Source organism: Yersinia massiliensis, from assembly GCF_003048255.1.
GTDB lineage: Bacteria > Pseudomonadota > Gammaproteobacteria > Enterobacterales > Enterobacteriaceae > Yersinia > Yersinia massiliensis_A.
This window is the reverse complement of the sequence record NZ_CP028487.1, coordinates 692,059-749,729: the sequence shown is the minus strand read 5'-3', so window position 1 is coordinate 749,729 and position 57,671 is coordinate 692,059. Positions and strand designations below refer to the sequence as shown.

Genomic DNA, 57,671 nt, shown 5'->3' with positions numbered 1-57,671 from the left:
AACTCAAAATTTTGGCTCCCTTTACCCACCAACCCTTTACCAGCCTCGTCAACACTACTATGCGCAGCCATCTGCTTTGGCATACCCGGTATATCAACTTCAGCAACAGCAACGTTACCTGAACGCTTCGGTGAGGAAGATAATCCAGCCCGAGCATCGGTCACCAACTGCCTGTAGGGAATCAGTTGACTCTCAGCCAACCTTTCTAGGCTAGCTCCCGCCGCCTAGGCACCATAAACGATCCCTGCCGTATCTTGGATAGTCATCACTATCTTGGCCCAGCCTGGAACATCGTCCAGCGCCTGCTGATAATTGGCTGAGTATGTTACATCCTGCACCATCTTGGCCTGCGCCTGCTCAGGCGTATAACCTTGGTCTACTAGCTTAAGCAGATCACGCGAGTAGTTCCCGATTAAATCACCGAACTTCGCCATTTCTTCCGGGAACTGGTCGCGTAAATCATAATACGTCTGGTATTCAGCATAACCCTGATAGCTTTCTTTGGCAGCAAGCGCCAGTTTTATCTCATTAATACAACCCGCGTTGGCTCCGCTAGCACAAGCATTCCTCAGATTTTCATCGCTAACGACATTCTTTTTCGTCAGCTCTGCCAGCTCTTGCACTTCGCCATCACTGAAGGTGCCATTTGCCAGCTTGGTTTCCAGCTGTTTTTGACGGATCTTATCACTGGCATTGAGATAGTTATTCTCTACCGCATTTTTCCCGGCCTGCGCGCCGGCTACGGTATCTGCGGTACTGCCGCCCGCCAAGCCACCGGCTAATCCGGCCGCCAGTGTACCTAATGCACTGAGGGTCTGTCGTTGTTCTTCGGTCAGATCTTCACGCGCGATCCCTGGGTACATTTGCTGGGCGATATATGCACGCCACCAAGCGCGGCTTTCACGCCTTTCAGCGCGGCCAGCCATTACTTTAGCAACTGATTGAGTAGCTCTGACATCACCAATGGCGAACAACTGGATACCACCGCCGTAACGGGTGTAATCCGGTTGCGGCAGTGGAAGTAAGTATTCTTAAGCTTAGAGGAAAAGATACCAACCATTCAGTCGGGATTATTATTTAAGACTATTATAAAAATCAATCACACTTTTAAGGTCAGTACTCCATTCAGATATTTTCCGCCCATCTTCATCATGAGTTTCACGTTTCTGAACGTAATCATTAATTTTATCCGGCATGAATCCAGGACATTCGTCCAAAAAAAGTATTTTATTTTGGACAAAAATATCTTTACCTTCAAAATATAAAACCCATGTAAATACAAAATTTGTATAATCTGGTTCATACATAGAAACTGCTAATGCAGCATAATTACAATTTTGCAACCCAAACTCAATAGACTCCCTCCAACTAGCCTTATAATTTTCAACACTCCAGTAAGCTAAAGGGAGATTGAAACTCTCTTTAAACTCATCGATCATAATTGATGAAGGTAAAACTATTTCATCATATTCTTTAATGGGGATATCTCCCGGAAAAATTCCAAACACTCTTAGTCCTTAATTTTTTTCAGATCACTATCATAAGTTCCGACTCGATCACCTTTACGGTTAAACAGCTTCCAGCCATTGGTAACGTTATGGCTATCAACGTCTGGAGTAATATAATCTTTCCCATTATAAAATACAGGCTGACCATGAGAGTTAAATGGTGCTTTTTGTGGTGGTACTCTTCGGTCATATCCTAAATTTTTAGCAGCTTCTTGAGCCTCTTTTCCTTTCAGTGCCAGATAAGCCAAATCATCTTTATTCGGCCCTTCAGGAATTAGCGTTACTGTACTATTCCCTCCCGTATCTGGCTTGCCATCCCGATTACCCGTGTCGGTATCACCCTGACCTGTAGTGTTATCGCCACCGGTATGATTTAGCGAGTTACCCGCAGTCTGGTCTCCCCCCGTATTAGTTAGACCCGATCCTGCTATCTGATCACCACCCGTATCAGAAGGGCCATTCTCGCCTTCTCCCATCATGGCTTGGATAGCCAATAGCGCAACTTGCACAGGCAATGGACAATCGCCACCAGAGAGGCATTGTTTCACCGCCTCCCTGCCGAACTCTTTCACTGCATCATCCAGCTTCTGCGCGATAACTGTATTAGCGCCACTCAGTGGTACTTGTCCCGCTACCGGTGGTGGTGGGGCCATGAGTAAGAGTAGCGCATTATTCTCAACCGCATTTTTCCCGGCCTGCGCGCCGGCTACGGTATCTGCGGTGCTGCCACCCGCCAAGCCACCGGCTAATCCGGCCGCCAGTGTACCTAATGCACTGAGGGTCTGTCGTTGTTCTTCGGTCAGATCTTCACGCGCGACCCCTGGGTACATTTGCTGGGCGATATATTCCCCCATCACCGCGCCGGAAGCCCCTGCTAGTGCGCTGTTGCCATTGACCTGAGCAACCACCGCACCGAGAACTGCATGAGCCATCAGGTTGGCTTCCGTGTTGACGCCCCCTTTTCGGGTCGGGTCAAGGGTCATATTGTGGATCACTTCAGCCAGATACGGGGCAGAAGCACCTGCCAGCGCTTTCGCCATATCGCCACCGGCCAAGCCCTGTATCGCCGCCGTTGCGGCCTGAAGACCTTGTTGCAACGCACTGCCGGTGCCGTATTTCTTCATCTCGGCTTTGTATTCTTTTGTCTCACGCAGAGCTTCTGCATCGCCTTTCAACGCCGGATTGGCCTTCAGCGCGGTCTCCAAACCAATGATATCTCCCTGCGTCCTCGCAATGTCCATGGCCTGACCGCCAATCTCACCGATGAGTTGCGCTTCTTTCAGGCGGTTTTGCTCTTTCTCTTTATCAAAGATAGGGCCGATACTGCCGTTGGCGTTGTCGGTATCGCGGCTCAGGTCAGTCAACAGCAGCAGGATTTGGATTCGGATTCGGTGCGGGAGAATGGCGAGGTGATTATCGATGATCCCTGGCTCATTGAGTTAAGGATCACCGATGCAGAGCAACTGGAAGTCACTACTCCGCTCGGTGTTATTAAAAGAATCTAAGCTCGGTGGGTGGGATTTAAGTTACTCATCATATTGAAGATTTATGCTTATTCTTTCTTCTAGTACATCGACGATGATTTCACAGGCTGTCCATGCTGGTTTGCCATTAGTCATATTATTTTGAATATAAAAATCTCTCAATTTAACTAGTAGCAGCCTGAGATCATGGCTCGCTAGCTTATCGGGAACGAACCAGTCTTCATCATCTTCTTGATCAAGATAATCATATTCATATTCACATGATTCACCATCAAGTGGTAACTTTGCACGAGCAACGATCTTCTTAGCATTAACAGGCCCCGCATCAACCAATAACTGACCAATTTTATTATGCAGGCCATCTAATTCGTTCATTTTACGCCTCCTGGGCTATTACTAATATCTCTAATAACTGGACGACCACCATCAATAGAGTATGTTACGTTAAAACTATCTGGGCGCTTACTATTTCCTTTATAAACAGGCTCTATTTTCACATTGACTTGGCGACCATCTTTTAAAGCATCAGCCCATTTATTTTCCATTTGCTTCCATACGCTTTTATTCAAGTTCCCATCCATAGGAACAAGATTAAGTTTTTCACCTGGGCCATTGAAAATGCTGGCAATCAAATGTCCACCTTCATCGCCGTCAACACCACATTTTCCAGTTTTACATTGCTGATAAGTATTACGATCATTTTTAGACCAGGATAATGAACTCTCGACGCTTTCCGTCCTTCCCAAAGAGTCAGTCTTAAATGTTTTATTACCATCCAGTTGATAGGTCTTATTCGGCTGAGGATTGTTTAGTTCTTTGCTCCAATTTCCTTTACTTCCTGAGACAGCAGCAATTTCATCACTGGCCTTATTAATCAGCTTAGACGCAGTTTCAAGATCTCCCGCCTTGAGAGCTTTTTCTGCGCCTTTAATAGCTTTACCGACTACATCACCTAGCCCCGGTAATATTCCAACCACCGCAGCCAGATAGCCCAGCGTACTGTCAGCCTCAGCAAAACTCTTGATATCACCGTAGACAGGAATGAAGTCGCTGCCAAACTCTGCGGCTCCTGCCAACAGTTCATCGCGACGCGCATCCATTTTTGCACCGCAGGCTTCAGCGCTGAGCCCGGCACAGTTATTCTCTTTAAACTCCTCCGTGGCTTTCACCAGTGCATTCTGCGCTTTCTGATACCGCTCCGCTTGTGACATTCCTGACGCCTGATTCTCAGCAATATCACTCAGAGAGTTATTCTCAACCGCATTTTTCCCGGCCTGTGCACCGGCTACGGTATCTGCGGTGCTACCACCCGCCAAGCCACCGGCTAATCCGGCCGCCAGTGTACCTAATGCACTGAGGGTCTGTCGTTGCTCTTCGTTCAGATCTTCACGCGCGACCCCTGGGTACATTTGCTGGGCGATATATTCCCCCATCACCGCGCCGGAAGCCCCTGCTAGTGCGCTGTTGCCATTGACCTGAGCAACCACCGCACCGAGAACCGCATGAGCCATCAGGTTGGCTTCCGTGTTGACGCCCCCTTTTCGGGTCGGGTCAAGGGTCATATTGTGGATCACTTCAGCCAGATACGGGGCAGAAGCACCTGCCAGCGCTTTCGCCATATCGCCACCAGCCAAGCCCTGTATCGCCGCCGTTGCAGCCTGAAGACCTTGTTGCAACGCACTGCCAGTGCCGTATTTCTTCATTTCGGCTTTGTATTCTTTTGTCTCACGCAGGGCTTCCGCATCGCCTTTCAACGCCGGATTGGCCTTCAGCGCGGTCTCCAAACCAATGATATCTCCCTGCGTTCGCGCAATGTCCATGGCCTGACCGCCAATCTCGCCGATGAGTTGCGCTTCTTTCAGGCGGTTTTGTTCTTTCTCTTTATCAAAGATAGGGCCGATACTGCCGTTGGCGTTGTCGGTATCGCGGCTCAGGTCATCGACATTCTGCTGCTGTTTATCAGTGTCACGGATGGTAATCGTGCCATCGCTAACCGCTGCCTGCGTAGTGCCTTCGGCATGACCGCTATTGCCCAGACCCGACAACACCACGCTACCCAGATTACTCAGCAGGTCAGACCCCACCGGACCACCGGTGCTCAGGCTGCCGCCCTGATGCTCGGCCTTGAAATCGGCTTTGTTCTCGATGTTACTGAAGCCCAGTGTGCCGGTATCCAGACTGTTTTTACTCTTGTCTGCAGTACTGGCAATCACAGCACCATCAAGCTGGGTGTGTTCGCCGACGGTGATATCAAAACCGCCTTTGCCTGCGAAGATACCGCTCTGTTCCTGCACTGAGTCATAATTGCTGTGCAGCTTGTCGCGACTCATGCTCAGATTGGCAGAGCCACCGGTACCAATGACCGCGACACTGATACCGCCGCTGACGCTGGTCTGCTTCGAATCGTAGTTATCGCTGTCCTGCTGGCTTTGCAGCAACAGGTCACGGCCGACATCCATTTTGACGGTTTCGCCGTTAGCTTGCGCGCCTATCAGTGCAGTATCTCGCCCGCTGCTGAGCGACAGTGTGCCGCCTGTGTCAATCTGTGCTTCCGTCCAGAAGGTGCCGTCACCGTGCTCTTTGCCTTGCCCTTTGTTCGCGTTGGCAAAAATACTCAGGCCACTACCAGAGCCACCGATACCCACACTGACACCCACACTGCCGCCGCTGCTGCGGTTACTGCCGTCGGTTTTTTGCGTACTGGCCGCGCCGAGTAACAGCACATCACGGGCCGCATCCAACGTCGTATCGCCGCCGGCTTTGAGCTGGCTACCCTGCACCACGATATCGCCACTGTTCGCGGGGTTACCATCACCGGTGGCGTTGATGGTCAGATTATTGCCCGCCGTCAGGGTCGAACCCGTCACGCTGGTCTGTTCCTGCTGCTGTTGCGAGGACGATTTTTGTGCGCCTAATGAGATGCTGACGCCGAACATGCTGGCGCTATCGCCCCCCTGAGCCTGCACCAGTTGGCCGGCCTGCACCGCTTGCACGCCACCGAGCGCGGCTTTGACGCCTTTCAGCGCGGCCAGTCGGCCATTGCTTTCTTCACTGGCATCTTTGGCGGCGGTCACTGCGGTATTTAGTGCGCTGCCGACTGCGCCAGACAGGGCCAGCGTCAGGCCGCTACTTTTTTGCTCCACGATATGGGTTTGAGTGCTTTGATTCTCTGCCGCCACAATCGCCACGTTTTGACCGGTCAGGCTGATGTCTTTACCGGCTAACACGTCAGAACCTTTTACCGTTAGGTCTTTATCGGCAGTCATGTTGACGTTGCCCTGTACGCTGCCGACAGTGCTGCCCACGTTGGAAATCGACTGGCCGGTATCGGTCATTTTGGTGCTGTTACTGCCCAATGTGACACCAATGCCGCCCGTGCTCATCAGGCCGGATTTTTTCTGCTCAAACAGGTGAGATTCGCTCTGGCTCTGCTGCGCAGTGCTCACGTTGATATTGTCTTGCGCCCGCAGATGGATATCGTTATCGGCCACCACTTGGCTACCGGTGACCGCGATGTTTTTAGCGCTGGCATCGATAGATCCCGCTGACAGCAGGGAGCCTACCGCCCAGGTTTGGTGAATACTGTCTTCGGTGCGGGTCGTGGTAGTGGAGGCCAGCCCGCGTTTTTTACCCTCATGAATGCGCTGCTCATCATGCTGCTCTGCCTGCGTGGTGAGAGTGACATCGCCGCCTGCGGCCAGTTTTAGCGCGCCATCGGTTTGTATGCCACTGGCGCTGAGGTTGATGTCTTGCGCCGTTTTAAGATTGATATCCCCTTTGGCATTTAACTGGCTGCCGATCAGCGTTTCATCATAAAGATCAATGGCACCTTTATGGCGCTTGCTCGAGGATTCACCGGTCACTTGCAAGCTGTCCGTGGCGGCACTCAGGTTGATATTTTGCGCCTGTACATCCATCGTGCCAGCCTGAATATTGGCCCCCACGGCGGTGAGATTGTCGACGCTAGCCGTTAGCGCACCACCGACATTGACCTCACTCCCCAGATGGCGAATATGCTCGCTGGTCGCAGTGCCGTGACCGAAATTCGAACTGATCTGATCACGGGTTTGGACCGTATTGAGCAGCCAGTCGCCGCCAGTATTGATCTGAAGATCCTTGCCCACGGTCAGGCCCGCACCTTGCATGATAAAGTCACGTTCGGTGTTGATCACTGCATTATTGCTGATGTTGAGGCTAGCCAGTGGCCCGAGAAGGGTTTGATCCCGCCACACAGATCCATTATTGCTACTCAGTTGCTCTGTACCAGTTCGCAGGATCAGATCACGTCCGCTATCGAGTTGCAGGTTGGTCGCATTAAGCCGCGTGCCGGTCAGGTCGATATCGCTGTTCAACGTACTGAGCAGCATATTATTGCCCGCCTGAAGCAGGCCGCCATTGCTCGTCAGTGTAATGTCTTGCGCCATGCTGAGGTTCAGATTATGGGTGGCGATCATCGCCCCTGAGTTATTGAACCCCTGCACATCGGTTAAGGTGATATTCTCTGCGGCAATCAATGCCCCGTTGGCCTGCAACTCGCCTGCTTTGATGCCGGCCAGATAAACCACCGGCACCAATACCGTTTCCCCCGCGACTTCACGGGTTTCCATCAGCACCATATTGGTGGTTAATGCCGCCATTTGTTCAGCACTGAGGTGAGTACCAAGGGCAATATTGAACGCTTTACTGTACTCAAGGCCCGCCGCAAATAACTGCTCGAATTGCGCCTGTGCGCTGCTGTAATCATGGGTGACCGCTTGGCCGGTTAATGCCAGCACTTGGTCGCGCACCAGCCGCTGTTCATAAGCGTTATCCCCTAAACGTTTGTGGATTAACGCAGGATCGCTATTCACTTGCTGGAGAAAATAGTCCGACCCTTTCCAGTTATTCAAATTGGCAAACGCAGGGTTCGTTTCGATCAAATAGCCGGTACTGACGGTTCGATCCGGTGGGGTTAGGCTCGCGCGATCCACATTAGGATCGAGGGACGGTGAGTGATTGATACTGTCGAGCGATAGCTTGTCCCCTGCGGTTGGCGTGTTGTTGCCCGCACTGAGCTGATACAGCCCGCCACTAGGTAGCGCTAGAGAGATGCCGTTAAACTCGAGCGTGATATTTTTGCCACTACTGTCGCGCTCAGTCGGTGGGGCGACAGTGCCGGGGTTTGCGCCATTGCTGATCGTTGTGCCGCTGCCACTGATCGTTTTTGCCGTGAGACTCGAGGCGTATTGGTTGGTGGCGTGTTCCTTGACTTCTGGCCCCCAACCGGTGCCCCACAAATTGCCTTTGTAGGTACGATAACGCCATTCACCGGTAGAGGTGGTCCGTTCGATCAGCCGCTGCTGCCCTGCCCAACCATCTTGTTGCAGGGTGACCCCCGAAAGGTCAATGTCGCCCTGTGCACTGACTTTACTCCAGAAGTTCTCCAGCGTGTTAACGTGCGGAGTGAGGTTTCCCCCCGCTAACAGCTGTGCCTCGGGGCTGATTTTATCGATGCTGTTATAAGCAGAGGTCGACGTATAATTAGTGCCAATGTAGTCACTGTTCATTGACCCGCCATGAGGGGGTTCAGCGTAGCGCCCGCCTGGAATATTCGGGTTTTCTGCCGTCCAGTAGGCGGTCCCACTCACTGTTTCGCCGGTCACAAATTCAGTGTTGGCGGTTAAAATATGGCGGCGATTGGTCAGGGTATTGGCATAAACCAGTAGATCTTTACCTGATTCGATTAAGCCGGAGATATTGAGCACCTGAGCTGCCGTTTGGAAATTACCGCTATTATCTTGCCCACCAGCCAGAATAATTTTGCCCATGCCTAAAAGGGTGGTGGTCGGTGCGGTATCAGTGCTGGTGACGGTATCGCTATTTTCAATCACTGGTGCCAATAGCGCTAAAGTGCCGTTGACATCGGTAGCACCGATAAGGGCATTGGGGCCGGTGTTAGTGATGCGATCGCGTGCTTTGAGCGTGGCGGCTGCGCTAATGAGGGTGCCGCTGTTGAGTAGCGTGCTGGAATCTGTATCAAGCTGACCACTGCTGAATATTTCCCCTCGGTTAATCAGAGCGCCTGCCGTGGTGAGTTCTGCCTGCGCCGCATTTATCTTGCCGGTGTTCAGTAAGCTATTTGAGTCGGTACTCAGTTTTCGACCCGCCAATATTTGCCCATCATTGGTGAAGGCACCAGTGGTTTTAAAGGTTAAATCACGCCCTGCCTGAAGCGTCGATCCGGCCAGATTGCTAAAATCCCCCTGTAAGCCGATCGTCAGATCCTGATTGGCCGTCATTTTGCCTGCGCTGCTATCAAACCATCCCAGATTTAAAGCAATGTTATTCGCCGCCAGTGCGCCGCCTTGGTTATTAAGGGTTTGCGTGGCATTGGCACCGGCATTGAGGGTGAGAGAACCTAAAGAGACAATATTGGCGCGCTGAGTGCTGATATCGCCACTGTTAGCGGTGATATTGATCCCTTGGGCTTGCGTATGGCTATCCGTCAGATCAACCCGACTTCCCGTTAATGTCATCGCCCCTGCTGCCAGAGATTGCCCTTGCGCGGTTAAATCCTGACGAGTCATCACCACCAGATCGCCGGTATCCGTCAGGCGACCATCGCTCTGCACGCCAGCACCCAATAGGCTACCGCTGTCGCTCTTGAGCTGCTGTGCTTGAACGTCAACATTGCCTTTGGCGAAGATAGCGCCACTGCGGTTATCAAGATAACTCGCCAGATTCAGGTTGAAATCCGTTATCCCCGTTTGGGCGATAACCCCACCAAAATTAGAGAGTGCTTGCGCGGTGAGGGTGATTTGCTCGGCGATCACGTTGCCTTTATCGGTACTCAGAAGGGACGTGGTACTGGCAGTTAACTGCGTTGCTGCTTTAACCACCGCGCCCGTTAAGTTCAGATCCCCCGCCCCCGCAGCTAGGGTGATACTATTGGCCTGAGTCTTGCTGCCCGAGACATCAATCCCGCGACCAGAGAGTACCAAGTCACCCACCGCAATATTTTGCCCTTGAGCGATCAAGGCTTGATCAGTATTGAGCGTTAAATTACCGCTGTTGGCACGACTGCCGTCCGCTTTTAATCCGGCCCCGATCAAAGAGGTACTGCTACTGAGCAAGTCATTTGCGTGCAGTTGGAGATCCCCTTGCGCGGCAATTAACCCGCTGTTATTGGCACTCCCCTTCACGGTTAATTGCCCGACGCCAGCGGCATAGATAGCGCCATTGTTCAGCAAGCTATCCGTGTTCAATGACAAGTTCTGCCCCGCCAGTAGAGCACTGCTGTTATCGGCATTGGTATTATTGACACTGAGCGCCGCCAACTGCATATCCCGCCCAGCTTCCAGTTTATGCTGATTAATCAATGCGCCACTGGTGCTAAAGCGCAAGTCACGCCCTGCCGTGATACGCGCGCCGGTCTGGTGAGTGAAATCACTTTGCAGATTGACCTGTAAATCCGTTGCCGCGGCAACCTCTCCGTTGCTGTTAACCCATTTTCCAAGGTTGAGTTGGATATTCTCCGCCTGCAATTTGCCGCCACGGCTATTCAGCGTTTGTTCCGGATCGGCTGTCGCAGTGACCGCGAGTGTACCGGGGGTTATCAGGGTCGCGTCTTGAGTTGAGATATCCCCTTCGCGGGCATTAATCGTGATATTACTGGCTTGAGTCTGGCTACCGGTCAGGTCAACACTCGAGCCGGATAGCGTCATATCCCCTGCAGCGACATTCTGCCCTTGGGCCATCAATGCTTGGCGAGTTGCCACCTGTAAATCGCCGTGCTGAGCCAATTTGCCATCGCTTTGTACGCCCGCCCCTAGCAGGCTGTTATCGTTGCTGGTCAAGGTTTCGGCTTGAAGCGAGAGTTGGCGACTCGAGAGAATCTTGCCACCACGGTTATCCAGCGCACCGGCCAGATTCAGGTTAAAATCTGTTGCTCCCGTTTGCGCTATCACGCCGCCCACATTGGAGAGTGAATGAGCGTCGAGCGTCATTTGCTCGGCAATCAAACGGGCGCTGTCAGTACGTAACATCGAGGCGGTCGAGGCGGACAGTTGGTTGGCCGACAAGTCTGCTCCCGTGAGATCGATATCCCCACCTTGGGCGGTCAGCGCCAAATCACTGCTTTGCGTTTGGCTGCCGCTGAGATCGAGACTTTGCCCTGTGAAGTGCTGCGCCGTCCCGCTGATATTCTTCCCTTGCGCGAGTAACTTTCCGCTGGCCTCAACACGCAGTGTGCCGCTGGTAATGCGGCTGCTGTCGGACTTAACGCCCGCCCCTAAGACCGAGTTGCGGCTGCTGTTGACTTCAGAGGCGCGCAGCGAAGTGTCACCGGCGGCGGCAAGGGTGCCGGTGTTACTGAGTTTGCCTGCCGTAGTGAGTTGGGTATTGCCCTGCGCATACAGCACGCCCGCGTTTTCTATCTCGCCAGTGGTCTTCACCGTCAGTTGTTGGGCGCTGCTTATCTGGCCGCTGTTGACCAGCATGCCATCTGCCGTGATGGTGATATCACCCGCAGAGGCACCTATCTCACCGGCATTGCGTACCCCAACACCGCTTTCCGTGCCGATCAGGCGAATTTTACCGGCATACATGCCACCTAAATTGGCGACATCCACGGCCACGGTGGGGCGCGGGCTGCCATCGGCGGCTTTGGCGTTAATGCTCTGGTGCGCAGCATCCACCTGATTGCGGCCGGTGGTGACATTCAGGTCATTGGCCCACAGGCTGGCATTCACTTTGACGGAGCGGGCGATCAGGTCGGTATGGTCCTGACGGCTGCTGTCCATGCCGGCGCCTTGGACGATAATCTCGCCGCGCTCAACATCGTAACCGGTCAGTTGGCCGTTATTCAGTTGCACCTGACCGGTGGTCAGCGTGGCGCGGTTCGCGTTGATAAAGCCGCAGCCTTCACAGGTGATGCCAGCGGGGTTGGCGATCACCACCTGCGCCTTGCGGCCCGCCACTTCGATATAGCCATTAAGCTTGCTGGGGTCGCGGCTGTTCACCTCATTGAGGATAATATTGGCCTCACCCCGTGCTAGCCACGGGTTAGCGTCAACAAAACCGCCGAGCTGAGTCTGATTGACCCCGTGGCCGTTATTGAGGATCACGCCGCGATTATCGACATCAAACTGGCTGTAGACGTTGCGAGAAACCCCGCCACTGCTGGGCGTTTGAATATTGACCTGCGGCGTGCCGTTGGCACTGCTGATAATAGTCGGCTGCTGACCGGCGGGCGCACCGGCATCGGCCACAATATCCGCCTGAGCCGAGAGTGAGACGCAGCCTAACGCCAGTAGCAGACTAAAATTCAACGACGATAAGGCACTGATGCAGCGGCGTTGCGCATGACCCACACCGGAGGATGGCGATGAGGTGGCCCGACCGGAAGCCGCGATATCCGCGACCACCATCAACAGGCCTCGCGCCTTGTTGAAGACGATTCGGTACAGGTTTTTATTCATCAGTCATTCCAGAAATTATGTTATTTATGAGTCGCATCAGTATTGCCAGTTCAGGCTAAAGCCCATCGTTACCGAGTCAGTTTTAAACCCCTCGGGCTTGGAGAGCGGTTTGCCGGCAAACAGGTCATAGTGGGTATTCAGGACCTTGCCACGAACCCCCACGACACTGCCCGCCAGATGGCGGCCCACCAGATAAGGATCGCTGCGCCCACTCACCTCGCCGTAATCCACCCCGACATATAGCTCATGTCCGGGCAGGGGCGTGTACCAACCCAGATCGTTGCGCACTGTCCAGCCGCGATCGGCGTTGAGTGTGCGTTCGCCATCAAAGCCGCGCACGGTCCAACGGCCACCAATAGCGAACTGATCCTGCGGGGTCAGTGGCGTGTTGGTGCTCTGGCGCTGGTATTGCAGGTTGTAATGGAATTGTTGTGTCGCGAGGACAAAAGGCACGTCCAACTGCGCATTCAGTCGCAGAATTTTGCTCAAGGCGGTGGCTTCGCCGAAATACTCTTCTTGTGCCGGTACGGCCCCAAACCAGCGGGTACCGCGCTGATAGCTGATCCCCGCGTCCAGCGTGGACTGCGCGATAAAGTGGCGATGTTGTAGCCCGACGCGCCAAGCAGAGGTGCGGCGGCGCTGGACTTCCACTTCGGTATCATTGATGTAGTTTTTCGATGAGCGGGTCAGCACATCGTAGGTGAAGGTGGTTTTCTGGCTGGCGTTGCGGTGCAGTAAGCGGCTAAGTTGCAGCGTCACATTGTCGCTTTCACCACGGTAGTGGTAGTCGCCATTGAGACCTGCCACCGTTTGGTGATAGTCATAGCTGCTGGCGGTGATACCTGCGGTCCAGTAACCGAACGGCAGCGAGTAATGGCCGGTCAGGTTGTTGGTGCCTTTTTCGCCCCGATTTTTAATGGAGCCGCCCGCAGAGACATAAAACTGGTCACTCAGGGACAACGGGTTATCGAGAAACAGCGTTGCACCGCCTTGATAACGACCGGTGCTGCGCGTGCCCGAGTCATCCAGTGAGGCAGCCAGCCGCCACATTTTGCTCTGCTTCCAGCTCAGAGCGATATCCGTCTCACCGGGGGCATCGCCGGGGATCAACTCCATGCTGGCTTGCACTGTGGGGATACGTTGGAGATTCTCCAGCCCCTGCTCGATATCGCGCAGATCCAGCAGGTGACCGGCGCGGGCAGGGAAGGCGGTGAACAGCGTGACATGGCGATCACTCTCGGGTGTCAGGGCCACATGGCGTATTTTGCCGGGCACCACGTGTAGCGTCAGCGTGCCACGGTTCAAATCTTGCTGCGGAGCCAGTACGCGGGTGGTGACATAACCGTGGTCGATCAGGCGGTTCTGCATCTCGCTCATCAGCAGGTTAATGCCTTTCGCGCCCAAACAGTGGCCTTGCGCCTGATTGGCCAGCCGTTGCAACGGTAACCAGCGCGGTAATGGCTGGGTACCCGTGAGTTTTACATGGTCAATCGCAAAGCAAGGTTTCTCAACGGGAAAAACCAGTCGGCCCAAAGACGCAGTGGGTTCGGATAAACGCACATCTGGCGCTGAAGGCGAAAGGCGTTCTTCCAAAGCACGTTGCCGTTCTTGTTGGTGAATGCTTTGCTGAACAGAGGGTAATTGCTGAACAGAAGGTAATTCTGCGCAATAGCCGGCGGAAGGAATAGCCACCAAAGGCAATAATATGCCAGCTATTAATATAGAATAATTGAAACGAGACACACAGAAAATCCTTCACCAATATTTAAAGGGATATAAATATAAAAATAATTTTTCGCAATTATGACTGCAGCGATGTCATTTACAATCTGTTTTGATAACCAATAAATAAGAATAATAAAATGTAAATCACAAAAATAGAAAATACCGTGCAATAAACATCGTAATAATAAAAATATTGATTTGCAACAAAGAAACATTAACTAAGTTTAAGAATAACAGTAAAAATCAAATTTTCACGATAAGACAAATCCAATATCCACTTGTTTTTATTGATTTAAATACAAATCAGACACAGTAAAAACTAAAGGAAAAACAGAGTTATAACGCATGAAAATAGCCTCTGTTGGAATGATAATACGACAGCAGAATTGCGTTAAAATAATAATACCGACATCTATTAAATATAAAGTCATTTTGGTTATTAATGTTCACATAATAGAAAGTCATTAAATAAAAATGACGAATAGATAATATGGCAATATTTAATCCTGCCAATTCCAGCGACGACAATATTAAATACAATTAACCCTTTAATCTCAACCGCAGAATAGAGCGGTGATAACATTGATTTCGTCTAACCAATAAGAAAAGGACTAAAACGTCATCACGCTGGCAAGTAATTTACGCGCATAATCATGGCGTACAGCATGTAACTCATCGACCAACGCCTGTTCCACCACCTGCCCCTGATAGAAAAATAGCACTCTGTCGCATAAATAGGCGGCAGCCTGAATGTCGTGGGTGATAAAAAAGTAAGTGATCTTAAGTTCTTTTTTCAGTTCGAGGAGTAGTTCCAGAATTTGAACTTGAGAAGGGATATCAAGTGAGCTGATCGCTTCATCCAGTACAATAAAACGTGGCTGAGTCGCTATCGCGCGTGCGATACACAAACGCTGGATTTGGCCGCCTGATAACTCATGGGGATAGCGTACCCGCAGCTTTTCCGCTAATCCAACCCGCTGCATCACCTCACTGACTCTCTGGTTGATTTGCGGGGGAGCCAGCAACCTTTGTGCCTGTAACGGCTCAGTGATAGCTTGCCACACGGTCATATTCGGGTTTATCGAAGAGGTGTAATCCTGAAATACAGCGCTGAGGGTATTGCGGCGAGTTTGTGCTGCGCGGACGGGCTTACCGGCTAGCCTCACTGTGCCACTGTCTGGGGATTCAATGCCCAGCAGTAAACGCCCTAATGTACTTTTACCGCTGCCACTTTCCCCCACTAAACCGAGGCATTCGCCCTCCATGATGGAAAATGACACCTGATCAATCACCCGTCTATGCTTTTTAAACCAAAAATGGCTGTCCGACAGTGGGTAACTTTTTGATAGCGACTTAACCTCAACGAGCATGATTGCTTCTATCCATAATCTGATTAAACCGCCGACTCAATGCGGTCCGTGTTTCCACCAAATACTGGGTATAAGGGTGTTGGGGGTGACAAAATATCTGTTCAGTTAAGCCGGATTCAACCACTTGCCCTTCTTTCATCACCAATATGCGTTGCGCAATACGCCGCACAACCGCGAGATCATGTGAAACAAAAATCATCGAGGAAGCCGTTTGTTGGCGTAAGCGGATAAACAGTTCGATCACTTCATATTGCGTAATACAGTCCAATGCTGTCGTGGGTTCGTCGGCAATGATCACATCCGGTTTCAGTGCCAACGTAAGGGCGATCATTACTCGTTGCAGCATCCCACCTGAAAGTTGATGCGGGTATTTTTTGCAGATTTCAGCAGGATGGCGCAATTGCACCTGCTCCATCATGGCGTGAGTTTTGACTTGCAATTGCGCTGGAGAATAGCGGCCGTGCGCGAGCAATGTCTCTGCAATCTGGCTCCCAATGGTATACAAGGGATCAAATGCGCTCATCGCATCTTGCATGACCATCCCCAGTTGGCAGCCACGTAATTGGCTCCATTGAGCGGCTTTCATATCCTGACGCGATTGCCCGCGAAAGCAGATATCCCCTTGTACATTGAGGCTCGGGGTCACCAATCCAAGAATGGCATGACATATCATACTCTTGCCGCAGCCACTCTCGCCGACGATAGCCAAGTACTCATTCTCAGCCAGATTGAATGACACATCAGAAATTAGGCGATTGCCCGTGTGTGGTTCGGTGACGCAGAGGTGATTGACCGTTAATAATGTCATTCAATTATCCGCCGATGAAGAGTCCGATTGTGACGAGGGCACTAGCGCGTCACGCAAAAAATCACCAATAAAGTTGAAGGCCGCAACCACCATGACGACGGCAATCCCTGCGGGTAGCATCAGTGTCGGGTGGCTAAACATGACGTTTTTGGCTTCGTTAAGCATCACCCCCCATTCTGGGGTTGGAGGCTGCACCCCTAGCCCCAAGAAGGATAATGCAGAGATGGTGAGAATGACGCTCCCCATATCCGTCGTGGCCAGCACGATTATCTCAGCCGCAGTGACCGGTAAAAGGTGTTTCAGCATAATATGCCGGTCAGAACAGGCGATCACTTTGGCATAACGAATATAATTTTTATCACTGTACTGCACCACAACGCCACGGATCATACGTGCATACCAAGCCCACTTAATCACCACTATCGCCAGAATAATGTTGTTAATCCCTGGCCCCAACATGCCCACGATAGCAAAAATCATCACTTCACTGGGGAACGACAGCATCATGTCACAAAGGCGCATTAGCCACTCGTCAATCCTGCCGCGAAAGTAGCCCGCAATAAAGCCAACCACGGTGCCAAAAAGAATGGTCACTAACATGGCAAACAGTGACAAAAATACCGTGGTGCGAATGCCATAAAGCAGACGCGAGAGCACGTCTCGCCCTAGATTATCCGTCCCTAAGAGATGGTTCAGGCTCATCGGCTGATATTTGTGACGTATCGCCGTCAACGTGGGATCCTGTGGGGCGAGCCACGGGGCAAAGATCCCCGCGAATAGGATCAGAACAAGGAGGGTTAAGCAGCAAAAGGCCATAGGATCGGCCCGCAAGCGTTGCCACAGCATACGCATCATCGGTGAGCCCCAAAACCGATACGAGGATCGATCCACACCTGAATGATATCAACCACAAAATTGAATGTGACAAATAGCAGAGCCATTAACAGGATATAAGCTTGGATGAGAGGATAGTCACGGTTAAATATCGCCGAGACACATAAGCGCCCTATCCCTGGCCAAGCGAATATATTCTCAACCACAATGGTGCCAGCAATTAACTTAGGAATGCTCATGCCCAACGCGATGAGTGTTGAATGTAATGAGTTAACCAGCACATGCTTGCCGATAATACGCCGTTCACTCAGTCCCCTCATGCGAGCATAGCGAACATAATTTTGTTGTAGGTTAGTCAGCACACTGCTGCGAATTAACCGCATGTAAGTGCCAACATATGCCAGCGAGAGTGTTAACGCGGGCAAAATAACGGATGTTGTTTCCATCATTCCGCCCACGGGCAGCAGATCCCAATACAGGCTAAATAGCCAGATTAATAATAATCCCATCCAATAGCTGGGCACTGCTGTCAACACGAATAAAATAGCACGCACGCCCTTATCAAGCCGCGTTCCAGCCAGTAACGCACTCATCATCCCCAATGAGAGTGATAGCAGCATGATAATGCCCAGTGAATAGGATGCGAGCTTCAACGTTGCTGGTAAAGCCAATAGAAACTCATGCAGTACAGGCTTGCGAGTAATAAACGAAGTGCCCAAATCAAGTTGTAGACTGCGTCCTAGCCAAGAGAAATATTGGCTCAGAAAAGGCTTATCCAACCCCAACTCGTGCTGCATGGCGGCGATAGCTTCATCCGTGGGGACAATCTCATTCACTCGCAGTGCAACTTCAGCGGGATTTGACGGCGACAAGCTCATTAAGGCAAATGCCACGAAAGAGATCATTAACACCAGTGGAATCATCAACAACAATCGTCGGATCAAATAGTAGCGCATTTTCTCTCCCGTTATTGATAATCCCAGGGTAATAGGGTGAAACTCTCATCACTCTATTACCCTATCAACTCTCTCTACAGCAATTATGCTTTTGGCTCGAAATACATTTTTTCAAACGGGATTTCATATTGGGAGGGGTTAAAACTCACCCCACGAAGCTGATTACTATAAATCGCTTTGGTGCGTGAATAGGTCAGCGGAATATAAACGCCTTCCTCAGCCAATAAGGTGAACAATTGTTGATATAAAGCCTGACGCTGTTTTTCATCTGGAGAGACCAAAAGTTCGCCAATCATTTGATCTATTTTGGGTTTGCTGGCAAGCCCTTTTTGCCCCTGATAATCAGCATGGGCGGGAATACGGAAGGACGAAACATAGGATTGAGGGTCATATGGGGTGCCCCAAGATAATGAATATTGAATATCAAAATCACCTGATTTTTGGCGATCCAAAAATGACTGCTTCTCCTCACCGACAATCTTTAAATCAACGCCGACCTTTTTAAAATCTTCTTGAATAACTTCAGCAATTTCACGCTCCGCTGCGTTATTACTGTTGTAAGACAGCATCAGTTGTAAAGGTTTGCCTGCTTTACTGCGGAAAGATTGCCCTTGGGGGAATACCCAGCCCGCCTGTTCTAACAGCGTCGAGGCTTTTGCGGGATCAAAATGGTAAACCGGCAGGTCAATATCAGCATAAGGGACATGCCGTGACATCAACGTATCGGCGACCGTTTCCGTTCCATCCATCACACCTTCTGCAATGGCTTTTTTATCGACGGCATATTGCAGTGCCTGACGGACGGTTCGCTCACCGGTGATTGCTTTGCTGCTATTGAGCACTAGCGCGCGCGAAGCAATCGGCTGGCTCATTACTGCGGTAAATTTGCCGGTATTCTGCAATGCCTCAAACGTATCCATGTCCAGCATATCGCCATCAGCACCAAAGATAAGCTGCACATCCCCTTTTTGTAACGCCATCAACATACTCTGACGATCAGGGATGACCTGCCACTGTACTCGGTCAATTTTCGGGCTCTGGCCCCAGTAGTGATCATTGGCCGCAAATATCGCGTATTGATTCTTGTTATGTTGCTCTAATACCCACGGCCCTGTCCCCGAATAAGCACTCACGCCTTCACGGGTTTGCCCATTAATAAAATCTTTTGGGGAGATAAAGCGGAAAGGACGTGTTAGCCCCAGCTCGACTAACGTTGGGTAATAGGGTTCTTTCAAGATTAGCTGAAGTTCATATTCACCCGTGACATTCACTTTATCGATCTGACGGACCAATTCTAGCCATGCGTGCCGTTGGTAGTTAGCCAGTACAGCATCGATATTCTTTTTGGCAGCATCGGCATTGAATCTTTCGCCATCACTAAAACTGACATCCTTGCGTAACTGAAAAGTATAGGTTTTCCCATCATCAGAGATCGTCCAGCTTTGTGCGAGGAAAGGCTTTACGCCTTCATCGGTATTAATGACCAGTGATTCAAACACCATATTCTGTGCAGCCATTTCCCCCGAGTAGAGGTGAGGGTTAATGTCACGGATATCTTTAGTGCTGGCATAATTTAGTTGGGAACTGTTTTGTGCCAATGCTCCAAGGGGAAAAAGCCCACAAACAGACACAAACAGAAATAGCAGAGGAGCGAAAGTTAAGCGCATTAAATGACTCCAATACAGTGGGGTAAATGAATAATGTCGTTATTTTTCTGCTGCGATAAGAAACATCGGGGTGGAAGCATTATTCAGTTTTTCGGTGTCATCCCACAACGCCTCTGCCGCAGAAAGATCAATGTGTATCCGTCGGAAACCACAATCCACCAGCACCGCAAAGTCCCAGTGAGGGCGTAACTCTCGGCTCAAAGGTAGCTGCCGAGCAATATTTTCCATCGTCACAGTATCTGTGTGTAAATATTGGTCTTCGACACCCGCTTTCTGAACATTAAGCCGATCCTGCTCATAACCCGCCACGCGTTGCGGTTCGTACAAACGCAAATACCAGTTAGCATCAAAATTCAGTAACCGCCCTTCATTGGCTAATACCCGATACCATTCTTGATACGCTTTTGCGGGGTTGGCCAGATTCCAAGTGACATTACGGGTGACAATAAGATCAAATTGATTGTCGGCAAAAGGCAGTTGATGCACATCAGATTCCACAAATTCGATATCCACGTGGTGCTGTTGGGCGTTATTTCTGGCTTGCTCCAACATCGCCGGTGTGGCATCCACTGCGGTGACTTGGTGTTTCGCCATGGCTAAGGTGACGGCAAAAAATCCAGGCCCACAACCAATATCCAGCACTTTTAAGGTTTCTTTTTGCGGCGCTAGCCCGAGAATAAAATTAAGCCAAATTTGTTGCTTATTACTCTGTAACTCGTCATTGCTGACCTGATTGTAACCTTCAGCACGTTTAGCCCAGTATGATGTTAATTCATTCGTTACGGCATGGGGATAAGACGTTGGTTGAAACACATGTCACCTCATATTGGTCAGAATTAAGCGATTCTGTTCACGATTAACGCATTATTATGCTCGGCGCTATAATAGTGTTGCTCGCTAATGAGTGATTAAGTGTAGGCTATAAATGCACAGCAATAACATATTAATTTATCAAAAATAAAAAGCACTATTGAGTATTCTCATCATTGAATTATGTTAAGGAAAAGTGTCAAGAAAATGACATCAGGTTAAATAAATCAGTATCTTGCATTGTTTATTTATATTAATGATTATTTTTGTTCGTTTCAGAGATTATTCCCCTGCAGACTTTGCCAATATACTTTTATGCTACATAATGGCTGTCATTATCATATTCACATTAATATTTATGATAAATAATTAATGCCTAAAAGTGATTATATGGGGTGTATCGAAATCAATATGTCACCATCATGATTGAATATCTGCCTTTCCACGTGCTACGACTTAGTCACGTTATCTCACCTAGCGGTGAAGCGATATTCAAATAAGCGAGGCATTCAACGCCGGTGCTTTACGGCAAATATCCTCGTTATTGTGACGATTTAAAACTATTGCAGCCGGCATCTAGCAGGCTGCAACTCTGACTCGGTGAGACGTCTTGGCTAGAGAGGAGTGGGTTTACTCCCCAACGAGGATCACTTCAATCCCACCTTTACGCAAACCATTCAAACTCTCTTCTGGGATGCCCTTATCGGTAATCACCATATGTATGCGTTGAGTATCAATAATTTTATGCAAACTGGAGCGGTTAAATTTACTGGAATCAGTGACCACAATGATGCGCTCCGCCACTTCACACATCCGGCGGTTTAACCGCGCTTCATCTTCATTATGGGTACTCACACCCCGCTCCAGATCGACAGCATCGACCCCGAGAAAAAGCATATCGAAGTGATAATTTTGCAGCGATTGGTCAGCCTGATCGCCATAGAAAGAAAGGGATTGGCGGCGCAAGTGCCCCCCCGTCATCAACAGCTCTACCCCTTCTGCCTCAAGCAAGGCATTCGCGACATTCATGCCGTTTGTCATCGCAATGACGTCCTTGTGATGACGCATATGGCGCGCAATTTCATAGGTTGTGGTACCGGAGTCGAGAATAACGCGGTGCCCAGGTTTGATCAGGTTTGCAGCAACGCGCGCGATACCTCGTTTTAAAGGCGTATTCAGGGCACTTTTATCTTCAACCGTCGGTTCAATTCCAGCCCCCCCAGCATCACACACTAGCGCACCACCGTAAGCACGCACCGCGACGCCCTGCTTTTCCAGAAAGGCCAAATCGTTACGGATCGTCACCGTAGAAACACCAAAAAATGACGATAAATCATTAACCTGAACACTTCCTTGCTGACGAAGACGCTGAATGATCTGTTCACGTCTTTCACTGGTGCCGGTGATACGCTTATCCATTGCCGAATCGGTATTACTCATATGAGATCCTTTCCAAAAGCCTTTCGTTTCATTTCACTTCGGCTATTAACGCCTTTCTTTTGCCGGAAAGCAAGTCTTTACCTTAGGTCAAATAGTGCGCCTGAACCCGAAATCACCCTTTCATTATGTTTCTTTTGCGAAACAGATCCCATTTCCGATACCTTTCGTTTTGTTTTTATCGATCCATAAAGCAGTATCAAGTGAAACGAACCGAAAGGCAGAAGTGACCTAAACCCAATACGGAGAGGAAAGTGAAACATTTAACCGAGTTTGTGGCTGACCATAAGCACGATAACCGATGTGGCATTTTTGCCGTCTGTTCTGCTCATCCGATGGTGCTGGAAGCGGCAATGCGCCACGCCCGTGACACGCAATCTATCTTATTAGTAGAGGCGACCTCTAATCAGGTGGATCAGTATGGCGGCTATACCGGTATGACCCCAGCTGATTTTCGTGAATTTGCTGAGCAAATGGCCGATAAACATCACCTTCCTCGTCATCAGTTGGTATTAGGCGGCGATCATTTGGGGCCAAACCGCTGGCAGAATGCCCCAGCGGCTGAAGCAATGTCTCAGGCAGAAGAACTCATTCGCCATTATGTTGCCGCTGGATTTAAGAAAATCCACCTCGATTGCAGCATGTCGTGTGCCGATGATCCAGTGCCTTTAACCGATGAAATCGTCGCCGCAAGAGCAGCAAGGTTAGCCTTAATTGCGGAACAGACCCGCAAGGATAAGCAAGGGTCATCCGATCTAGTTTATGTTATCGGCACAGAAGTCCCCGTTCCGGGTGGCGCACACGAAACGCTCCTCACACTTGAGGTCACCTCACCGCGGGCGGCAAAAGCGACATTAGAGGCTCACCGCCACGCTTTTGAGCAACAAGGTCTGCACGATTTGTGGCCACGGATTATCGGGCTCGTCGTCCAACCAGGCGTAGAATTCGATCATACTCATGTTATTGATTATCAGCCTGAGAAATCTCTTGCTCTCAGCCACACTATCGAAGAGTTTGACACCATGGTGTTTGAAGCTCACTCCACCGATTACCAAACTCCGCTCGCCCTGCAACAGTTAGTTCAGAATCACTTTGCCATTTTGAAAGTCGGCCCCGCGCTCACTTTCGCATTACGTGAAGCACTTTTCTCTCTGGCGGCTATCGAGCAGGAATTACAGCCTCCATACCCGAGTTCTGGGCTACGGGATGTACTGGAAACCGTCATGCTGGAACATCCGGAGCATTGGAAACATCATTATCACGGTAATAACGATGCCTGCCGTCTGGCACGTAGCTACAGCTATTCTGACCGCATTCGTTACTACTGGCCTAATGACAAGATTAACGAGGCTTATTCCCGATTAATGAGTAACTTAGCGGACCAACCGATCCCACTGCCGTTGATTAGCCAGTATCTGCCTCTTCAGTACACCGAGGTCCGTGCCGGACGGCTTGAGGCCACACCGCACGAACTGATTATTGACCATATTCAGGATGTATTGCGCCAGTACCATGCGGCCTGCATGGGAACGTCGCCGTCCCATTAACACAATGATAATAAGGAAAAAAAAGCATGCCAAACATTGTCTTAAGTCGTATTGATGAGCGTCTCATTCATGGCCAAGTTGGTGTTCAATGGGTGGGGTTTGCTGGCGCGAATTTGGTTTTGGTTGCCAATGATGAAGTGGCCGAAGATCAAGTTCAGCAAAACTTGATGGAAATGGTGTTAGCAGAAGGCATTGCCGTGCGCTTTTGGCCGCTGCAGAAAGTCATCGACAATATTCATCGTGCCACTGACCGGCAGAAAATTTTGCTGGTCTGTAAAAGTCCCGAAGACTTTCTCACGCTGGTGAACGGTGATGTGCCTGTGACCCGAATTAATGTCGGCAACATGCACTATGTCGAAGGTAAACAACAAATTGCGAAAACCGTCTCTGTCGATGATCAGGATATTGCCGCTTTCTATGGCCTGAGAAAAGCAGGGGTGGAATGTTTTATTCAGGGCGTGCCGACAGAGCCCGCTCAGGATCTCTACAAACTCCTCTGAGGTATTTTCTATGGAAATTAGCTTATTACAGGCATTCGCGTTGGGGATTCTGGCCTTTATTGCTGGCTTGGATATGTTCAATGGCCTCACGCATATGCACCGCCCAGTGGTACTCGGGCCGTTGGTTGGTCTGATCCTTGGCGACCTTCATATGGGGATCCTCACCGGTGGTACCCTTGAGCTGGTCTGGATGGGGCTTGCACCGCTGGCAGGCGCTCAACCGCCAAACGTGATTATCGGTACCATTGTCGGCACCGCCTTTGCGATTACGGCCGGTGTTAAGCCAGAAGTCGCCGTCGGTGTTGCCGTGCCATTCGCGGTTGCCGTACAAATGGGTATCACATTCCTATTCTCTATCATGTCTGGTGTCATGGCCCGTTGCGACCGAATGGCAGCGAACGCCGATACCGCGGGCATTGAACGCGTTAACTATCTGGCGTTATTAGCACTCGGTACCTTCTATTTTCTCTGTGCATTTTTGCCCATCTATTTTGGGGCAGATCATGCCAAAACAGTCATCGATGTGCTGCCCGCTCGGCTCATTGACGGCCTAGGCGTCGCAGGTGGCATCATGCCAGCAATCGGGTTTGCCGTGTTGCTGAAGATCATGATGAAAAATGTCTATATCCCCTATTTCATTCTCGGTTTTGTCGCCGCCGCTTGGCTAAAACTCCCGGTATTGGCTATTGCTGCCGCGGCGTTGGCGATGGCGCTCATCGATTTCATGCGTAAAGACTCCACTCCACAACAGACTTCCAGCACTCAGAAAGAGGAATTCGAAGATGGTATCTAATACTCAAGTTTTGCCCGACGCCAGCATCACTGAAAAGTCAGTTATTGATGGCAACGACAATATCTATGAAGACCAAACTATCGGTGCGGAGCTGACGAAGAAAGATATCAACCGTGTGGCATGGCGTTCCATGCTGTTGCAAGCCTCATTTAACTATGAGCGTATGCAGGCTTCCGGTTGGCTATATGGCTTGTTGCCGGCGCTGAAAAAGATCCACACCAATAAGAATGACTTGGCGCGGGCCATGAAAGGCCATATGGGATTCTTCAATACCCATCCTTTCCTCGTGACCTTCGTTATCGGCATTATATTGGCGATGGAGCGTTCAAAGCAGGATGTGAACAGTATTCAAAGCACCAAGATTGCAGTGGGTGCCCCGCTTGGCGGGATTGGCGATGCCATGTTTTGGCTAACCTTACTCCCCATTTGTGGCGGTATTGGTGCCAGTTTGGCCTTGCAAGGTTCCATCCTCGGTGCAATTGTATTTCTGGTGATGTTTAACGTCGTCCATCTTGGTTTGCGTTTCGGGTTAGCTCACTATGCCTATCGCATGGGTGTTGCCGCTATCCCGCTCATCAAAGCCAATACACTGAAGGTGGGCCGTGCAGCGTCTATCGTTGGGATGACTGTGATCGGCGCGCTTGTCGCCACCTACGTTCGCTTATCCACGACGCTTGAAATTACCGCAGGCGACGCCGTGGTGAAACTGCAAGCTGACGTTATCGACAAACTGATGCCTGCTTTTCTACCGCTGGTCTACACCCTTATCATGTACGCGTTAGTCCGCCGTGGCTGGAGCCCGTTGAAACTCATTGGTCTGACGGTGGTATTAGGGATTGTCGGGAAATTTGGCCACTTTCTGTAAGCGAGGAGCACTATGTTAAGCATTATTCTCAGCGGTCACGGTGGGTTTGCCAGCGGGCTTGAAAAGGCGATGAAACAGATACTTGGCGATCAACCCCAAGTAATCGCTATCGATTTCCCCGAAAGTTCTTCCACCGCATTACTGACGGCGCAGTTTGAAGAGGCCATTGCGAGTCTAGACGAAAAAGAAGGGCTGATTTTCTTAACCGACTTGCTGGGGGGAACCCCCTTCCGCGTGGCCTCAACACTGGCCATGCTAAAACCAGAACGTGAAGTCATTACTGGCGTAAATTTACAGCTCCTACTGGAGATGGTGCTGGAGCGCGATGGTCTTAGTAGCAAGGAGTTCCGCCTTCAGGCGCTCGAGTGTGGTCACCGGGGCTTAACCAGTTTGGTTGACGAAATGGGCCGTTATCGCGAGGCCGTACCGGTTGAGGAAGGGATATGACAGCACTGCTGCGAGCAAGGCGGCTGCTCACTGAGCAGGGCTGGCTTGACGATCATCAGTTGCGGCTAGAAGGCAACACTATCGTTGCCATCGAACCCATCCCGTCGGGTGTGAGTTTGCGTGACGTTGAACTGCTGTGTCCTGCTTACATCGATATTCATGTCCACGGCGGTAAAGGTGTCGATGTCATGGATGACGCGCCAGAGGTACTGGATAAGTTGGCATGGCATAAAGCCCATGAGGGGGTCGGCGCTTGGTTGCCGACCACCGTCACCGCGCCCCTTATCGAAGTCGAGGGCGCGTTAAAACGCATTGCGCAGCGTCACCACCAAGGGGGGCCTGGGGCGACCGTTCTGGGCAGCTATCTTGAAGGCCCCTATTTCACGCCACAAAACAAAGGTGCACATCCACCGGAGTTGTTCCGTGAGCTCGATATTGCCGAGCTTAATCGGTTGATTGATGTGTCACAGAACACATTACGTGTCGTGGCACTGGCACCTGAAAAACCGAGTGCCTTAGCGGCGATTAAGCATCTTAAAAACCGTGGCATAAAAGTCATGCTCGGCCACAGTGCGGCGAGTTATGAAGAAACGGTTCGCGCATTTGATGCCGGAGCGGACGGGCTGGTGCACTGTTTCAATGGCATGACGGGCCTGCATCACCGTGACCCCGGTATGGTAGGCGCGGGATTGACCGACCCGCGCGCCTGGCTTGAGTTGATAGCAGATGGTCACCATGTTCACCCTGCTGTCATGCGTCTTTGCTGTGCCTGCGCCAAGCCGCGAATATTGCTGATCACCGACGCGATGAGCGCAACGGGGATGCCTGATGGTGACTATTCAATTTGTGGCCACAGGGTAACCATGCAGCAGGGCGTAGTCCGTACCGCTTCCGGCGGGCTGGCGGGCAGTACACTTTCGTTGGATAGCGCGGTGCGTAATTTGGTCAATGACGTCGGTGTGCCTGCTGAAGATGCCATTCATATGGCCTCCCTACATCCCGCCAAAATGTTGGGGGTTGATCAAACCTACGGTTCTTTGTCGGTGGGTAAGCGAGCCAACCTTATTGCACTTGATTCACAGCTCAATCTACAAACTATTTGGATTGATGGTCAGCAACTTTCCTTGTAGCCCTTTCATTGCATATCACTTTGGTTTGTGGCCACATCCGCCACAAACCTTTCCTTTCCTTTCCTTCTTTTCTCAATCATTTATCTGAAATCACAATATATCATTATAAAACAATACATTAGCAATGCCTCACCCTATTTCAGATCACGTTTTTCGTTTTATTTCTTTTCTTATGTTGACCTTTCGTTTTCTTTTCTATAGATTTTCAATTAAGCATAAAGTCGATGAAGTGAAATGAAACGAAAGACTGTCATATTCGACTTGGCACTGATCCATTGAATAGGCACTACTAAGGACTGAGTTATGAGCGAAACCCTATCTGCCAGTACCTGTGGCACAACAACCTGGACTGAAAAAGAGATCCGCCAGCAACCTGCATGCTGGAACCTATCGTTAAAAAACATCGAAAGCCAGCGTAGTGATATCGACACTTTTCTTGCGCCACTCCTACAAAAACCGGACCTACAGATTGTCCTGACCGGCGCGGGAACCTCAGCCTTTATCGGCGATATTATTGCGCCGTGGCTATCACGCCATAGTGGCAAAAACTTTGTCGCGGTGCCGACAACAGACCTCGTGACCAATCCAGTCGACTATTTGTCTACCCATAGACCGACGCTGCTTATCTCCTTTGCACGCTCCGGTAATAGTCCCGAAAGCGTCGCGGCGGTTAACTTAGCCGACCAACTCGTAAGCCAATGCCACCATCTGGTCATCACCTGTAATGAAGCGGGCAGTTTGTACCAAAGTGCTCTGAGAAGTGATAATTCACTTGCGCTGCTCATGCCAGCCGAAACCCATGACCGTGGTTTCGCCATGACCAGCAGTATCAGTACCATGATGGCTAGCTGCCTGAGCGTATTCGCCCCCGACATCATTAACAGCGTGCGTTTTGGCGATGTGGCAACACGCTGCCAGCAGATAATCGCTTCACAGGATGACTTCAGTGCATCTGCGTTTGGTGACCTGCCTTTCAAACGGATTGTTTACCTCGGCAGTGGCGGGTTACAGGGCGTGGCGCGTGAATCGGCGCTGAAAGTGCTCGAACTGACCGCCGGTAAACTGGCGGCATTTTATGACTCCCCGACCGGTTTCCGCCACGGGCCAAAATCATTGGTCAATGCAGAAACATTGGTTGTGGTCTTTGTCTCAAGCCACCCTTACACCCGCCAATATGACCTCGATTTGCTCGGCGAGCTACGCCGCGACCAACAAGCGATGCGCGTGGTGGCCATTTCAGCCGAGCCAAGTCCTGAAATCACTGCTGGGCCGCACATCTTGCTGCCCGCTGCCCGAGAGTTTATCGATGTCGAACAGGCATTCTGCTTCCTGATGTACACCCAAATTTTCGCCCTCAACGAATCCATCAAAGCAGGCATCACCCCTGACACGCCTTCCGCCAGCGGCACAGTAAACCGTGTCGTGAAAGGTGTCGTTATTCACCCTTGGAAAGGCTGAGAGGATCACATCATGAGCATCATTTCGACTAAATATCTGTTGCAAGACGCGCAGGCTCGAGGTTACGCCGTTCCCGCTTTTAACATCCATAACGCGGAAACCATTCAGGCCATTCTTGAAGTCTGCAAAGAGATGCAGTCACCGGTTATCCTTGCGGGCACACCGGGCACCTTTAAACACATTGCCTTTGAAGAGATCTACGCACTGTGTAAAGCCTACTCTGAAAGCTATGGTATGCCACTTGCACTGCATCTTGATCACCATGAATCACTGGAAGATATCAGCCGCAAGGTCAATGCTGGTGTCCGTAGTGCGATGATTGATGGCAGCCATTTCCCCTTTGCCGAGAACGTGCGCTTAGTTAAAACCGTGGTTGATTTTTGCCATCGCCACGATTGCAGCGTGGAAGCTGAGTTAGGGCGTTTGGGGGGGGTGGAAGACGATATGGAAGTCGATGAAGAGAGTGCGTTTCTCACCGATCCACAAGAAGCACGGCGCTTTGTCGAACTCACGGGGGTCGATAGCCTTGCTGTTGCTATCGGTACGGCCCACGGGTTGTACACCAAACGCCCCAAAATTGATTTTAAGCGTTTGGCAGAAATCAACGAAGTGGTCGATATTCCGCTGGTTCTGCACGGTGCCAGCGATGTGCCTGATGAGTATGTCAGACGTGCCATTGAGCTGGGGGTGTGCAAAGTCAATGTCGCTACTGAGCTAAAAATCGCTTTCGCGGCGGCGGTCAAAAAATGGTTTGGTGATAACCCCGAAGGCAATGATCCTCGTTTTTACATGCGCGTCGGTATGGACGCCATGAAAGAAGTGGTCCGCAGTAAAATCACCGTCTGTGGCTCGGCGAATAAATTAATCCCTGAAACTGAAACCTCGCTTTAAATGTTACACCCTGAAAAAGTTACCCGGCTCAACCGTCGGGTAACACCCTGAGTTTGCGTCACTATCTGCTACATCTAATAAAAATACTCATAGCTTTTCTGTACCTACAAATACAAGGACATCGTATGAAAATAATGATAAAGAGCTCACTGCTCTTGTTGCTGGTGAGCCATGGCGCCCTTGCCTCCGAATACCTGCTGAATAACGATAAAATAGCCCTCTCTTTTAACGATGCAAACTCCGCTGTCGTGATACAAGATAAGATTTCAAACCATAAACTTGCCCCGGTGGAACTGTTCTTTCTGACACTGCCTAACGAAGAGGTGATCCACGCCGCCGACTTTAAAATTAAGAATGTCAGTCAGAAAGGCGATGCCATTCATATCAATTACGAACATAAAGACTTTGATGTCGTCGTGGTGCTCAACGTATTAAAAGGGAAATACGCCAGTATCGACTACCAGATTCAAGCGAAAGGTCAGCCACGCGATGTGGCGAAAATAACCTTCTTCCCGACCAAAGGGCAATCCCAAGCCCCTTACGTAGATGGTGCCATCAATAGCTCGCCGATCATTGCTGACAGTTTCTTTATTCTGCCGGAAAAACCGATCGTCAATACCTATGCCTATGAAACAACAACCAATTTGAATGTGCCGCTAAAAACGCCTATTACGACGGATGCACCTGTCACCTTCACTACCTATTTCGGCACCTTTGAAGAAAGTAATCAGCTTCGCCGTAGCTTTAACCAATTTATCAATGAGATGCGTGCGCGCCCCTATCACCCCTACCTTCACTACAATAGCTGGATGGATATTGGTTTCTTCACCACCTACACCGAGCAAGAAGTGCTCAACCGTATGGATACCTACGCTAACGAGCTGATTAAAAAACGTGGGGTAAAACTGGACGGCTTCTTACTGGATGACGGCTGGGATGACCGCACCGGCAAATGGCTGTTTGGCCCTGCGTTTAGCCAAGGATTCGGGGTAGTGAAAGATAAGGCCGACAGCCTGCATACCTCAGTGGGCCTATGGCTATCACCTTGGGGCGGGTATAACAAACCACGCGATATCCGCGTCTCGCACGCGAAAGAAAATGGTTTCGAAACCGTTGATGGGAAATTCGCGTTGTCCGGCCCCAATTACTTCCGCAATTTTAATGAGCAGATCATCAAGCTCATCAAAAATGAACACATCACTTCCTTCAAGCTAGACGGTATGGGTAACGCCAACTCGCATATTCAGGGTAGCCAGTTCGCCTCTGACTTCGACGCCTCTATCGAGTTGATTAAAAACATGCGAGAGGTCAATAAAGACCTGTTTATCAACCTGACCACGGGCACCGATGCCAGCCCGTCATGGCTGTTCTACGCGGACTCTATTTGGCGTCAGGGCGATGATATCAACCTCTTTGGCAAAGGTTCGCCCGCTCAGCAATGGATGACCTACCGTGATGCTGAAACCTACCGCTCGATTGTGCGTAAAGGCCCGTTATTCCCCATCAATTCACTGATGTATCACGGTATTGTCAGTGCAGAAAACGCCTATTTTGGACTGGAGAAAGAACAAACTGATCGCGATTTTGCCGATCAGGTATGGAGTTACTTTGCCACAGGCACCCAGCTACAAGAGCTCTACATCACGCCTTCCCTGCTAAACAGTCATAAATGGGACACGCTGGCCAACGCCGCTAAATGGTCACGGGAAAATAGTGATGTGCTGGTGGATACCCATTGGATTGGTGGCAACCCAACCTCGCTGGAAGTGTATGGCTGGGCATCATGGAACCCAAATAAAGCGATATTGGGTTTACGAAATCCGCTGGATAAAGAGCAAAGTTACTATTTAGACCTGACCAAAAGTTTCGAAATTCCGAGCGGCGAAACAACGAGCTTCACTCTCAAACCGGTGTACGGCGCGAATACCACCCTGCCCGTTGATTACAGCAAACCGGTGATTATCACGCTAAAACCATTGGAAACACTGGTCATCGAAGCAGCTCCTGTTGCTCGCATAAAATAACCCCCTCTCAGGCCTGATAGCGATATCTATCAGGCCTGTCATCAGGTTATCTATCACCGCTTCCTCTTTCACCGCCTCCCACTTCACTGCTGACTCTTTCACCGCTTCTTATTTAAAAAGTAGATGCCCTATTTTTGAGTGTCATTTACCCGCCGTTATGGCAATATACGTTTTATATATGTTTCGTATAGGCGTTATCTGGGTATAGGTATTGTCTGAATATAGGTGCTAAATGGGTATCGTAAAAATCTCCGATTTGATGCATGAAAACCTGCGTATCGCCAGCAACGCCATGAGCCGCTCCATTAATTCGCAGGCTGAGCACTGGCTCAAAATAGGGATGCTGGCAGAACTTTATCCCCAATTAACCCATCATGAACTTGCCAGAGCATTGGTTCAGGCAGAACTCCATGGCGGAGCTGACATTACCAGAATGATTCAAAATGACGCTCAGTTGAATAAAGAAGAGGAAGCACAATGACAGCCGTAAAAATCCACTCACCAGCTGAGATTGAAATGGCCCGCGCCGCCGGTCATGCTGCCGCTAAAGTGCTGGAAATCATCACGCCTTATGTTGTTGCCGGCGTCACCACCGATGAGATAGACAGGTTGTGTCATGAATACATCGTGAACGAGCTGAAGGTGATCCCCGCCAATATTGGCTATCACGGTTATGCACACACCGTTTGTACCTCCGTCAATCATGTGGTTTGCCACGGGATCCCATCGGATAAAAAACTCAAAAATGGCGATATCGTAAACATCGATGTGGCCATTATTAAAGACGGTTGGTATGGCGATACCAGCAGAATGTACTATGTTGGTGAGCCATCGGTCAGGGCTAAGCGTTTGGTGGATATCACCTATTTATCCATGGTCGAAGGCATCAAAGTAGTGCGGCCGGGTGCCACACTCGGCGATATTGGCGCAGCTATCCAACAGGTCGCGGAAGGCGCGGGTTTTTCGGTCGTGAGAGAATATTGCGGTCACGGTGTCGGTGAGGAATATCATACTGCCCCGCAAGTCCTGCATTACGGAATTGCAGGAACGGGCATGGTGCTCGAAGCGGGTATGATTTTCACCATCGAGCCGATGATTAATGCGGGGAAAGCCGCCACCAGCGTACTGTCTGATGGCTGGACCGTTGTCACCAAAGACCGCTCGCTCTCTGCCCAATGGGAACATACCATTGCCGTGACCGACACCGGCTACGACCTACTGACCCCTTGGCCAGAAGGCACCGGAGAATACCCAGCAATTTAACGCGGGGCTATTTATAGCGGGGCCTATTTATTGCAGGGCCTAGCTATCGCAGGGCTTAGTTATCACGATGATGAGTTATCGCGGTAATTAGTTATCACGGTAATAAATCGCGATATGCTGGCCCTGCACTTTTTCGATACTGATGTTCAGATCGAAAATGTCCTCCAAAATATCAGGCTTCATAATCTCCTCTGGTGCTCCCCGATAGATCACTTCACCATCTTTCATCGCAATGATATGGTCGGAATACGCTGAGGCAAAATTGATATCGTGGATCACCAAGATGATGGTTTTTTGCAATTCATCCGCCGCGCGCCGTAATTGCTTCATCATCGCCACGCAATGCTTCATGTCTAGGTTATTTAATGGCTCATCGAGCAGGATATATTTCGTATCCTGACACAGCACCATCGCAACATAGGCACGCTGCCGCTGCCCACCTGAAAGCTCATCAAGATAGCGATCCTTAAAAGGCGTCAGATTGAGGAACGCCATCGCAGCGTCAATATGCTGGCGGTCGTCTTCATTCAGCCGCCCTTTCGAATAAGGATAGCGACCAAACCCCACCAAATCAGACACCGTCAGGCGGCTAGTAAAATGATTCTCTTGGCGTAACACCGATAAAATCGTCGCCAGCTTATCGCCAGATGTTTTGGCGACATCCAGATCATTAAACAAAACATGCCCGCTATCGGGCGTCAGCAACCGGCTCATGATCGACAATAACGTAGACTTACCGGCACCATTTGGCCCAATGATTGAGGTTATTCCACCAGAGGGAATACGCTCATTAATACTGTTGAGCACCGATGTGTCTTGGTATTTTTTATTAATGCCATTAATTTCAATCACACTGGAGCCTTTCTGATTAAAAGATAAATAAATAGCGCGCCACCAACAAACTCAATCACCACCGACAGTGTTCCCGACATATTTAACAGGCGGTCGAGAATTAACTGGCCCCCCACCAAGGTAATCGCCCCTAGCAGGAACACGCCCGGTAGCAGGTATTGATGGCGGAATGACCCCACCAGCGGATATGCCAGATTGGCGATCAGTAAACCTAAAAAGGTCAGCGGCCCGACAAGGGCGGTTGAGATAGCCACCAATAATGAGACCAGCAGGAGGATAACGGTTATTTTTTTCTGATAGTCGACACCCAGATTAACCGCGGTATTTCTCCCCAATGCAATCACATCAAGGCAATTACGCATGCGCCAAACGACAATCCCCACGATCACAATGATCCCCGTGGACAAAGCAATAATTTCCGGCGCAGCTCGGGTAAAGGTGGCAAATACCCGCCCCTGTAATATGGCAAATTCACTGGGTGACAGCAGGCGCTGCATCAGGCTGGATAAGCTACGAAATAACGTGCCGCAAACCAAGCCAATGAGTAACACTTTATGCAGATTGATCCCCACGCCAGTCAACAACCAGCGGTAAAGAACGACCGAGAACAAGAGCAGTAATGCCGATTCGCAGAGGAACTTACCGGTCACCCCTAACACTCTGAAGCCATTGGCATCGACAAAGAATATCAGCATCGTTTGGATGAGGATAAACAGCGCCTCAAGCCCCATGACGGACGGCGTTAAAATGCGATTATTGGTGACGGTTTGGAATAATACCGTCGCAATGCCCGCGGCAAACGCCACTAATAACATGGTGGCTAAAATCAAGCCGCGGTGAACCAGAATATATTGAATATTCCCCTTCAGATTAATCGTCATGAAGATGATGATAGCCACGAGGGCAATCATGCTCATTAACAAGAGTCTTTTTGCCGGTGAGCTTAGCACCTTGTTATTCGCCTGAAGCGGGCTTTCTTTTACGGCATACTCACGCGCTTGCATGGCGCTTTGTCCTCACGATTAATAACAGGAAAACAAGTGCGCCAATGGCCCCTAAAATAACGCTAGCAGGTATTTCAAATGGGTAGCTGATTAACCGGCCGATAATGTCACACAGAACAACCAATCCTCCGCCACACAATGCCACCCAAGGGATAGTCCGGCGTAAGTTATCGCCCATCGCCATGCTGACAATATTGGGCACAATCAACCCCAGAAACGGCAATACACCAATGACCACCACTACCACACCACTGGTGATAGCAATAATGGACATCCCGATCAACATCACGCGTTGATAATTCAAACCAACGTTGACTGAAAAATCTCGCCCCATCCCCGCCACCGTAAAGCGATCGGCAATTAGGCAGGAAATGAGCGTTAATGCCCCCACGATCCACAGCAACTCATAGCGGCCTTGCAGTACGCCAGAGAAATCACCTGACTCCCAGCTACCGAGCGATTGTAAAAGCTCAAACTCCATCGCCAAGAACGTCGTGACCGCACTAAATACCGCGCCCAGCATAATACCGGTTAGCGGCACCATCAGAGCTGACTTCATTCTCATGCGCGCCAGCAGCAGCATAAACAGTGCCGTGCCCCCCATCGCAAAGACAGTGGCAACCAGCATCTTAACGATAACCGGTGCAGATGGGCTGTACACCATAACCAACAATAAGCCAAGGCTGGCGGATTGGGTGGTACCAGCAATCGAGGGTTCGACGAAACGGTTTTGCGTCAACATCTGCATAATCAGACCGGCGACACTCATCGCACTCCCTGCCAGCACCAATGCCAAGGTTCGCGGCACACGGCTAAGCAGGAAAATGTCGCGCATATCGGGATCAGACCAGACATCGGCGAAGGTGACGTGACCGGCACCGATAAACAAACTACAGATCATCAGGCCCAGTAAAATCACCAGGCCTGCGATAAAGCTAAGATTTTTCATCAGTGCTCATTACTGCGCAGAGGCTTGTTTATCCAATACCGCACTGATTTTATCCATCAGCTGCGTATAGCTTTGTATACCACCGGCAATGTAAAGCGAGGCTGAATCAAGATAGACGATATGGTTATTTTGCCATGCTTTAGTTTTATTAATCAGCGCATTATCAAGCACTTGTTGCGCAGATTGCCCTTCAGTACGGCCAATCGCATTATCGCGATCCAGTACAAACAGCCAATCAGGATTCGCATTGAGAATGAACTCAGAGGTCACCACATTCCCATGGCTGCCGGTTTCTGCAAAGGTGGCGGCAGGTTTGAAACCTAGCTCGTCAAAAACAAAGCCAAAACGGGAACCTGGGGTATAGGCTGAAATTTTGCCACCACTCACCATCAGTACCATCGCAGTACCGGCATTTGCTGATTTTTGCTTGATGCTATCAATCTGGTTGGTGAACTTGCTCAGCAACGCTTTTGCCTCGTACTCTTTACCAAAGATGGACGCTAATTGTTCAGTGCGGTGACTCAGGCTTTGGGTAAAGTTTTTGGTATCGATATCCAGTGCAATCGTCGGTGCGATAGCACTGAGCTTGTCGTAAGCATCTTGAGCACGGCCGCCCGCGATAATCAGGTCAGGTTTCGCCTCGCTCAGGGCTTCATAGTTGGGTTCAAACAGCGTGCCTGCATTCAGATATTCAGGCCCACTGTATTTAGATAAAAAGGCAGGGAGATGCGTACTGGTCTGCGGCACACCGGCCACTTTAATATTCAGGGCATCAGCGGTATCTAACACCGAAGGGTTCAAAATGATGACTTTCTGCGGGTTTTGCGGAACCAGCGTTGTCCCTTGCGCATGTTCAATACTGATTTTCGCTGTTGCATCAGTGGTTGCCGATGAATCATCACAACCGGTCATTGCCACCGTTGCAGCCAATACAGATGAAAATAGAGCCAGACGTAATCGCATTTTCTCTCCTGAAAAGTAGGGATTTAAATATCCTTGAGTGCTAACGCTAATGATTTGCATTACTAATGTCGGAATAATACCTATCTCTGCCAGTGATGAACAGGTTAAAAAGCCACTTTAATCCGAGTTCCACACCTCCCATGCAAGTGCCATCTAGTTTCATGACAGTTTTGTGAACAATAGCTAAAGATTTAATAATTAGATTGACCTATCTACGCGGGTAGATACACTAAAAGGGAAGGATAATATTAATGTTTGCTAATGTTTTATTCATATTCGTTCAGCTAACTGACATTTAAGCTGAATGTAAAACCAACAAGCAGACATTCATGCGTGAACATGATGCTTCAACACCAGGGGAACCTTTTTAATGACTTCACTCAATAGCTCGGTAGCAGACAATGCTCCATCAGAGAGCATGGCTGCAGAAGAGCGTTTGGCTACGCCCGAAGGTCGCAAAGACTTTTGGCGCGCAACCTTTTCATGCTGGCTGGGTACCGCCATGGAGTATGCAGACTTTGCACTCTATGGCTTAGCGGCCGGCATCATATTTGGTGACGTCTTCTTCCCTGAAGCAACACCTGCAATCGCTTTATTATCTAGCTTTGCGACCTATTCTGTCGGCTTTATTGCTCGCCCCATTGGCGCACTATTGTTCGGCAGATTAGGTGACCGCAAGGGCCGTAAAGTGGTGATGATTACCACCATCACCTTGATGGGCGCCTCCACTACGCTCATCGGCTTAATTCCAAGTTATGCGTCAATTGGCTTATGGGCCCCCGCCTGTTTGGCCTTTTTACGCTTTATGCAAGGGCTGGGGGCTGGCGCTGAACTGTCCGGCGGTGCCGTGATGTTAGGCGAATATGCACCAGCAAAAAGGCGTGGTTTGGTTTCATCCATTATCGCGCTTGGCTCCAACAGCGGCACATTGCTGGCGGCCTTGGTTTGGTTGTTAGTGTTGCAGATGGACAAACAGAGCTTGCTTGATTGGGGCTGGCGTATTCCTTTCCTCTCCAGCATCTTAATTGCCGGTGCCGCATTATTGATTCGCCGCCATATGCGTGAAACCCCCGTGTTTGAGCGCCAAAAATTAGTGCTGGAACAACAGCGCCAACAAGCATTGGCGTTGGGACGTGAACACGTCGCAGAACGGGATAACCGCACTTTCTGGCAACGTAGCAAATCGTTCTGGATCATGGTTGGCTTGCGTATCGGCGAGAACGGTCCTTCTTATCTGGCTCAGGGCTTTATGATTGGTTATGTCGCCAAAGTGCTGATGGTGGATAAGTCAGTGCCGACCATGGCCGTGTTTATCGCTTCCTGCCTCGGCTTCTTGATTATTCCTCTGGCAGGTTATCTATCGGATCGCTTTGGTCGCCGAATCACTTATCGCTGGTTCTGCCTGCTATTGATGCTCTATGCCTTCCCTGCATTTATGCTGCTCGAAACCCGTGAGCCGATTATCGTGATAGGTACCATCATTGTCGGTATGGGGTTGGCCTCGCTCGGCATCTTCGGCGTGCAAGCCGCATGGGGCGTTGAAATGTTTGGTGTGACTAACCGCTACACCAAAATGGCCGTCGCGAAAGAAGTGGGATCGATTCTGTCCGGTGGTACTGCGCCGATGATAGCAGCAGCGATGTTGACGCTCACCGGCCACTGGTGGCCAATTGCACTTTATTTTGCCGTGATGGCGGGGATTGGCTTTGTGACCACCTTCTTTGCCCCCGAAACGCGCGGGCGAGACCTCAATTTACCGGAAGATGCTATTTAAGCGCTGTTTCGGTGAGTCCAAAGTATCAGCCTCAATGAGGTTGATGACAAACCTCACCGAATCTATCTTGCAAGGTGAGGATAGGCAGAAGAGTAAAGCGTCCGCGCCAGGGATGGCGCGGTTCGAGCCATCAGGGATGATTTTACAGTGTCTTTACGATCTGCCTATTCTCACCGTAGCAGGCACTTTGTCAGCCGTCTGGTGAGCCTCAATGAGGCTCATTCATCCCGATAAGCCTATACTCATCAGTATAGTCAGTCGTTAACCCACTTGAAGCATGGCACGTATAGCGATTTAAACACTTGTTATTTATGGTAATGTAGCTTCGCCCCCCATCTGACTGGGGATTTTCATTTGGATAACTCTATCAGGGATGTTTGGCCGCTGTTTTCAGATTAAGTAGGTAATTTTGTTCAACCCTCAATCTCCTCGTGTAACACGTTCTGATGTGGCCCGAGAAGCTGGCACCTCGGTGGCGGTGGTGAGTTACGTCATCAATAACGGTCCGCGCCCAGTGGCTGAAGCTACTAAGCAAAGGGTGCTGGATGCCATCAAGAAAACCGGTTATCGCCCTAATGGTATTGCTCGAGCTTTGGCCTCCGGTACCACAAGAACTTATGGTTTGGTGGTCCCCAACATTTCCAACCCCTTTATTTCTTCCATGGCGCATGCATTACAACGTGAAGCCTTTACCACGGGGCAAGTGCTGTTACTGGGTGATGCGGGTGATTCTCGTCAACGTGAATTCGAACTTATCAATAATCTGTTGCATCGTCAGGTCGATGGTTTGCTGTATACCAGTGTCGATCGCCATCCGTATATCGAGTTAATTCAGGCCTCCGGCACACCCTTTGTGATGCTTGATAGCGTCGATCCGTCGCAGCAAGTTTGCGCCATTCGGGTCGATGAACGAGGCGCGGCGTTCCAAGCGACCCAACATCTGATTGAACATGGGCACCGAGATATCGCCATTATTTGTGGCCCGCTGGATATGCTGAACACTCAAGATAGGGTGAATGGTTGGCGCGATGCCTTACTGCAAGCAGGGTTAACCGTGCGTGATGAGTGGATTTTCTCCACCCCCTATACCCGCCCTGGCGGTTATCAGGCCGCACAACAGATGCTCAAAGGGCGATTACCGCAAGCAGTTTTTGCCACTAATGAATTACAGGCGTTTGGCTGTTTGCGGGCGATGGCAGAACACCATCTGACCGCGCCCAAAGATCTGGCGCTTATCTGCTTTAACGGCACGATAGAATCAGAATTTAACGTCCCCTCATTGACGACGGTACGTCAACCGGTGGATGTGATGGCGAAAACCGCCATTGAAATGCTGAAAAACTGGACCGGTGAACCGACGATTCGCGAATTTAATTTTTCGCTACAAATCGGTGAATCCTGCGGTTGTTCCAGCAGTAAAAAAAGTTATTTACCTACATAAAAAGATAAAAAAATGCGTTTAATTATTGATTGTGACCCAGGAAATGGCGTGCCCGGCGCCAATGTCGATGACGGTTTAGCGCTCGCGCTGGCCATTGCATCTGTAGAAATAGACTTAGAATTGATCACCATCGTGGCGGGGAATACCCCCAGTGAAGTGGGGTATTCTGTTGCTCATGACTTAGTGACCCGTTTGGGATTGAATATCCCCATCATACGAGGTGCCTCTCAGGCGCTGGTGGAGCCTGCCGCCCCTTGGCGTGACAAGCTCGATAATGGTGTCACTAAACATGGATTAACGGCGCTTTGGCAGCAAACCGCGCGCCCACCTGCCGTCGAGTCCAGTGCACCCTTGGCCGCCCATGCCATCGGTGAATTGATCTGCAATAACCCCGGTGAGATAACATTGGTGGCGATAGGCCCGCTGACCAACATCGCCCACGCGATGCAGCTTTATCCACAAATGGCTGCCTCTGTGGCGGAAATTGCGATCATGGGCGGCGTATTTCATGTTGATGGCTACTTGAAAGACACCAACTTTGGCCTCGATCCTGAAGCGGCCCATAGGGTGCTGACCAGTGGTGCCAACATTACGCTTGCCCCGCTGGATGTCACCACTCAGACCCAACTGCTGCATCAAGATTTAGATAAGATCGCGCAAATTGACTCACCGTTAAGCCGTTATCTGGTGGAGACCATGCGCCCTTGGATCAGCTATTCGATGCAAACAAGGCAGCTCCCAGGTTGTTGGGTGCATGATGCACTGGTAGTCGCTTGGCTACTCGATAAAAGCATCGCTACCACCACCCGTGACTACCTTGATGTGGCACTGGAAGGCGCATTAACACGTGGTATGACATTGCGCTTTAGCCCTGAAAATCTGCGGTTAGATGTGGGCGTGCCGCTCCCTCGGGGCAAACCGGCTACAATACTGCAAACGGTGGATAATAAAAAACTGTTGGATACCTTGTACCAACGCCTAAGTGGTTATCCTTAGTCTGGTTGAGTGCCTGTTAGGCAGGTGTCGACTATCATCTCTATCCCTCTTGGGGCTTTCCTATGCTAGGGCAGCCCCGCTTAAATAGGATCTAACCTAAATTTTGTATGGCCCAAGTGCCTTACCCTAACTGAGATTAATTATGCTGACTCTGCTTCACTTACTCTCTTCTGTTGCGCTGCTGGTCTGGGGGACACACATTGTCCGAACCGGCATCATGCGGGTTTATGGCGCGGATCTGCGCCGAGTTCTGAGTGCCAGTATTCAGAAGAAACCCACGGCGTTTATTGCGGGAATTGGTGTCACGGCATTGGTGCAAAGCAGTAATGCCACAGCATTGCTGGTGATCTCTTTTGTCTCGCAGGGGCTGATTTCACTGACGCCAGCACTGGTGATCATGTTAGGCGCGGACGTCGGCACCGCACTGATGGCGCGGGTGCTAACCTTTGATCTCTCTTGGCTGTCACCCTTACTGATTTTGATCGGGGTCATTATCTTCCTCGGGCAGCGAAAAACCCGTGTGGGTCAGATGGGCCGCGTGGGGATTGGCCTTGGGTTGATTATTCTGGCGCTGCAACTGATTGTTACCGCCGCAGGGCCGATTACCCAAGCTACCGCCGTACAGGCTATTTTCTCTTCTCTGACCGGTGATGCCATTTTGGCATTATTGATTGGCGCACTGTTCGCCATGATCAGTTATTCCAGTCTCGCCGCTGTGCTATTGACCGCCACACTGGCCGCCACTGGCTTAGTGCCACTGAATATCGCCCTGAGCATCGTGATTGGCTCGAATCTCGGCAGCGGTTTACTGGCGCTGATCAGCAGCCGTGGGCAAAATGCCATTTCGCGGCAAGTGGTGTTAGGCAGCTTATTATTTAAAGTCATCGGCTGCATTTTGGTGCTGCCTTGGGTGAATACACTCGCGCAACGACTGATCGGCTTTAACCTTCCGGCTGCCGAGGTGGTCATTTACTTCCACGTATTCTATAACCTGCTGCGCTGCTTGCTGATGCTGCCGCTAGTGGAGGTCATGGCGCGTATCTGTAGTCGGTTAGTCACCGATGCACCCAATACCACCCTGCCAACTGCGCCGCGCTATCTGGATATTACCGCCATCGATACGCCATCACTGGCGCTCGCGAATGCAGTGCGGGAAACCCTACGTATGGGGGATGTGCTGGAGCAAATGCTGTTTCGCTTTAAAGAAGTGCTCGAGGGCAACAAGCAGCAGAAACATGAAGTCAGCTTGCTGGAAGATGAAGTGGACATGTTGTATAGCGCCATTAAGTTATATTTGGCGCAAATTCAGCAAGATGAATTGGGTGAGATTGACTCACGCCGCTGGGCTGAAATCATTGATACCGCCATCAATCTCCAACAAGCAGGCGAGATTATTAGCCGTATGGCCGCTGATGTAGCGGCTAAATCACTCAATGCGCGCAAACCATTTTCCTCTGAAGGGTTTGAGGAGCTCAATACTCTGCATGCCCGCTTGGTCACTAATTTGGATTTAGGCATGTCGGTGTTTTTATCGCGAGATATCAATAACGCCAAACGTCTACGTCGCGCCAAGCATCGCTTCCGCTTGCTGAACCGCCGCTACTCCCATGCTCACGTTGATCGCCTCCATCAACAAAACGTGCTGAGCATCGAAACCAGTAGTCTGCATATGGGGCTATTAGGGGACATGAAACGCTTGAACTCACTGTTCTGTTCCACCGCCTACCATGTGTTGGAAGTGCAGGAAGAGTCACTGGATTAACACGCGTCCTCACCATAAAAAACGGCACATACCGAATGATATGTGCCGTTATTGGATTAACCCCGACTGAACTCAGTTAGAAGTGATATTTAACGCCTAAGGTGATACTACTGTCGCTGTAGCCATTGTTACCCACTTGCTGGCCAACATTCCCCCACAGATTCAGCTTGTTATTGATTTGGCCTTCAACCCCGACTTTCAGTTCCGCCACATTGCCTGCACCCGCTTGTTTCACGGTCATGCCATCCAGTGTGGTGCCGAAATCTTTGGTGTTATGGATCCAATTGGCTTCAACATACGGCTTAAAGGTCGGTGTGCTACCTTTATCCTCCTTCGGTATTGGGCTGATAAATGCCTTCACACCCAAGCGCGTTTGGATATTGTTATTCCCCTCACCCGTCACCACGGTACCGTTCGTTTCAGTATGAGAATCCGCTTTTACCCCCATCCAGACCATTTGGGCTTTTGGCTGAATGAAGTAATTTTGGTGCTCACTTTGGCCAACCTGGAAGGTATAACCACTTTCAACCGAGGCGCTGAAGCCTTTTGAATCATACTTCTCAGTCGTTAAGCCCTCGCCACTGACTTCATTATTAAACCAGCTATATTGCAGCCAAGAATCGACGTAAACACCGGTCGCTTCCCGCCCTTGCTCGAACCAAGTTCCATAGACACCGAGGCTGTAACCATTGGCCGAACCGGTAGAGCGATAACCTGTTCCTTGTGCCACCGAAGAGCTGCTGCTGTTGGCATAACCGGCCATCACCCCAACACGCCAGAGATCCTGCGTATTACGGCTCCATTGCGCCACATCACCACCCAACTGCATGACATAACGGTTATCCTGCGTTTTCAGCTCACCACTGTCATCACGAGAGCGATTATGGCTGCCTTCATTGCGTAACCACAGACTGGTGCTTTTCTCTTCACCGGTAAAGATATCGGTATAAAGCGTCTCACCGGCGCGATCCGCCAGACTGCTGACAAACATCGAATTCGCTGCGGCGAGATTCGCGGTATAACTTGCCGGTTCAGGGCGACGATCATCGGCTTGAGTGCGTAAATACCAGTCACCATCCGCCGGTGAACTCACACCGCCTTGATACAGGAAGTACTCATATGCGCCGGCAACGGCACGGCCATTAAGGGTAAATTGCCCCGCAGAATCGCCACCGACATCAATGATTTTGATGCCCTCAGAGGTTCGCGCGCCGTTCCCGCCAACATTGTTCACCGTGACAAAACTTTGCCCAGCCGTATTACCGGTAATGACCAATCTGTCGGTAATAGAAGCGTCGCCGGCCAAAATGGTGTTAAAGACCACCGTGCCATTGTCGCCGGTATAATTACCGTCAATGGTGAACGTCCCGAAATCACCGCCTGTTAATGCATTTGGCATAATCAGATTGCCACGGTTCTCGACGTTCCCGGTCACTTGACCATAGCCACCTAATGAACCCGTGGACGTGATCAGGACATCACTGACCAGATTAGCCACATTCGACGCCAATGTGACCACCAGTGAACGCGCTAAGGGTGACTCATTCACCGACAAGGTCGAGATGGCTGCTGAGCTGCCCAGTTGCAATAAGCCGTCTTCAATCGTCGTCAAGCCAGCGCTGACCGTACCACTGTCGATTTTCACTGTGCCGCTGCCACGTTTAACCAAGGTGCCACTTCCGCTGATACTGTTGGTTAAATCCCAAACGGATGCCGTATCCAAAATCAGCTCACCGCTGTTAGCAATACTGCTTCCCCCCAGATTTCCTGCATTGTAGGCCGTCAACGCCGTACCCGCATCCGTGGTGAATAGGCCCGTGTAGCCGCTATTATCGGCGGCCAACTGGACATTGGCACTGTTAGTGAGTTGTACGTTGCCGCTACCGGCCAACGAGTTCTGCAACATCCCGCTGGTATTATCCAGATTCAGCAGGCCATTATTGGTTATGGCCCCCGAGCCGAGCCCTTGAACCTGATACAGATGAGCTGTCGCGCCACTGGCAATATCAGTACTACCGGTAAAGCCGCTATTCCCTTGCGTAATGGCCAGTGTACCGCCCATTAGACTCAACTCACCACTGCCGCTCAAAGCACCATCAACCTGACCACCGTTAGTGACGGTTAAATTGCCGCTATTGAAATTCAGTGTACTGCCCGTTTCAGTGGTTAACTGGCCGACGGTTTGTTGAACGCCATTGAGATCCACCGTCGTTGCCGTGCTCATCGCCAGTAGAGACGTTTGTCCCAGCGCTGAATTGGCATCTAGGCGTAAATTGCCTGAACGTACCCATGTCGCGCCGGTATAACTGTTGGTCGAGTTAGAGAGCGATGCCGTGCTACCGTCATTGGCTGAAACGAAAGCCAGATCGCCGCTGCCGGTTATTTGGGAAGAGATATCATTTGACTGCGTACCATTATTGGCCAAGGTTGCCGTCAATATCAGCGCATCATTGCCTGTACTCAGCAGTTCTAATGCGGTCAGGCCATAATTGACATACAGTCCATCAAAGTTTTTCCCCGTGGTCAGGCCGTAATTGAACGAGCCAAGTGCCGCAGGTGATAACGCCCCTGGGTTTGAAACCGACTGATAGACGGTGGTGCTTAACGGATCACCCAATGCATTGGATAACGTCAATTCCCTCCCGGTACCGGTTGCTGCACCGCTTGCCAGACTGACGATGATCTCGCCGTCATCCAGCTCCATGACCGTCCAACCGGTTAGGTCCGGTGTCACATTGGTCGGTAAATTAACGCGGATTTCCCCGCCCGTGGTCGTGTCGATACCACTTGTCGCTAGGGTTCCCTCAGAAGTAATAACCCTTGCATTATCCACCAGATGATTAAATAGCAGCGTGCCACCATTGGTGACTAAGCGACCGATATTCTGTACCCCGTCCGCCACGGAGGCCAAACTACCGCTGGATAATGTCAGCGTGGCGTTCGTCAGCGCCGTTGTATTTAAGCCATCGATATTGAAGGTGGTATTCGTCAGATTAACGATACCGCTGAACGCGCCGCCCACCGCAGCACCGAAGTCAAATACCGTGCTGGCATCATTCTTCGCCACATTCAATGTGCCGTTGCCGGTCAGGATCTGGTTAAACAGCGCGATATCGTCCAGATTCAAAGTCGCATTGGTGATATCCACCGCCACATCGCTTCCCAGTCCGTTGCTGCTGGTCAAAGTAGCATTGCTGCTGTCAGTGACCTGCAAGGTACCCAGACCAGCAACCGTATTGGCGAAGGTGCCGCTAAAGCCGCTCAGCGCCAACATATCCTGCGCGCCTGCCAGTGCGATATTGGCTGAAGCCCCCAGATTATTGGTCGAGGCCACCGTCAGCTTGCTGTTCCCCGCCAAGGCATACTGACCAGCGAAGCCGCTATTGGTGCCGGTTAACGACATATTCGCACCATTGGTAATATCAACGGTGGAGTTCGCCACGCCGCTCAGGGCATTGGCGATGGCACCGCTCAGGCCATTGAGCACCAGATGCGAAGTAGCGGTGTCCAGATTCACGGTAGCAGTTGAAGCGCCGAGATTACTGGCTTGCGTGACCGTCAATGCCCCTGTGGCACCAATATGATGAGCGCCACTAAAGCTGTTGGTTCCGGTCAACGTGACGGCTGCATTAGTATTGATATCGCCAGTGCCACTCAGCACATTCGCCAAGGCGGCATTCGCGCCATTCAGATTCAGATCACCCAGCACATTAATGGCACTGCTGCCCAATGTCCCTGCACCGTTCAAGGTGGCAGAGGCACCCGACGCAATCAGCGTTTGGCCGCTTAAGCCGCTGTTCGCGCCACTGACCGCCAAATCACCGCCATTGATGTTCAGCGTACCGGCACCAGTTAAGCCGCCGGTGGCGCTAGAGGTCCCGCCCGCTGCCAGATTCAGCGTCCCGCCGGCGATATTTAGCGTGTTACTGTTGGTCAGCGCACCCGTGCTGTTCAGTACCCCGCCCGAGCCTAAGGTCACGGTTCCGGCATTGGTGATGGCACCGACCGTTTGCGTATGACCGTTGATATTGGCGCTGGCACCGCTGGCGATATCCAGCAATGACGTCGCGCCGAAGGCACCATTTGCCCCCAGAATCAGCTCACCGGCATTGACCGTGGTTTTACCCTGATAGCTGTTACTGCCATTTGCCAGCGTTAACGCCCCATTAGTGGCATCAATTTGCAAACCGCCCACACCGGAAACCAGTGCATTCAAGGTCTTATTCGAGGACGCGCTGCTGTCTGTTGCCAGTAACAAAGCATCAGCATCGTCGGTTAACAGCGCCAGTGCGCTCAGGCTGTAATTGACATACAGACCATGACTACTGCCGTTACTGCTGGTCAGGCCATAATTATGGGTCGCATTCGCTACCGCCGTGCCGCCCTGCAAGATGGAAGAGATCACGCCTTGCGCACCAGAGGTGACCGAGGTGCCGTTGATCATCAGATCCAGCCCGCTCACATCACCGGTCACGCTAGTGGCGTTGATCAACGCCAGCATGATATCGCCCCTATCCTGATCGAGCAGCGACACATTCGGCGCGATAACCGGGTTTTGGTTCGTCCAACTGTCGGTACCCGTGACACTGACCGTGCCGCTGTTCAGCGCCAAGTCTGTCGCCGTCACCACGCCGCTAGCCTCGGATTGTGGCGCTGCGCCGTCAAAGATCAGGGTACCGCCGCTCAGATCTAACCCGTGCACCGTGCGATCAGTGGTGCCGACGGTAGTGACGTTGTTCGCGGAGAGCTTCAGCGTGGCATTCGCCAGTGCGGCGCTGTTGTCAGCGCTTAAAGCAAAAATAGAGTTGGTCAGATTAACAATACCGCTGAACGCGCCGCCCACCGCAGTGCCGAAGTTAAATGCCGTGCTGGCATCGTTCTTCGCCACATTCAATGTGCCGTTGCCGGTCAGGGTCTGGTTAAACAGCGCGATATCGTCCAGATTCAAAGTCGCATTGGTGATATCCACCGCCACATCGCTTCCCAGTCCGTTGCTGCTGGTCAAAGTAGCATTGCTGCTGTCAGTGACCTGCAAGGTACCCAGACCAGCAACCGTATTGGCGAAGGTGCCGCTAAAGCCGCTCAGCGCCAACATATCCTGCGCGCCTGCCAGTGCGATATTGGCTGACGCCCCCAGATTATTGGTCGAGGCCACCGTCAGCTTGCTGTTACCCGCCAAGGCATACTGGCCGAGGAACGCGCTGTTCGTACCAGTTAACGACATATCTGCGCCATTGGTGATATCAACGGTGGAGTTCGCCACGCCGCTCAGGGCATTGGCGATGGCACCGCTCAGGCCATTGAGCACCAGATGCGAAGTAGCGGTGTCCAGATTCACCGTCGCGGTTGAAGCGCCGAGATTACTGGCTTGCGTGACCGTTAATGCCCCAGCCGACCCGATATGATGAGCGCCACTAAAGCTGTTGGTTCCGGTCAGCGTGACTGCTGCATTAGTATTGATATCGCCAGTGCCGCTCAGCACATTCGCCAAGGCGGCATTCGCGCCGTTCAGATTCAGATCACCCAGCACATTAATGGCACTGCTGCCCAATGTCCCTGCACCGTTCAAGGTGGCAGAGGCAACCGCTGCAATCAGCGTTTGGCCGCTTAAGCCGCTGTTCGCGCCACTGACCGCCAAATCACCGCCATTGATGTTCAGCGTACCGGCACCAGTTAAGCCGCCGGTGGCGCTAGAAGTGCCGCCCGCAGCCAAGTTCAGCGTGCCGCCGGCGAGATTTAGCGTGTTACTGTTGGTCAGCGCACCCGTGCTGTTCAGTACCCCGCCGGTGCCTAACGTCACTGTACCGGCGTTGGTCAGTGCGCCTACTGTCTGAGTGTGGCCGTTGATATTGGCGCTGGCACCGCTGGCGATATCCAGTAATGACGTCGCGCCGAAGGCCCCATTTGCCCCCAGAATCAGCTCACCGGCATTGACCGTGGTTTTGCCCTGATAGCTGTTACTGCCGTTTGCCAGCGTTAACGCCCCATTAGTGGCATCAATTTGCAAACCGCCCACACCGGAAACCAGTGCATTCAAGGTCTTATTCGAGGACGCGCTGCTGTCTGTTGCCAGTAACAAAGCATCGGCATCGTCAGTTAACAGCGCCAGTGCGCTCAGGCTGTAATTGACATACAGGCCCGTGCCGCCGCTGCCGTTACTGCTGGTCAGGCCATAATTATGGGTCGCATTCGCCACCGCCGTGCCGCCCTGCAAGATGGAAGAGATCACGCCTTGCGCACCAGAGGTGACCGAGGTGCCGTTGATCATCAGATCCAGCCCGCTCACATCACCGGTCACGCTAGTGGCGTTGATCAACGCCAGCATGATATCGCCCCGATCCTGATCGAGCAGCGACACATTCGGCGCGACAACCGGGTTTTGGTTCGTCCAACTGTCGGTACCCGTGACACTGACCGTGCCGCTGTTCAGCGCCAAGTCTGTCACCGTCACCACGCCGCTAGCCTCGGATTGTGGCGCAGCACCGTCAAAGATCAGGGTGCCGCCACTCAGATCTAACCCGTGCACCGTGCGATCAGTGGTGCCGACGGTGGTGACGTTGTTCGCGGAGAGCTTCAGCGTGGCATTCGCCAGTGCGGCGGTGTTGTCAGCGCTTAAAGCAAAAATAGAGTTGGTCAGGTTAACGATACCGCTGAACGCGCCGCCCACCGCAGTGCCGAAGTTAAATGCCGTGCTGGCATCGTTCTTCGCCACATTGAGTGTGCCGTTGCCGGTCAGCGCGTGATCAAACAGCGCGATATCAGCCAGATTCAAAGTCGCGTTCGCGATATCCACCGCCACATCACTTCCCAGTCCGTTGCTGCTGGTCAAAGTAGCATTGCTGCTGTCAGTGACCTGCAAGGTACCCAGACCAGTAACCGTATTGGCGAAGGTGCCGCTAAAACCGCTCAGCGCCAACATATCCTGCGCGCCTGCCAGTGCGATATTGGCTGAAGCCCCCAGATTATTGGTCGAGGCCACCGTCAGCTTGCTGTTCCCCGCCAAGGCATACTGACCAGCGAAGCCGCTATTGGTGCCGGTTAACGACACATTCGCACCATTGGTAATATCAACGGTGGAGTTCGCCACGCCGCTCAGGGCATTGGCGATGGCACCGCTCAGGCCATTGAGCACCAGATGCGAAGTAGCGGTGTCCAGATTCACGGTAGCAGTTGAAGCGCCAAGATTACCGGCTTGCGTGACCGTTAATGCCCCAGCCGACCCGATATGATGAGCGCCACTAAAGCTGTTGGTTCCGGTCAGCGTGACTGCTGCATTAGTATTGATATCGCCAGTGCCACTCAGCACATTCGCCAAGGCGGCATTAGCGCCATTTAGATTCAGGTCACCCAGCACATTAATGGCACTGCTGCCCAATGTCCCTGCACCGTTCAAGGTGGCAGAGGCACCCGACGCAATCAGCGTTTGGCCGCTTAAGCCACTGTTCGCGCCACTGACCGCCAAATCACCGCCGTTGATGTTCAGCGTACCGGCACCGGTTAAGCCGCCGGTGGCGCTAGAAGTGCCGCCCGCAGCCAAGTTCAGCGTGCCGCCGGCGAGATTTAGCGTGTTACTGTTGGTCAGCGCACCCGTGCTGTTCAGTACTCCGCCTGAGCCTAACGTCACGGCACCGGCGTTGGTCAGTGCGCCTACTGTCTGAGTGTGGCCGTTGAGATTAGTTTGGGTGTTTAACGCCGTATTTAAGGCTGAAGTCGCCCCCAGTGCATTATCACTCCCCAGATTCAAAATGCCGCCATTTACGGTGGTCGTGCCGGTGTAATCGTTAGTGGCATTGGTTAGCGTCAATTCGCTGTTATCCGCACCAATAATCAGGCTGCCCGCACCGGTCAATTTTGCCAGTAAGTTGTGATCGGCATTGACAGCGCCCGCAGATGTGAGGGTTAAACTTTGTCCAAGCAGTAATTCCAGTTCTGTCAGGGTTGATGCCACACTCAAGCCACTGCCTTCGCTGGTCAGCGCATAATCATACAGCGCCTGTGCTACCGTATTCCCGCCTTGAACAACACTTTCTTCGGCCCCATTCCCCAAGCTATTGCCCGCAAGATCCTGCAATGTGAGTCGTGCTAAATCAGTTGCCGACAGGGCATTGGTGCTGTTAATGAGTTGGGACGAACTGCCCGTATCTTGATCGAGTAAATTCCCGCCAGTACTCACCCCAGGAGCGACTTTAACCACACTGTCATTGGTCACCGCCAGTGTGTCGGTCGTGATTGAACTCCCAGCCGCAAATTCAGTCGTTCCGCCATTAAGGGTGACGTTACCGATCGTTTGATTGCCCACACCAACCGCAACCGAGGTGTCTGTGGAGGCAATCAAGGTCGCATGATTTAATGCCCCGCTATTGGTACCACTGAGGTTAAAAGTGGCGTTTTGCATATTCACCGTACCGGCAAATGCTGTACCGGTATTACTGCCAAAATCAAAGGCGCTATTGACCGTATTCGCGATATTCAACGCGCCGGTGCCGGTCAATGCATTATTAGTCGCCGCCACTCCATTGAGATTGAATGTGCCATCGAGAGCAATCGCCGCCGTGCCTAACTGATTGCTATTGCTTGCCGTCAGGGTGCCGCTCTGTTTGACCTGCCAATCACCCGCAAAATTACTCGACTGGCTCAAGGCAACATTCGCACCGCTGTTGATGATGGCTGAACCATCACCTCCCGCGAGATGGCCTAATGACGCATTCAGCGTGCCATTGAATGCACTGCCAAACAGCAGATCGCTGGCGCCGTCAACAGTGATCACGCCGCTGCCGATGTTAGTGTCAGAGACAAGGGTAATCAGGCTGTTCGCCAGATTAATATTGGTAAAACCTTGCAGGGAAGTGTCTGCCGCCAAGGTGTCAGTTGACGCATTGAAATTGAGTGTATTGGTGCCAGTACCCGCATTCAGAGAACCTAAATAGGTACTGCCCACGGTCATATTATTGATGGTAAAAGTATCATCACCCACACCGGTGGTAATGGATGACACTTGAGCGCCATTCTGTATGGTGACGTTATTATTACCGGCCCCCAGATTAATCGCGCCATTGCTTTGCGAGGTACTACCAAGAACCAAGGTATCGTTACCGGCACCGGTGGTTAATGTGCCATTTAATATCGCATTATTATTAATGGTGTTCGCCGCTGTTCCGGCAAAGTTTACCGCACCATTAATGGTACCGTTGTTCGTCAGTGTCTTGGCGGTTGTCCCAGTGAAATTAATTGCCGTCGCCCCGGCGGCATTGATCTGAGCATCGGCACCGATGGTGGTGGTGGTTACGGCACCATCGGTCACCTGTAACCCTGTACCGCCGCTGTTGGTGACATTGATATGCAGATTCGAATCGGACAGGTCAACCCCGCCACCGGTGGCATTGATCCCCGTTCCCGCGCCAGACACATTGATATCTAACGCATCCGGATTTAACGCACTGACATCCGTATTCGCCGCAGTAATCCCGATCCCCGTCCCCGTGACATTGATCGTATTACGGCCATTAACCCCCTCTGCAAAGGTCAAACCGGCCAGACTGGTTAACCCCGTACCATTTGTCACGTTGAAGGTGACATGTCTCAGGGCCAGATTGATACCTGCCGCTTTGGCGAAAGCCGCCCCGGTACCGTTGAGATTTAAAATCAAATCCGTTAAGGCGTGATTACCACTTGTGCCCGCAAATGTCAGCCCAGTAGCAACGCCCGTCGTCGTAATGGTCCCACCGACCAAATTCAATAACGTATTCGACAGAACGTTAACGCCCGTTCCCGCACTGGCATTGATGGTACCGCCGGTATTATCCACGCTAATGGTTTGTGATGGGCCAGAAGTGGCACTTGAGGAGAGGGCAATCCCGGCAGTAGTGCTATTAATTGTGCCTTTGTTGGCGACATTGATGGTTGCGGTTCCGGTATTGGTTGCCGATATTCCCGTGGCGGCAGTAATGGTCCCTGTGGCTTTATTCTCCAACACGACATTCCCGCTGCCCGCATGGGAGGCTGAAATACCGGCTGTGGCGACATTCATGGCCGCGCCAGAACTGATATAGATCCCGCTGGTATTAGCCGCACCGGTTTTGGTGGCTAAAATCCCAGCCGCCGTGGTATTCAAAATAGAACCGGTCGCCAGATTGTAAATAACATCCGCCGTCCCAGTGGCGCCATTATTGATGCCCGCTGTATTCGTGGTCGCGTTATCGATGGCATTCCCAGCGATAACACCGCCACCGGTCGCCCGCGCCCGCAAAATTATTTTTGCGCCATCACCAAAACCGGTGCCTGAATTATAACTCCCAATGGTGATGCCTCGGTTATTCGTCGCGCCACTGAGAACGTTCTGATTGGCAATCAGTTCAAATGAGGCGTTATCGGCAAAATTATAGGCAAAAGCATAGGCCCCCGTATTCGTGATACTTGCTGCCGACCCCGTTCTATTGATGATGACATCAGCGCCACTGAGAAAATCCATGGTGGCGGTATTGACTGCCGCACCCGCATTTTGGAAAGAGATGCCGCCCCCTAAATGCGTGACATGAAATCGGCCGGTATACCTCACTTTGTTAACTTCGCCAATTTCCTGGTCTCTATCGTTAACAACCACATCTGACAGAATATTACCGAACGTTAAGATACTGTTGGTGGATGCGCCATTGGTATCCATAAAAGCAAGCTGGGACGTACCCAGAGTGCCGATATTGTCATAGATAACATTCACCGCCGTATTCACGCCAGTTAGGTAAACCATACTGTAATAGTTGGCCGTGGTGATTTTGGACATATTCTGAAGCGTTAATGTCCCAGTACCCGACGAAACCGCTAAGCCATTGACGACCGTATTGGCAACAGTCAAACCATATAAGCCATTGCCGTCAATCACGACATTATGACTCGCCATATTGACGGTGAGTACTTGAGTCAGTGCAATGTCCGCACCCAGAATAATTTTATCGTAAGTGCCGTTTGATAACGCGGTTAACAGGGCCGCTTGGGTTGTGACGGTGATATCGACAGCCTGTGCAGGATTAACGCCGAATAAACTAAAGCTGCCGATTGATAAAGCTAAAAGACTTTTTCTAAAGAGGTGACTTATACCATTTTTAGCAAGGGTATTTGACTGTGTATTACCGTTTAATGAGTGACCGACACTTTTGGCTTTAGCGGTGCGCTTTGCCAGTTCACCCACAACAATCCATATGTTTAGGACTGAATTCCAAATCACTTTAAAGAATTTATTCATATAGTTCCTTAACAAATAATAATTTGCTAAAAAAGAGGTCAGCAAAACCCAATCCTTTTACTTGGCAATAAAAGCGATGTCGTACCGAGCAATACAATCAAGTCAGGATTTAGTTTTTAAATAGGAGGGGCACTAAACACACGGAAAAGTCACAAACCAATAACAATTGGTTTATCAATTTCTATTGATAAACGAATAACTTAAGCCGATGAGTCTAGCCAACTTACATGAGTTTATTTATACGGCTGTTTTTATTTAAGAACAATATTCTGATTAAAAATAATTATTTTGATAAAGGGAAATTAATGAAAATTAAATTCTAATAATTAAATCAATAACCCGCATCTCAATCAGATAAAAACCATGCAGCGAATTAAATCACTGGTTATTTAATTTATTATAGTTTAAAAGGCTAATTTTAACATTTATGTAAACAGGAAAAATCGCACACTAAAATAATTAATTCCTACATTAAATAGGAAAATTCATATTAAACATTCACATAGTTACTCTGTCAGCAAAGTAAATGCTTCCCTCTAAATTAAAAAATGGTAAAGCGGCCATTCTTCGACATATTCTGAATATAGAATCGATAAATGGCAGGCAGTTTTGATAACTCACATCCTTTCTATTTCCTAAACAGTTAAATATATTTAACAGAGAAAAATGCCCCGATAACCATCAAATTAGGTTATTGGGGCATTTTTCATTTCGCGGGATAATCGCTTACGTATTTATTTTTGCAAATGTAGCGTGGTCATACAGGTTTGGCTCTCGGCTTGAGTGGCAAAAGGGGATACCGCTTTTAGCCCTTGATAGCTAACTTCAATGGTGCCTTCGATATTACGTGGCAACCAAACACCGATAAAACCATTGGAATAACTGGTGAGTTTATCCTGCACGATCACCTTCCCTGTGTTATCGGTAATTTTCACATCAAAGGTGGTCTCGGCCATTTCACCGCGACAGCCAGACAAACTGTGATTAAAACAGGGGTGAGTTTGATTCACGAAAGGGGCAAACGAGAGATAAAACTTATCACCCAGCGGGAAAGTGAATTGCTGTTGCCCATCAGATAATTTAAGTTCGGTACCTGTTACCGAAGCTGAATAAGGCAGAGGACGCGCTTGCTTTGACTGATCAATGGCATCAATCATCTGCTCAGTGGTTTTTCCTGCTAAACCCTGTTGTGCGAGGAACTCACGTTCTGCGCTGGAGGTCGATTGCGCGGCAGCGAAATGGCTAAAGGTGATAGCGGTTAAAGCAACAATAGCCAGTCGGGCGGCTTGGGCGAAGGTCTTTTTCACAGTCATGATGTCCTTTCGATAAGAGTAAAATAATGAGATGAAGGGGAATAATGACGCTTAATCTAAGCCCTCCCCTTAGGGGAGGGTCAAAGCTAGATTTGCATAGAAAGGTAAGTGATTGTATAGAAATGGTTTTTATTGATTTAAATCAAATTTCATCCGTGATATTCCGCACAGTTTGGGTTAATGAATATCCGGATGTTGAGCAATCAGATTTTTACGTTTTTTCTCTAACTCAGCGATTTGCTGATCAATATCTTCAATATTCTGCTCGATATGATCATGGTGTTCCTGCAAGATCTCTTTGGCTTCTGCTCTATCAGATGCCGCCGGAGTGGCACCTTTCAGCGGCTTATTGGCGGTTTCCTTCATAAATACCCCAGTCATTAATCCAATCAGTGCCACCACCATCAGGTAGTAAGCGGGCATATACAGATTCTGAGTGGTTTCAACCAACCAAGCCGCCGCGGTTGGCGTCAAACCTGCCACCAGCACTGAAATATTAAACGCAATGGCCAAAGCGCTATAGCGAATATGGGTTGGGAACATGGCCGGTAATATGGAAGCCATCACACCGGTGAAGCAATTAAGTAAAATCGCTAAAATCAGCAGACCACAAAATATCAAACCGATAATGCCGCTATTGATCAGGATAAAGCTGGGGATCGCGAGAATAAATAGCCCAACGCTACCCACGATAATAAAGGGTTTACGGCCATACCTGTCGCTCATTAACCCCATCACGGGTTGGACAAATAACATCCCGAGCATGATAGCGATAATAATTAATACGCCGTGATCTTCAGAATAATGCAGGCTATGGGAGAGATAGCTCGGCATATAAGTGAGTAGCATGTAATAAGTAACATTGGTCGCTATCACGATACCGACACAAATCGTCAGATTCCGCCATTGCTTGGTGAGAATCTCACGGAAAGACACTTTCGGCGGCTGCGCAATACTGTTACGCGAATCGCTGTCAATTTTATCCACATGCTGCTGAAAAGTTGGCGTTTCTTCCAAGGCATTACGCAGGTAAATACCAATCAGCCCTAATGGTGCTGCAATGAAGAAAGGTATCCGCCAGCCCCATTCTAGGAACTCAGTCTCGCCCACAATGCTGGAAATCAGCAGCACGACCCCTGCCCCTAACACAAAACCGGCAATGGAGCCGAAATCCAGCCAACTGCCGAGGAATCCTCGTTTTCTGTCCGGTGAGTATTCAGCCACAAAAATAGCGGCTCCCGTATACTCGCCCCCCACAGAGAAACCCTGCGCCAGTTTTGCCAATAACAGCAGTATCGGTGCCCAAATTCCGATCGAGGCATAGGAGGGAATCAAGCCGATACAGAAGGTACTGACTGACATAATAATGATGGTGATAGACAAGACTTTTTGTCGCCCATACTTATCACCCAATGCACCAAAGAATAGGCCACCAAGGGGACGAACCAAGAAAGGCACGGAGAACGTCGCCAGTGCGGCGATCATCTGGATACCCGGATCTGCGCCGGGGAAAAATACCTGTCCAAGGGCAAAGGCAACGAAACCGTAAACCCCGAAATCGAACCACTCCATGGCGTTACCCAACGCCGCAGCAGTAATCGCTTTCTTCAATTTGACGTCATCAATAATCGTAATATCGTTGATTTGCAGCGGTTGAACGCTCTTTTTTCTGAATCCCATTTTTCTTCCTTATTTACCCTGTAGTCCTAGGGACTAAAGCCAAACCCAATGAATGAGGGAAATACCCGTTAAGGGTTAAAAACTTTATGGTAGGTTGATAAGAATAGTTTTATTCGGGGCAGATGTGTAGGGTAAATTGATACCAATCATTAGATTGGCTAATTAGATAGCTCGCTATTTGGCGTGTAAATGGCGAAAAACAAGCAGCGCAGCCACTTGTTATCACTGGATTTTTAGATAAAGCTAGTTGTAAACACTGTTGTCAGATTTAATTCCATAAGCTGGGCTAATGCACCCATGCAATGCAGGGTTATCGCTTTCATCTTTGAGCTGTACCCCTGATAAACGCCGCTGGAAAGACTGCTCAAGCAGCCATGCCAATTTAAACGCTGCCTGCGGATAATCCAGCCCTTCTGGGCGAATATTAGAAATACAATTGCGCTCAGATTCCAAGCGCGTTGTATTCGGCCCCCATGTCATATAGATCCCGAGGCTATCCGGTGAAGACAGCCCCGGTCTTTCACCAATCAATATCGCCACAGCTTTAGCTTGCAGGCATTCACCCGCATCATCCCCTAGCGCCACTCGCGATTGATGTGCCAACACAACCGGTGCCAATGACAAACCAAGTGTGCGCAAGTAAGGCAACAGTTCGGCTATTAGTGGTACGGCTTGGCGATGGACGGCTTTGGATGACAATCCGTCGCCAATGACCAACAGCAGATC

General features: G+C 50.5%; 36 protein-coding genes and 3 pseudogenes (2 of these 39 only partly in view). 15 read left to right on the top strand and 24 right to left on the bottom strand.

All coding sequences use genetic code 11. The annotated features are described in order from the left end of the window. From DA391_RS03385 to DA391_RS03320, 16 genes and pseudogenes are all read right to left on the bottom strand, one after another. A protein-coding gene (locus DA391_RS03385) for a deaminase domain-containing protein (RefSeq protein ID WP_240624786.1) crosses the window boundary here: on the bottom strand, positions 1 to 164 show its beginning. The gene continues 250 nt to the left of window position 1, outside the view; the window shows 164 of its 414 coding nt (coding positions 1-164); the start codon lies at positions 162 to 164; its stop codon lies off the left edge, out of view. 60 nt (positions 165 to 224) lie between these two features. Beyond that, positions 225 to 617: pseudogene (locus tag DA391_RS24675) on the bottom strand (DUF6862 domain-containing protein); the annotation flags it as partial. 72 nt (positions 618 to 689) lie between these two features. After that, positions 690 to 875, bottom strand: a pseudogene (locus tag DA391_RS24670) (VENN motif pre-toxin domain-containing protein); the annotation flags it as partial. A gap of 198 nt (positions 876 to 1,073) precedes the next feature. Continuing rightward, the gene (locus DA391_RS03375; RefSeq protein WP_050875065.1) at positions 1,074 to 1,508 is read right to left on the bottom strand and encodes a hypothetical protein; all 435 of its coding nucleotides are present in this window, start codon (positions 1,506 to 1,508) and stop codon (positions 1,074 to 1,076) included. A 2-nt stretch (positions 1,509 to 1,510) separates the two neighbouring features. After that, positions 1,511 to 2,161 carry a toxin C-terminal domain-containing protein gene (locus DA391_RS24420; RefSeq protein WP_315850683.1) on the bottom strand — a complete coding sequence of 217 codons (651 nt, stop codon included), beginning with the start codon at positions 2,159 to 2,161 and terminating at the stop codon, positions 1,511 to 1,513. Between the two features lie 9 nt (positions 2,162 to 2,170). Next, positions 2,171 to 2,866, bottom strand: a pseudogene (locus DA391_RS24140) (VENN motif pre-toxin domain-containing protein); the annotation flags it as partial. A 168-nt stretch (positions 2,867 to 3,034) separates the two neighbouring features. Further along, positions 3,035 to 3,367, bottom strand: coding sequence for a hypothetical protein (locus DA391_RS03365; RefSeq protein ID WP_057645824.1), 333 nt, complete (start codon positions 3,365 to 3,367; stop codon positions 3,035 to 3,037). Continuing rightward, positions 3,364 to 12,450 (bottom strand): hemagglutinin repeat-containing protein, encoded by a 9,087-nt coding sequence (locus tag DA391_RS03360; RefSeq protein ID WP_159074554.1) that lies wholly within the window; start codon positions 12,448 to 12,450, stop codon positions 3,364 to 3,366. The genes DA391_RS03365 and DA391_RS03360 overlap by 4 nt, the downstream gene beginning before the upstream one ends. Before the next feature lie 36 nt (positions 12,451 to 12,486). After that, positions 12,487 to 14,193, bottom strand: coding sequence for a ShlB/FhaC/HecB family hemolysin secretion/activation protein (locus DA391_RS03355; RefSeq protein WP_108087368.1), 1,707 nt, complete (start codon positions 14,191 to 14,193; stop codon positions 12,487 to 12,489). A 593-nt stretch (positions 14,194 to 14,786) separates the two neighbouring features. Continuing rightward, the gene (locus DA391_RS03350; protein WP_057645601.1) at positions 14,787 to 15,545 is read right to left on the bottom strand and encodes an ABC transporter ATP-binding protein; all 759 of its coding nucleotides are present in this window, start codon (positions 15,543 to 15,545) and stop codon (positions 14,787 to 14,789) included. Next, positions 15,535 to 16,353 carry an ABC transporter ATP-binding protein gene (locus DA391_RS03345; RefSeq protein ID WP_057651147.1) on the bottom strand — a complete coding sequence of 273 codons (819 nt, stop codon included), beginning with the start codon at positions 16,351 to 16,353 and terminating at the stop codon, positions 15,535 to 15,537. Before DA391_RS03345 ends, DA391_RS03350 begins: the two co-directional genes overlap by 11 nt. Next, on the bottom strand, positions 16,354 to 17,208 hold the full coding sequence (gene opp1C, locus DA391_RS03340; protein WP_057651149.1) for a nickel/cobalt ABC transporter permease: 855 nt from the start codon (positions 17,206 to 17,208) through the stop codon (positions 16,354 to 16,356). Next, complete coding sequence (opp1B, locus tag DA391_RS03335; RefSeq protein WP_057651151.1) at positions 17,205 to 18,143, bottom strand: nickel/cobalt ABC transporter permease; 939 nt, start codon at positions 18,141 to 18,143, stop codon at positions 17,205 to 17,207. The genes opp1C and opp1B overlap by 4 nt, the downstream gene beginning before the upstream one ends. Positions 18,144 to 18,226: 83 nt before the next feature. Then, a complete protein-coding gene (gene nikA / locus DA391_RS03330) occupies positions 18,227 to 19,810 on the bottom strand; it encodes a nickel ABC transporter substrate-binding protein (protein WP_108087367.1) in 1,584 nt (527 codons plus the stop codon). A 39-nt stretch (positions 19,811 to 19,849) separates the two neighbouring features. Continuing rightward, positions 19,850 to 20,623 carry a class I SAM-dependent methyltransferase gene (locus tag DA391_RS03325; RefSeq protein WP_050083700.1) on the bottom strand — a complete coding sequence of 258 codons (774 nt, stop codon included), beginning with the start codon at positions 20,621 to 20,623 and terminating at the stop codon, positions 19,850 to 19,852. 627 nt (positions 20,624 to 21,250) lie between these two features. Next, the gene (locus tag DA391_RS03320; protein ID WP_019211923.1) at positions 21,251 to 22,060 is read right to left on the bottom strand and encodes a DeoR family transcriptional regulator; all 810 of its coding nucleotides are present in this window, start codon (positions 22,058 to 22,060) and stop codon (positions 21,251 to 21,253) included. 251 nt (positions 22,061 to 22,311) lie between these two features. On the opposite strand from DA391_RS03320, the gene kbaZ reads away from it, so the two are divergent. From kbaZ to map, 11 genes are all read left to right on the top strand, one after another. Continuing rightward, positions 22,312 to 23,604, top strand: a complete 1,293-nt coding sequence (gene kbaZ / locus DA391_RS03310) for a tagatose-bisphosphate aldolase subunit KbaZ (protein WP_050874773.1) — start codon at positions 22,312 to 22,314, stop codon at positions 23,602 to 23,604. 26 nt (positions 23,605 to 23,630) lie between these two features. Further along, positions 23,631 to 24,104, top strand: a complete 474-nt coding sequence (agaV, locus tag DA391_RS03305; protein ID WP_019211925.1) for a PTS N-acetylgalactosamine transporter subunit IIB — start codon at positions 23,631 to 23,633, stop codon at positions 24,102 to 24,104. A gap of 10 nt (positions 24,105 to 24,114) precedes the next feature. Continuing rightward, complete coding sequence (agaW, locus tag DA391_RS03300; protein ID WP_019211926.1) at positions 24,115 to 24,897, top strand: PTS N-acetylgalactosamine transporter subunit IIC; 783 nt, start codon at positions 24,115 to 24,117, stop codon at positions 24,895 to 24,897. Further along, on the top strand, positions 24,887 to 25,762 hold the full coding sequence (agaE, locus tag DA391_RS03295; RefSeq protein ID WP_019211927.1) for a PTS N-acetylgalactosamine transporter subunit IID: 876 nt from the start codon (positions 24,887 to 24,889) through the stop codon (positions 25,760 to 25,762). The genes agaW and agaE overlap by 11 nt, the downstream gene beginning before the upstream one ends. 12 nt (positions 25,763 to 25,774) lie before the next feature. Next, positions 25,775 to 26,209 (top strand): PTS galactosamine/N-acetylgalactosamine transporter subunit IIA, encoded by a 435-nt coding sequence (gene agaF / locus DA391_RS03290; protein WP_049611378.1) that lies wholly within the window; start codon positions 25,775 to 25,777, stop codon positions 26,207 to 26,209. Then, a complete protein-coding gene (nagA, locus tag DA391_RS03285; protein WP_050286971.1) occupies positions 26,206 to 27,339 on the top strand; it encodes an N-acetylglucosamine-6-phosphate deacetylase in 1,134 nt (377 codons plus the stop codon). The genes agaF and nagA overlap by 4 nt, the downstream gene beginning before the upstream one ends. A gap of 303 nt (positions 27,340 to 27,642) precedes the next feature. Continuing rightward, the gene (locus DA391_RS03280; protein WP_050874779.1) at positions 27,643 to 28,797 is read left to right on the top strand and encodes an SIS domain-containing protein; all 1,155 of its coding nucleotides are present in this window, start codon (positions 27,643 to 27,645) and stop codon (positions 28,795 to 28,797) included. Positions 28,798 to 28,809: 12 nt separating this feature from the next. Continuing rightward, positions 28,810 to 29,688 (top strand): tagatose-bisphosphate aldolase subunit KbaY, encoded by an 879-nt coding sequence (gene kbaY, locus DA391_RS03275; RefSeq protein ID WP_019211931.1) that lies wholly within the window; start codon positions 28,810 to 28,812, stop codon positions 29,686 to 29,688. Positions 29,689 to 29,813: 125 nt separating this feature from the next. Further along, positions 29,814 to 31,712, top strand: coding sequence for an enterotoxin (locus DA391_RS03270; protein ID WP_050083695.1), 1,899 nt, complete (start codon positions 29,814 to 29,816; stop codon positions 31,710 to 31,712). A 232-nt stretch (positions 31,713 to 31,944) separates the two neighbouring features. Continuing rightward, entirely contained in the window at positions 31,945 to 32,193 is a 249-nt protein-coding gene (locus tag DA391_RS03265; RefSeq protein WP_019211933.1) for a ParD-like family protein, read from the top strand. Continuing rightward, entirely contained in the window at positions 32,190 to 32,975 is a 786-nt protein-coding gene (map, locus tag DA391_RS03260) for a type I methionyl aminopeptidase (RefSeq protein WP_050874780.1), read from the top strand. The genes DA391_RS03265 and map overlap by 4 nt, the downstream gene beginning before the upstream one ends. An 87-nt stretch (positions 32,976 to 33,062) precedes the next feature. On the opposite strand, the gene DA391_RS03255 is transcribed toward map, so the two are convergent. From DA391_RS03255 to DA391_RS03240, 4 genes are read right to left on the bottom strand one after another with little or no spacing between them, the layout of a single operon-like run. After that, entirely contained in the window at positions 33,063 to 33,827 is a 765-nt protein-coding gene (locus DA391_RS03255; protein WP_050083693.1) for an iron ABC transporter ATP-binding protein, read from the bottom strand. Then, on the bottom strand, positions 33,824 to 34,831 hold the full coding sequence (locus DA391_RS03250) for an iron chelate uptake ABC transporter family permease subunit (RefSeq protein ID WP_050083692.1): 1,008 nt from the start codon (positions 34,829 to 34,831) through the stop codon (positions 33,824 to 33,826). Before DA391_RS03250 ends, DA391_RS03255 begins: the two co-directional genes overlap by 4 nt. Beyond that, positions 34,818 to 35,780, bottom strand: coding sequence for an ABC transporter permease (locus tag DA391_RS03245; RefSeq protein ID WP_050286980.1), 963 nt, complete (start codon positions 35,778 to 35,780; stop codon positions 34,818 to 34,820). Before DA391_RS03245 ends, DA391_RS03250 begins: the two co-directional genes overlap by 14 nt. Positions 35,781 to 35,789: 9 nt before the next feature. Continuing rightward, positions 35,790 to 36,743, bottom strand: coding sequence for a siderophore ABC transporter substrate-binding protein (locus DA391_RS03240; RefSeq protein ID WP_108087366.1), 954 nt, complete (start codon positions 36,741 to 36,743; stop codon positions 35,790 to 35,792). 370 nt (positions 36,744 to 37,113) lie between these two features. On the opposite strand from DA391_RS03240, the gene DA391_RS03235 reads away from it, so the two are divergent. From DA391_RS03235 to DA391_RS03220, 4 genes are all read left to right on the top strand, one after another. Further along, a complete protein-coding gene (locus DA391_RS03235) occupies positions 37,114 to 38,517 on the top strand; it encodes an MFS transporter (RefSeq protein WP_050083689.1) in 1,404 nt (467 codons plus the stop codon). Positions 38,518 to 38,989: 472 nt separating this feature from the next. After that, on the top strand, positions 38,990 to 39,958 hold the full coding sequence (locus tag DA391_RS03230) for a LacI family DNA-binding transcriptional regulator (RefSeq protein WP_240624823.1): 969 nt from the start codon (positions 38,990 to 38,992) through the stop codon (positions 39,956 to 39,958). A 12-nt stretch (positions 39,959 to 39,970) separates the two neighbouring features. Next, a complete protein-coding gene (locus tag DA391_RS03225; protein WP_108087364.1) occupies positions 39,971 to 40,954 on the top strand; it encodes a nucleoside hydrolase in 984 nt (327 codons plus the stop codon). A gap of 142 nt (positions 40,955 to 41,096) precedes the next feature. Further along, positions 41,097 to 42,716 (top strand): Na/Pi cotransporter family protein, encoded by a 1,620-nt coding sequence (locus DA391_RS03220; RefSeq protein ID WP_050083686.1) that lies wholly within the window; start codon positions 41,097 to 41,099, stop codon positions 42,714 to 42,716. 76 nt (positions 42,717 to 42,792) lie between these two features. Here DA391_RS03220 and DA391_RS03215 read toward each other — a convergent pair whose 3' ends face one another. From DA391_RS03215 to eutC, 4 genes are all read right to left on the bottom strand, one after another. Further along, positions 42,793 to 53,952 carry an autotransporter outer membrane beta-barrel domain-containing protein gene (locus DA391_RS03215; RefSeq protein WP_108087363.1) on the bottom strand — a complete coding sequence of 3,720 codons (11,160 nt, stop codon included), beginning with the start codon at positions 53,950 to 53,952 and terminating at the stop codon, positions 42,793 to 42,795. Between the two features lie 734 nt (positions 53,953 to 54,686). Further along, complete coding sequence (gene cueP, locus DA391_RS03210; protein ID WP_050083685.1) at positions 54,687 to 55,259, bottom strand: copper-binding periplasmic metallochaperone CueP; 573 nt, start codon at positions 55,257 to 55,259, stop codon at positions 54,687 to 54,689. Between the two features lie 183 nt (positions 55,260 to 55,442). Then, positions 55,443 to 56,945: a glycine betaine/L-proline transporter ProP gene (proP, locus tag DA391_RS03205; RefSeq protein WP_050083682.1), complete on the bottom strand. Its 1,503-nt coding sequence runs from the start codon at positions 56,943 to 56,945 to the stop codon at positions 55,443 to 55,445. A 243-nt stretch (positions 56,946 to 57,188) separates the two neighbouring features. Next, on the bottom strand, positions 57,189 to 57,671 hold the 3' portion of the coding sequence (eutC, locus tag DA391_RS03200; protein WP_108087362.1) for an ethanolamine ammonia-lyase subunit EutC. It continues 336 nt past the right edge of the window; only the last 483 of its 819 coding nucleotides appear in the window; the start codon falls outside the window, past its right edge; its stop codon occupies positions 57,189 to 57,191.

Excerpts from the sequence above, each read along its gene's own strand:
- DA391_RS24420 (WP_315850683.1), bottom strand. The coding sequence starts at position 2,161 with ATGGCCCCACCACCACCGGTAGCGGGACAAGTACCACTGAGTGGCGCT.
- DA391_RS03365 (WP_057645824.1), bottom strand. The coding sequence starts at position 3,367 with ATGAACGAATTAGATGGCCTGCATAATAAAATTGGTCAGTTATTGGTT.
- DA391_RS03360 (WP_159074554.1), bottom strand. The coding sequence starts at position 12,450 with ATGAATAAAAACCTGTACCGAATCGTCTTCAACAAGGCGCGAGGCCTG.
- DA391_RS03350 (WP_057645601.1), bottom strand. The coding sequence starts at position 15,545 with ATGCTCGTTGAGGTTAAGTCGCTATCAAAAAGTTACCCACTGTCGGAC.
- DA391_RS03345 (WP_057651147.1), bottom strand. The coding sequence starts at position 16,353 with ATGACATTATTAACGGTCAATCACCTCTGCGTCACCGAACCACACACG.
- opp1C (WP_057651149.1), bottom strand. The coding sequence starts at position 17,208 with ATGATGCGTATGCTGTGGCAACGCTTGCGGGCCGATCCTATGGCCTTT.
- opp1B (WP_057651151.1), bottom strand. The coding sequence starts at position 18,143 with ATGCGCTACTATTTGATCCGACGATTGTTGTTGATGATTCCACTGGTG.
- nikA (WP_108087367.1), bottom strand. The coding sequence starts at position 19,810 with ATGCGCTTAACTTTCGCTCCTCTGCTATTTCTGTTTGTGTCTGTTTGT.
- DA391_RS03320 (WP_019211923.1), bottom strand. The coding sequence starts at position 22,060 with ATGAGTAATACCGATTCGGCAATGGATAAGCGTATCACCGGCACCAGT.
- agaV (WP_019211925.1), top strand. The coding sequence starts at position 23,631 with ATGCCAAACATTGTCTTAAGTCGTATTGATGAGCGTCTCATTCATGGC.
- agaW (WP_019211926.1), top strand. The coding sequence starts at position 24,115 with ATGGAAATTAGCTTATTACAGGCATTCGCGTTGGGGATTCTGGCCTTT.
- agaE (WP_019211927.1), top strand. The coding sequence starts at position 24,887 with ATGGTATCTAATACTCAAGTTTTGCCCGACGCCAGCATCACTGAAAAG.
- agaF (WP_049611378.1), top strand. The coding sequence starts at position 25,775 with ATGTTAAGCATTATTCTCAGCGGTCACGGTGGGTTTGCCAGCGGGCTT.
- nagA (WP_050286971.1), top strand. The coding sequence starts at position 26,206 with ATGACAGCACTGCTGCGAGCAAGGCGGCTGCTCACTGAGCAGGGCTGG.
- DA391_RS03280 (WP_050874779.1), top strand. The coding sequence starts at position 27,643 with ATGAGCGAAACCCTATCTGCCAGTACCTGTGGCACAACAACCTGGACT.
- kbaY (WP_019211931.1), top strand. The coding sequence starts at position 28,810 with ATGAGCATCATTTCGACTAAATATCTGTTGCAAGACGCGCAGGCTCGA.
- DA391_RS03270 (WP_050083695.1), top strand. The coding sequence starts at position 29,814 with ATGAAAATAATGATAAAGAGCTCACTGCTCTTGTTGCTGGTGAGCCAT.
- DA391_RS03265 (WP_019211933.1), top strand. The coding sequence starts at position 31,945 with ATGGGTATCGTAAAAATCTCCGATTTGATGCATGAAAACCTGCGTATC.
- map (WP_050874780.1), top strand. The coding sequence starts at position 32,190 with ATGACAGCCGTAAAAATCCACTCACCAGCTGAGATTGAAATGGCCCGC.
- DA391_RS03250 (WP_050083692.1), bottom strand. The coding sequence starts at position 34,831 with ATGCAAGCGCGTGAGTATGCCGTAAAAGAAAGCCCGCTTCAGGCGAAT.
- DA391_RS03245 (WP_050286980.1), bottom strand. The coding sequence starts at position 35,780 with ATGAAAAATCTTAGCTTTATCGCAGGCCTGGTGATTTTACTGGGCCTG.
- DA391_RS03240 (WP_108087366.1), bottom strand. The coding sequence starts at position 36,743 with ATGCGATTACGTCTGGCTCTATTTTCATCTGTATTGGCTGCAACGGTG.
- DA391_RS03235 (WP_050083689.1), top strand. The coding sequence starts at position 37,114 with ATGACTTCACTCAATAGCTCGGTAGCAGACAATGCTCCATCAGAGAGC.
- DA391_RS03225 (WP_108087364.1), top strand. The coding sequence starts at position 39,971 with ATGCGTTTAATTATTGATTGTGACCCAGGAAATGGCGTGCCCGGCGCC.
- DA391_RS03220 (WP_050083686.1), top strand. The coding sequence starts at position 41,097 with ATGCTGACTCTGCTTCACTTACTCTCTTCTGTTGCGCTGCTGGTCTGG.
- DA391_RS03215 (WP_108087363.1), bottom strand. The coding sequence starts at position 53,952 with ATGAATAAATTCTTTAAAGTGATTTGGAATTCAGTCCTAAACATATGG.
- proP (WP_050083682.1), bottom strand. The coding sequence starts at position 56,945 with ATGGGATTCAGAAAAAAGAGCGTTCAACCGCTGCAAATCAACGATATT.